Here is a 57,671-nt window from a genome sequence, read left to right as displayed (position 1 = left end):
AGCGTAAGCAATCCTATCGACTTTTTATCTACGGGAACAGCCGAGCAACTGGGTATTATCATTGATGCCTGCGAAAAAGATTTTGACCAAATCGACGCCATGGCAGTCATCTTTGGCAGCCCGGGACTCTTCCCTGTTCGTGAAGTATACGAAGTACTACATCAGAAGATGAGAACATGCCAGAAACCCATTTACCCCATATTACCATCTGTGGTAAATGCCGACGATGATATAAAATATTTTCAATCCAAAGGTAATATTAACTTCCCCGACGAGGTAAACTTGGGACATGCTCTATCCAAGGTACACAATACCATCAGACCCGCCAAGGAATCTATTCAGATGAAAGACGTAGATATACCTAAGGTGCGGTCTCTGATTACTGAATTTGAAGATGGCTACCTAAAACCTCAGCAGGTTCAGGAACTATTGTCTGCCGCCAGCATCCCTATGATCCAGGAAACACTGGTTTCCAACGAAGAAGAACTACAGGCCATCATCAATAAAATAGTTTATCCTTCTGTAATGAAGGTGGTAGGTCCGGTGCATAAGACAGATGTTAATGGAGTATCATTAAATATCACCGGCTCCAAATTTTTGAAGGAAGAATTCAATCGCATGACAAAGATTGAAGGATTTGAAGGGGTAACCATTCAGCCTATGCTTAAAGGTACTGAACTATTTATAGGAGCCAAATACGAACCCGCATTTGGTCACATTGTCTTATGTGGACTGGGGGGCATATTCGTTGAGGTCTTAGAAGATGTCTCCTCTGGATTAGCTCCGCTTTCTAAGGAAGAAGCACTGGGGATGATCCACGACCTGAAAGGCAAAAAAATATTAGATGGAATTCGTAATCAAGAAGCCGTAGACATTGATAAATTTGCAGATATCATTGTTCGTCTTTCTACCATGCTTCGTTTTGCTACCGAAATAAAAGAATTGGACATCAACCCCCTAATGGCCTTCGAAAATAAGATAATAGCCGTAGATGCCAGGGTGAGGATTGAAAAATAAGCCTTGGTCAAGTTAACATAAACACCCCATATATGTATTTGCTTAAATATTTGGAAACAATTTAAAAAACTTTTTGGGTGGGTCGACTTGTACGCGCAGTGATTCTTTAAAAAAGGGATGCACAAACTCCATAGAATAAGCATGCAAGTAGAGTCCTTTCCCTTTCAACACCAATCCCTCCTGTCCATATTGACTATCCCCCAGAATGGGATGTCCAATAGACGACAGGTGGATTCGTAGTTGATGACGTCGTCCCGAAAATAAAGTAAGCTCCACCAGGTTCAGACATCCAAACCTTTCACTTTTTTCGGATGCCTTGACTTGATAAGCCGATTTGGCAGTCTTGCCCTCAACATCAAGCGTCACCTCCCCTACTTCATCTTGCTGTCCAATTGTGATGGCCAGGTATTTCTTAATAATCCTTCGTTCCTCAAATATTTTATTCAATAAAATAACAGCTTGCTTGGTCTTCCCAAACAAAACAGCCCCACTTGTTGGGTAATCCAAACGATGGATAGGCTCTGGTCGCCACAAAGCATCCGGCGCGGGACTGCGTTGTAAAATAGTAGCCAGACCATTCTCCAGGGTACGATGCTTATTACCACTCACAACCAGCCCTGCCGGCTTATCTACTACTGCCAAATAATCATCCTCATAACATACCTTTACATCTACCTTTACCGCAGGCAATACTTTCTGTTCTTGGTCTTTTAACAAAATCAGCGTTTCTCCCCCAACAACAAAATCTCCGGTATATCCCTGTTTACCATTGACATAAACCAAACCTTTTTTGATGGCTTTTTTAGTAGCTTTATTGGATGGCAAATTCTTAAAAATTCCGGGGGCATAATCTGACAATCTAAGCCTTTGTGGCAATGGTGGTACAGTAATAGATTCTATAATATTTTGTGCTTCGACATCATCCATAGTGCAAAGTAACAAATTATCATCATTTATATTTATTATAAAGAAAGTATTATCTCCTTGCTCATGAGAAATGTTATTGTTTTTCTGCCTATAAAAGTTGAATTTTGATAACAAGGCATGAGTAATCAATCTCTTGCGAATTATTAACAGAAAAAACGAACTCTCAAAAAGCATCCCTATGAATAAGACTGGTATTTTTTATGGCCCTGAGAAAGGAAGCGTAGCTAAAGTAGCAAATATGATAGCCGACGAATTGGGCAAAGACACAACTGACATTATTCCAATAAAAAACTGTAATCCAACAGCTTTCAAAGACTATCATAAATTAATATTTGGCATTTCTACACTGGGTCGAACCAACTGGGATTCGGAACACAAAGATGATGATTGGGATCAATTTTTCACACAGCTCAAAAACGTCAACTGGGACAGTAAACAAGTTGCTATCTATGGACTTGGAGACCAGATTAACTACCCAGACCATTTTGTGGATGCCATCGGATGGCTGTACGAAAGACTGAAGGCACTAAACGTAGATATTGTAGGAGCAGTAGACGACCAAGGCTATCATTATAACGAATCAGAAGCCTTGATAAAAGGCCAATTTATGGGCTTGCCATTGGATGAAGACAACGAATCCGAAAAATCACCCAGCAGAATTGAGCAATGGACAAGCCAGCTTAAGAAAGATGGATTTTAGATAAAACAGGGATAAATACAGACCTGGCTATCCCTTTCTACACAACGGTTCCTCCCCGTCATAGCGCTTCATCTTATTGTTAACCTTTAAATAAGTCTATCATGAAACATCCATTCCCCGCCGTTGTCAATCCAGAAATTGTTGAAGCGGTTCTGAGCGAACAAGGCAACAAGGATTTAGGCAAGGCGACTATTCGTGAGGTAGTTAATATTGTAAATAAAATAGAGGAACGCAGCCCCATCCAATTCATTAGAATGGAGATGGGGGTTCCCAGTCTCCCCCCTTCAAAAGTAGGCGTTAACGCAGAAATAGAAGCTTTAAAACAAGGAGTAGCATCCAAATATCCCATGCTCGAAGGCATTAAACCATTCAAGCAGCAAGCCAGTCGATTTGCAAAAGCCTTTATGGATATCGATGTTCCACCCGAGAGCTGTATTCCTACTGTAGGCTCCATGCAAGCCAGCTACGCCCTCTTCATGGCTGTGGCCAATTTAAACACTAAGAAAAACACCATTTTATTTATAGACCCGGGCTTTCCTGTTCAGAAGATACAGCTTGATGTGCTGGGTATTCAATACGAAACATTCGATGTTTTTGAATATCGCGGTGCCAAATTAAGAGACAAACTTGAAAGTTACCTGTTAAAAGGAAATATTGCCGGCATCGTATATTCAAATCCCAATAACCCTACCTGGATTTGTTTTCATGAAGATGAACTAGAAACCATTGGGAGACTTGCTGAACAGTACGATACCATTATCATAGAGGATCTGGCTTATTTTGGGATGGATTTCAGACAAGACATCTCCACCCCTTTCCAGGCACCCTTTCAGCCAACCGTGGCAAAATACACTTCCAATTATGCCATCCTTATCTCCAGCTCCAAGGCCTTCAGCTATGCAGGTCAACGACTTGGAACGCTCTGCATATCACATGAGCTGTTTAAGACTTATTTTGAATCATTAAAAATTAGGTTTGGAGAGGGTAATTTTGGACAAGTTATTGTGGGAAGATTACTATATTCGTTGTCCGCAGGAGCTAGTCATTCTGCACAGTATGCCATAGCAGCCATATACAAAGCGGCTTGCGACGGATCATACAATTATTTAGAAGAGGTAAAAGAATATGGTATCAGGGCTCGGTTAATGAAAGAGCTGTTTATTAAATATGGTTTTTCCATTATTTACAACAAAGACATTGACGAACCCATAGCCGACGGTTTTTATTTTACAATATCATATCCGGGTATGATGGGTGGTGAGCTGCTCAAAAAATTATTATACTTTGGAATAAGTGGCATTGCATTAACAAATACCGGCAGCAAAATACAGGGTTTAAGAGCTTGTGTTTCGCAAACAGAACAAAGCAGATTTGGTGAATTAGAAAAACGATTACAAATGTTTCAGCAAAGCTGCTAACCACACTACGCAAAAGGAAAAAATAGAGATTTATTTTTCAAGTGATGCCAATGGATTGGGATTGTAAATAAATACACCCCTACCGTGCTATGTCCTGCAATAAATCAGGATTTTTGCATGATTCACATCATAAGAAAAAATGGCATAATTACATAAATTGCAAGTAAATTATAAAAACGTTCAAAATTATGGCTAAAGCTAAAGGAGCGATTGTTGTTGATTCAGTAAAGTGTAAAGGCTGTGAACTTTGCATGGTTAGCTGTCCCACAAACGCAATAGAAATGGCAAAGGATGTTAATGGTAAAGGATATCATTTTGCCCAACTGGGAATTCCCGAAGCATGTATTGGCTGCGCCAATTGTGCAGCAGTTTGTCCGGACAGTTGCATAACGGTTTATAGAGCCAAAGCTTAAAACGAAAGATCCGTCTTTCTATGAAAAGAAGAAACGCAATCCTGGCAACAAGGATTGACATTAATTTCAATCGCTACACAAGAAATTAGTAAGAAATGAAAGAAGTAAAATTAATGAAAGGCAATGAAGCCATTGCCCATGCAGCCATACGGTGCGGCACTGATGGATATTTTGGATATCCTATTACACCGCAAAGTGAAATTATGGAAACATTAATGGCCGAACAGCCCTGGAACTCTACCGGAATGGTTGTTCTACAAGCCGAGAGTGAAATTGCATCTATCAACATGGTTTACGGCGGTGCCGGATGTGGAAAAAGAGTCATGACCTCCTCGTCAAGTCCAGGCGTAAGCTTGATGCAGGAAGGACTAACTTATATGGCAGGAGCAGAGCTACCTTGCGTTGTTGTGAATGTTGTGAGGGGGGGTCCGGGACTCGGAACCATTCAACCAGCACAGTCAGACTACTTTCAGACAGTTAAAGGTGGCGGACATGGAGATTATAAACTAATTACCCTGGCTCCGTCTTCGGTTCAGGAAATGGCCGATTTTGTTGAAGACGCCTTTGATCTGGCCTTTAAATACAGAAATCCGGTGATGATCCTTTCGGATGGCGCCATAGGCCAAATGATGGAAAAAGTGGAACTAAAACCACAGAAACCCCGAATGACTGAAGAAGAGCTGATTGAAAAATATGGCGACTGGGCCACCACTGGAAAAACAAAAAACAGAAAGCGTAATATAATCACTTCCGTAGAGTTGGCCTCTGAGGAAATGGAGCAATTTAATAATAAGCTTCAAGCTAAATACAAAAAAGTAGAAGAAAACGAAGTTCGTTACGAAACGTTCATGTGTGATGATGCCGAATACTTAATTGTAGCTTATGGTTCCAGTGCCCGTATTTGCCAAAAATCCATTCAATTAGCCAGAGCTAAAGGCATTAAGGTAGGATTACTTCGCCCTATCACCTTATTTCCTTTCCCCTCAAAACCCATTCTGGAACTAGCCCAAAGAGTAAAAGGCGTTTTAAGTGTTGAAATGAGTGCCGGACAAATGGTGGAGGATGTTCGATTAGCAATTAACGGTGCAGTAAAAGTAGAACACTTTGGTCGTTTAGGAGGTATTATCCCTTCGCCAGGTGAGGTTGTAACTGCTCTTGAGTCAAACTTTATAGGAGAATAGCCATGGATATGAAAGAGATTATTAAAGAAGAGAATATAGTATACAAAAAGAGTGTGGTCCTAACCGACAAGGATACGCATTACTGCCCGGGCTGTACACACGGTGTAGTGCACAGAATTATAGCCGAACTGATTGAAGAAATGGGAATTCAAGAAACGACTATTGGCATTGCCCCCGTGGGATGCTCCGTTTTTGCATACGATTATATCGATATCGATTGGCAAGAGGCGGCACATGGACGAGCTCCGGCCCTGGCCACTGCCGTTAAACGACTGATGCCCGAAAAAAATGTTTTCTCCTATCAAGGCGATGGCGACTTGGCTGCCATTGGAACTGCCGAAACCATTCACGCCTGTAACCGAGGCGAAAATATCGTAATGATATTTATCAATAATGGTATCTACGGTATGACAGGTGGTCAAATGGCACCCACTACACTAGAAGGTATGAAAGCATCTACCTGCCCAATGGGTAGAGAAGCAAATCATGACGGACACCCCTTGAAAATTACCGAACTCATTGCCCAGCTACCTGGTACTTGTTATGTTACACGGCAAGCAGCACACACACCTGCTGCTGTACGCAAAACAAAAAAAGCCATCAAAAAGGCTTTCGAAAACCAAATGCAAAATAAAGGTACTTCTTTTGTTGAAGTAGTTTCTACTTGCAACTCCGGATGGAAAATGACACCCGCCAAGGCCAATGATTGGATGGTGGAGAATATGTTTCCGTTTTATCCTCTGGGAGATATGAAAGACGAATAAATACAGATTTATTACTTGTTGAACCTATTGGTGTTCAATACTAAAATAAATAAAATGACAGAAGAATTAATTATAGCCGGCTTTGGTGGTCAAGGAGTACTTTCTATGGGGAAAATCTTAGCCTATTCCGGTGTTATGCAGGATATGGAAGTAAGCTGGATGCCATCCTACGGGCCTGAAATGCGCGGAGGAACTGCCAACGTCACCGTTATTCTAAGCGACGAAAAAATCAGCTCTCCAATTTTACATGAGTTCGACACAGCCATTATTCTGAACCAACAGTCCATGGACAAATTTGAGAAACAAGTGAAACCAGGTGGTACACTTATTTATGACGGAAACGGAATTACAAATCATCCAACCCGCAAAGACATAAGCATCTACCGGGTTGATGCTACCGAAGAGGCCGCAAAAATGAGGACTACCAAAACATTTAACATGATTGTTTTAGGTGGATACTTAAAGGTAAAACCCGTTGTGAAAATGGAAAACGTAATCAATGGTCTCAAAAAATCACTTCCTGAGCGCCACCACCATTTGATACCCATGAACGAAAAAGCAATTAACAGAGGTATGGATATTATCATTCCGGTGGAATCCACCAATTAAAATACCATATGTAAAAATAAGAAAGCCGGCTGTATATAGTTACGACCGGCTTTTTTTAATTTGAATATGGTTGACAGATTGCAAATGATGGTCTACCAAGCGAGAGTAATACCTCTCATAAGCCGTATAGCTTGCACCCTATCGATTGGAAGCTTACAATAAAACTTTTGCGAGGCCCGTTCCACTCTAAAGACAACGAAAAAATACTCCATTTTTAATTTTAGTTTCATTTTTATAGAAAAATGAACTTAGAACTATATATTTGTAAGCAAAATGCGGAAAAGATAGCACATGTCGTATATTTATATAGTTTGCCTAGCATTAATATTGTTTTTTTCATTTTCTCTAATAACAAAGCCTAAAAAGGTTTTATCAGAGAAGATATTTGTGGGATGGATTTTTCTTTTAGCAATAACAGAGTTCTCTTTTTTTCTTAATGCCATTGGTATGGCAAGTGATTATACATTATTGTTTTCTGTGGTTTGTGATTCGCATGTATTGCATGGTAGTTTCTATTTCTTCTATGTGCAAAGTTTTATCAATAAGGATTTTAAACTGAAAGGAATTCATCTTTTACATTTTTCACCTTTTGTTCTGATATTTGGTTTAAAATTCTATTTCAATGAAATAATAGGTGAAATGGACTGTTATGGAGTTGGATGTATTCATTCTTGCAACAGGTATATCGATTTACTTTCGTTTTTTAAGTTTGGCATATTAGGGGGGTATCTTTTTGCTGGATGGCATTTAGTACATGATAGAGTAATTCATAAAACAGAAAAAGATCGACTAGAACGAATAAGGTTTAATTGGATACACAATATAACAATAGGTATTTTAATTATTTTTTCTTTTGCTGTATCCTACAAGGTTTTAGATCGATTAGAGTTTAATTTCTTAGGGAATGCCATCAATGCCATCAACATCATGGTTACCTTTTTTATACTAATATTTTTGTATATGGGTAATAGTTATGCCTATATATTTGTATCACCATACCAAGGAAAGGGTATCGATTTAGATTCTAAAACGAATGGTAAAGAAAACGAATGTACAACAGTTAGCCAAGCAGAAGACAAAGAGGAAGTCTTAAATATTGACCGAAAGTTTAATATGATTGAGTTATTTCTGAAAAAGGAAAAACCATATCTGGAGGGGCAAATGACTATTCGCCAACTTTCCGATAGTATTAATATACCTCAAAATGAAATATCCTCTATCATCTTGCAAAAAACAGATAAGTATTACTGTGATTATATGAATGCTTTTCGTGTTGAGACACTGAAGGAGAAATTGGATGATCCCAAATTAAATAACTTTACGGTACTTTCCTTAGGTTTAGAATGTGGGTTTGCATCAAAAACAAGTTTAAACAGAATATTTAAACAACACACCGGAGTTACCCCATCAGAATATCGTAACAGAGAGAATTGAGCCCCTGCACCTTTTTAATATTTTTCACACACCCCTACTTTTTTAAACGACCCACATTTACATCGTATCATATTACATACACATAGGTAATTTATTAAGGGGTGCTTATCTAAAAATGATACTTATTTAAAATTTTAGCTTTATATTGATCAGATTTAACCCTATTCGGAGTACCATACCATTCATTTTGTTTCTGTCGGCGATTTTTTTATGGAATAATTTCCGATTAATGGCAGAAAGGAAACACATTATTACAAATTAATATTCAAACAGTTACAAAGTGCCAAAAATTATTGGCACCCTATTAATTAGTTCCACAAACAATTATTGGGGCGATTGGAACTCTTATAATTCACAACTTTAACATTGAAAAATTTAGCCTCCATATCCTACTTTGATTACAAGAGAATATCCATATTATACCTTAGATCGGGTATTTATTTTAATAATTAGGAATTGAACACAATGAAGATTTTTTTTACCAGAAACGGTATTCGCACACTTATTCAACTAAGTATTCTAGGAGTTTCAATATATTGGTTAACGAAAGTGCTTGTAAATCCCGAACTTTTTGTGGATTTTGAACAGTATTGTCCAATGGGCGGTATCCAGTCCTTATTTACTTTTTTGCAAAATGGAGCATTGGCTTGTTCAATGTCTGGCATGCAACTTATATTAGGTATCGCTTTATTAGTTTGCGTACTGTTGTTTAGCAAGTTATTTTGTAGTTATATATGTCCGTTAGGAACCATTTCGGAGTGGTTTGGTAAATTAGGACGAAAGTTAAAAATCCAATTTACTATTAATGATAGTTGGGATAAAGTGTTTAGAATATTTAAATATGCTTTATTAAGTCTTACGTTCTATTATACTCTATCATCTAACGAGTTATTCTGTAAAACCTACGATCCTTTTTTTGCATTAGTATCGCGCTTTGGGTATGATGTTATTCCATGGGCAGCTACCATAGCAATTGCTATTTTAGGAATAGGTTCTACAATTATTCCGATGTTCTGGTGTAGATATGTATGCCCACTTGGAGCTATCTCAAACCTGTTCAAACATATCTATGTAGTTATCGCGTTAGTAGTTATTTATTTGGTGATTTATTTGCTAAACATTGAAGTTTCGTGGATATACCTATTGATTATTCTTTTTGTAGCAGGTTACTTTTTTGAGGCTATCCTACCTGAAAGAAGCAAAAGTATACAGATGATGAAAATTACAAGAAATACAGATTCTTGTATCGACTGTAATTTGTGTTCTAAAAAATGTCCACAAGGTATCGATGTAGCTTCATTAGAGGTGGTTAATCATGCCGACTGTAATCTTTGCGGTGATTGTGTGGGAAGTTGTCCCGTAAGTAATACTTTATTAATTAATAATAAAAATAGTTTCCGCTGGATGCCTATACTTGCTCTAGCGGTGTTTGTGTTAGGAGGAATTTATTTAGGTACTAAATTAGAACTACCCACCGTTGATATGAAGTGGGGATCACAGGAGGAAGTTGCTCAAAGTAAATTCATTGAATATTCGGGGCTAAAAAACGTGAAGTGTTATGGAAGTAGCATGTCCTTTGTCGGTCAGATGAAGAGGGTTCCAGGCGTGACCGGTGCTGCTACTTATGTAAACTCGCATACTGTTAAAGTATGGTACGATACCACTGCAACCTCGAGTGCTGTGGTTAAAAAGGCTTTGTTTAGTCCAGTAAAAGTACATATTAAAGATGGTATTGACTCTTTAAAATATGCTATTATAGATGTAAAAGTATACAATTTCTTCGATCAAATGGATGTATTTTATTTGGATCAGATTGTTCGACAAGATGGAAATATTCTATCCTTTGAATCATCCTTTGGTGAACCTGTTAATATTAAGCTTTATGCCGATTACAATATCAATCTTGATTCGCTAAAGAATAGCATAGAGCGTAAATATGTAAGCCTAAAAAGCGGTGACAAAGAATACCAACAATCAATAAATTTTAAAGTCGCTGATATTAACCGAACCAAAAGATATGTAAGAGGAATCGATTTAAAACGAGGTATGTTCCTATCTTACAAGCGCACTTGTAATAATTATAAATCTTATCCTAAGGATCAGATTGTTTCTTTTGAAATGACCTTTGATACCTACCCCCGTAATGAGCAGATGATGCAATATGTAATAAACTCGGTGGCTACAAAAGATACGGCCGTGGTGGGTATGGTAACCTACTACAAGGCGCAACCTACCTTACGTGTGTACATTGTAAAAGATAAAACAGACCCTCAAAAGGTCGCTGATTTAATTACAGAAGAAAAGCTCACTATTACTTATGATAATGGAATAGTGGAAAAAATAGATAACCCATATACGTTTAAATAAATAGGACCATCTTATCTCAAACCATGCTTACTAAAGTTTCCCCACTTATAGTGATTGTTGGTGGTTTGATATATATATAATTTCGTAGACATAATCAGATAAAATAATTAAGGGATGAAGCAGTTTAAGTTTAAGTGCTTGCTATTCTTTTCGCTCACTTTTTTTGCAGGGCTTAATGCTTTTGCTCAGCATCGTACCATAAAAGGTAAGGTTATAAGTAAAGATGGAGGAGAAGAACTGGTTGGAGTTAATGTTATTGTAAAAGATCTTTACAGAGGTTCAATAACAGACATTAAAGGAAACTATACCGTAAAGATTCCTAATGATCCAAATGTAACTTTAGTTTTTACATTTATTGGTATGAAAACCCAAGAAGTACTTGTGGGAGACAAAACTACCATTGATATAGTACTGCTGCCAGAAAATAATGTACTTGGTGAAGCACTTGTTGTTGGCTATGGCAGTGTAAAATCGCGCGAATCTCTTGTTGGATCAGTAGTACAGGTAAAATCAGCCGAGCTTTTAAAGTACAGTAATGCGCTTAGTGTAGATCAAATGTTAGAAGGACAGGTGGCTGGGGTTTATTTAGAATCGGAAGATGGAAATCCCACTACTCCTGTTAAAGTTCGTATTCGAGGAAATAACTCTTTGCCTGATCTAGGTACAAATATTACAGCATCGAGTGAACCCTTATATATTTTGGATGGGGTACCATTAATTGATGCTTTAAATCCAAATATTGATCAGGTGTCAGGAGCTACTGCGGATGAGCAAATTAAAATTAATCCAATGGCATTGGTTAATCCAGAGGATATTGAGTCCGTATCCATCCTAAAAGATGCTTCGGCTGCGGCTATTTATGGAGCCAACGCTGCAAATGGGGTTATTATAATAACTACTAAAAAAGGGGTAAAAGGTAAAACGAGAGTCAGTCTTTCACATAAAACTCTAATAAGTAATCCTATCAATAAGGTACAGTATTTAAATACCGACCAATTTGTTGAATTATCAACGGAATTTTATCGTAATTCAGGTTATAACGATGAAGATATTGCCGATTTAGTAGGCAGAACTGATGTTTATACGGACTGGGGAGAATTGTCACTACAAAATGCCATGTCTCATCATACAAACGTAAGTTTATCTGGAGGTTCCGATAAAACCACTTATCGTTTGTCTTTTGGTTATAAAGATAACGAAACAACTTCTAAGGGTAATGATTCGGAGGCTATCACTTCTCGTTTGTCATTGAATACTGAATTGGTCAAAGGAGTAAGGCTATCATACAACGGGGGTATCAGTACATTTAAGTCAGATAAATACGCCGGTTTTGCTACTTATGCCTTTAAGCCCAATATACCAGTGTATGATGATGAAGGTAATTACACTAAGATGGATTCGTATGCAAATCCATTAGCCGATTTAGAACAGAATATCAATCAGTCAGAAAAGTTTTACACCAATAATAGTTTAAAATTAGATGTCAATATCACTAAAAATTTTAAATCTTCAAGTTTGTTTGGGATAGACTATACAAATACCAAACAGTTTACCTTTTACTCCAAAGAGAATGGCAAAGGAGCAGATGATGGTGGGTACCTCAAAGAAAAACGTAGTGTAGACAATAATTGGGTTTCTTATAGCCAATTTGAATACAAAGGAGCATATAAAAAACATAATTTAGGTGCCACGGCTGGTATTCAGTTAAAGCATGATGAATCCAACAGTACAACAGCCGATGAGAATAATTTGATAACAGAAAAAATACTACTCCTTGGACAATCTAAAGAGGATGCGGATAGTGAAGTAAAATCAAGTGAGAGTGAAAATGCCATGAGATCGTATTATGGTAGACTTAACTATGATTTCGGCAAAAAATATTTTATGTCGATTAATTATCGTGCTGATGCTTCTTCTTATTTTGGAGGAGACCAGCAGGTAGAGAATTTTGCGTCAATAGGTGGAGCCTGGATTATTTCTAAAGAAAACTTTTGGGTAGAAAATGAATTGATCTCTTTCTTGAAACTAAAAACTTCATACGGTAAATTAGGAAATGCTAAAGTGGGTACCTATTCCGCCAAAGGATTATATAGTTACAATACTTCATCCAATTATAATGGCAAATTAGTAGCGACTCCTTATTCCGCACCCAATGAAGCATTAGGTTGGCAAACATCTTATAAGCTTAATTTAGGTTTAACCGCTAAACTGTTAGGTAGGTTTAATCTGGGGATAGAGTATTATAACAACAAAACCAAAGATGGAATCTTGTCCTTACATGTACCACCAGAAACAGGGTGGAATTCAATTTCTGTAAACACTGCCGATTTTACCAATTATGGAGTTGAATTTACATTAGATGCCAATAATATCAAGCTAGGCGAAATAAAATGGAAACCGAACTTCAATATAGGTTTTAACAGGAATAGATTGGATCGACTGACATCTTATGCTGAGCGTCTTACAACAGGGCAATTTTCAGGTGCAGGCTTAAGAGTTGGAGAATCCACATCCTTAGTGTACGGTTACAAATATGCTGGTGTAAACCCAGATAATGGTAACCCGATATGGTATATGCAAGATGGAACGGTCACTGAAGACTATAGTACATTAAAGAGCGATACCAATGAGAGAGTGGTGATTGGGAAAAGCAATCCAGACTTTAATGGAGGATTCTCCAATAGCTTTTCGTATAAAGGATTCAATTTCAATTTCATGATTGCTTACGAGTATGGAGCTGAAAAATTCATAAGTTATGCAGCTCGTGATATGGAAAAAGTAAAAACACTGTATCTCTATAATAAAAGCGTAAACCTAATGGACAGATGGCAAGAACCTGGAGATATTACTGATATTCCAAGGTTAGCACAGGATATTCCATACGTTTTTAATAGTTCAAGATATTTATATGATCAAAGCAACGTGTCTTTACGATCCATATCTCTAAATTATAACCTTTCGAGAGAATTATGTAAGTCTATTAAATTAGCAAATGCATCCATTGGCATTAGTATATCTAATGTTTATACCTGGTACAAAGAAGGGACGCAGGCCGATAGAAATGGAATGGCAGAATATCGTTATACATTTCCACAATCCAGAACCTTTGCTTTTCAACTGAAACTTGGAATTTAATCCTTAAAAAGAAAAAGATGAAAAATATATTATACATAGCATTGTTTGTTTTAAGCTTAACATCGTGCTCCGACTTTTTGGACATAGATGATGAAACAAAAATCTCCAACAATCACTTATTTTCTACGATAAGCGGTGTTGAAGAAGCCTTAAATGGCGTGTATTACGAGTTGGGAAGTGGGGACTATTACGGTTTTACAATGCTTATAGCTACTGAGGCCAAGGGTGGCAATTTAAAATTTAACGATATTACGCAAGAGAATCCGTTTGCCAATTATTTTTTACCATCATTTCAGTTTAGCCACAATGCTGAAGGAGAGGATGATTACACAGAAGCTATTTACGGACATGTTTATGCTGTAATTAGTGCAGCCAACAATGTAATAGCAAACATCGAGTATACAGAAGATGCTACCGAAACACAAAAGGTACAAGCTGTTGCAGAAGCAAAAGCTATTCGTGCATTAGCTCATTTTGATCTAACACGATTATATGCTCAACCGTATGCATATACTTCTAATGCGCAACATATAGGAATTCCTTACATGGTAAATAATATTGCCTGGGACGAATTGGTTTCTCGTGATTTGTTATATGATAATTATGAAAATATCATTGCTGATTTGTTAGAGGCGGAAGCCAATTTAGGAACTGCCTTAGGCATTGAAGATGCCAGTTATTCCAAAGCTTATATGACAAAATTAGCAGCTCAGGCATTGCTTGCTCGTGTATACTTATATAAAAATGATTGGGATAAAGCCATTGAGTATGCAACAAAGGTTATTGAAGATGGTAGCGTTTCGCTGATTGATAACTCGGAAGTACTTTCTTATTATTCAAATAATACTCCAGGTAGGGAGGATATTTTTGTCTATGATTATACAGGAAGAAGTAGTATAGTCCCAATAGCCAAGAGAATCGGTATACAGAATGATAGAACATATCTTTACCTGCAACCCAGTAATGATATAATAGATTTATATGAAGAAGGAGATGTCAGGAAACAATTATTTGCCGAGCAAATGGGAGAGATTTTAACCACTAAATGGGTAGAACATACTGGGGGAAAAGATCATTATGCACCAATCCTTCGTTTGGCAGAAATGTATTTGATCCGTGCCGAGGCTTCTTTAAATCTACCAATCTCAGATGAGGTGCAATGTCGTGCTGATTTAGATGTGATACGTAAGCGCGCCAACCCTGAGGCTCCTAGCATTCAACTATCAGGCTCTGCACTTAAAGAAGAGCTGTTTAATGAACGTAGACGTGAGTTGGCATTCGAGGGTCACCTGTTTTTTGATATTGTGAGAATGGGAAGAAATTTGCGACGCGTTGACTGTAACGCATTGTACAATGTAAATGTTGATTACCCAAGCGACTTGTTTGTGTTACCTATACCTGAAGATGCCATAGATTATAATGAGCAAATGATTCAGAATCCAGGTTACTAAAAAAGAACCAATATATATTAATAAACATCCCGGCTAAAAGGGATAATAACCTATTTAAAAAGTAAACCAATGAAAAGATTTTTTTTACATTTTATTTTGTTTGTAATGACAGTGATCATCTTTACAAGCTGTGATGATGATGACGTAGTTATTGTACCTAAAGTAACAATAAGTGCTGAAGAAGTAACTATAGCAGAAAATGCAACCTCTGCACTTTTGGTAAAAGTAACAACGGATGTTGCTTTAGGTGTTGACTTTGAAGTCCCTATTGCCATAACCGGCACAGCCGTTTCTGGAGTGAATTACGAAGCTATTGAAAACACAGTTACTATCCCTGCCGACGGTAATTCTGCAAATATCTTTGTAACACCAATTAATGTTTCAACTATTGAAGAAAACAAAACGCTTATACTTACTTTAGGAAGTGGTGATGTATTTCAGTTAGCCGACGAGACAAGTGTTAGCATTACGATTGCTGATAATGCTACGCCTGCGACTGATGCACCTACCGTATCTTTTGCAACCTCAAGCATTGTTACCAACCCGTATTTAGAAGAAGAGCTTACTATAGCTGTAGGTTTAAGCAAAGCATTTACCTCGGATCTAACTATTCCTTTTGTGATAACAGGAGATTTAGTAGATGGTACAGATTATGAAATAGTAGGTTTGGAAAATGATGCAATAACTATTACAGCAGGCGATGTATCTGCTGAATTTACTGTAGCCATAAAGAATACCGCCGAAGTAGGTATGGATAAAACGATGCAATTTGCATTTGCTACACCTATTGTAACAGATTATGCAGTAAAAGCAACAGAGAATACTGTAGACATTAATACAGTTGATCCACAGGTTGATTTCTCCGCTTGGTTTACCGAACAATTTGAGTATTTCTTTGCTGATCAAACAACAAGTACTACTGCGTATAGAACTGACCTGGAAGCATACTGGTTAAAGCGTTATTATTACAATACAGAAGATGAAGAATGGAAAGTATTAACGAATAACCATTATTTTAATGTAACATCGAACGATAACAATCAATGGGGAGAAGTTATTAATGTTTTTAAAAAGCAATTTGGAGGTAGATTTATTGATATTGTAGAACAAGAGCGCTACGAAATACAGGCATTTGACTACATTGGGCTTACAAAGTGGTTCTCAAATGAGGCAACTTATGGAAAAACGGCAATTAAGGCTGAAAAAGGATGGTTCCGTTTTGTTACTACTGATGCTTCCTTAACAGAAGGTACCGTAGTGGTTCCTGAACAAACATTGACGCTTTACAAAACTGATATGGATATCTGGAAAGAGAAAACAACGGTTGATGATGAATCATATTATAAATGGTATGAGGATTCAAGAACTACACAAGGAGATATTTCTCAATCGACATTAGTAACTCCTGTTTCTATTCAAGTTGCAAAATCAATTGGTACATATAATACTGCTACTAAAGAAATTGTAATTGATATTACTTTTACTTGTGATGATACAGATTTAAGTATTGATCCTAAGTATGTTTATGCGAAAGATGGTAACACTTATACCTTGAGGATTAAATATACGGATAGATAGTAAATTCAGAATAGTGTATTTAGTTATTATAATTGACCGGTGTTTTGTATTTTATTTCCGCAACAAAACACCGGTTAGTTGCATTAAAGAATCCAGTTATGATACAAAAGATAACAAAACTAACTTTTATTGTAATTTTGATATTTTTCAACATTACAAAGTCTTATGCAGAAGATGATAAGAAGTCAGCCAACAGAAAAATTAAACCTTACGAAAAAGTAATCACCCCTGACTTTACTTCTCAAGTTGGTATGTTTACTGTGCATAGAAGTGAGGACAAACTTTACTTCGAGATTCCTGATTCTATATTTAAACGTGATTTTCTGATGGCTTCGCGCATCGCTAAGGTGAGCAACCCTTCACGCGGAAAGGCTTATGCGGGTGAATTACGTAAAAATCCTGTGATGTTTCAGTTGTCACACGACAAAAAAAATGTATATCTCCTAGTGCCTAATGTGAAAGATCAATTAGGCGAAAAATGTGAGGACATTAAAAATGCCTTCGATAGAAACTACCTGACACCCATTTTAGAGACCTTCCCTATTAAAGCTATTGGTATTGACAGTGCTTTAGTAATTGATGTGACAGAATTTTTTGCCAAAGAATTACCCCTCGTTACGCCTTTTAAAAGCAAAGGAAAACCAGGAAAGTTAGATAAAGATGCATCCTACCTGTCTAAAGTGCAGGTATTCAATAAAAACATTGAACTTCAGTCATATTTTAACTGGACTACAAGCTCAACACCATATCGTACTTTGGTGAACCGCTCCATTGTACTACTGGATAAGGAGCCTATGATGCCTCGTTTGGACGATCGTAGAATCAATTATTTTTCTGGAAGTAAAACCTATTTTGACGATAAGAGCACAACATCCAGAAATGAATCTTATATCCATCGGTATAGAATGGAGCCTAAAAAGGAAGATATTGAGGCCTACTTAGCAGGAAAAATAGTAGAACCCCAAAAGCCTATTGTGGTATATATTGATAATGGTTTGCCTAAACGATGGCAAAAATATGTAAAACAAGGTATCGAAGACTGGCAAATGGCTTTTGAAGCTATTGGCTTTAAAAATGCTATTGTTGCAGAAATATTTCCAGACGATCCTGAATTTAATCCAGATAACTTGATCAATACCACTTTTCGTTATGTACCTAATACCACCGTTAATGCGCAGGGAACACGATGGATCGATCCTCGCTCTGGAGAAATTATAAAAGGAGATATTATTTGGTTTGGTGATGTGATAGAGAAATTACACGACTGGCGCTTGGTGCAATGTGGACAGGTGGAAGAAGAAGCCAGACAAAAAACATTCTCGGACGAGTTAATGGGGCGTTTGATTCGTTATGCTGCGTCACACGAAATGGGGCACACCTTAGGTTTTGAGCATAATATGCGCGCATCGTATGCCTATCCAGTGGATTCCTTACGTTCGGTAACATTTACTAAAAAGTACGGAACCACACCATCTATCATGGATTATGCACGTTATAATTACATTGCACAACCAGAAGATAAAGGTGTTGAATTAACCCCTCCCCCTGTAGGTATATTCGATATTTTTGCCATTAAATATGGTTACCAGTGGCTTCCTGATATAAAAAATCCTAATGATGAATTTGAAATTTTAAACAGTTGGTTTTTAGAGAAAGCTAATGATCCAATGTACCGTTTTACCCCTCAGTTTGCCATGGGCATTTCAGGTGATCCTGCTTCCCAAGCCGAGGCCTTGGGAGATGATGCTGTAAAAGCAGGAACCTACGGTATCAAAAACCTGAAATTCATTATGAGCCATTTAATTGAATGGTGTACTGAACCTAATCAGGAATACGATTATCTGCGACAGATATATAAAGAAGTAACTTCGCAATACAACCGGTATATGGAACACTGTATGTCGTACATTGGTGGCGCTTACCAGTATTTTGGTGTAGAAGGTCAGGACATTCCGCTATTTACACCTGTATCTAAAGCCAAACAAAAAGAAGCTATTAAGTGGATCATAAGCGAATTAACAACTAGTGAGTGGATTCAGAATAAAGAAATTGAAGACCGCTTAGGCTCATTGCGTAACGATTATTACAAACAAATTGTAAGTGCTTTTGATAAGATGATGAGCGGATTCTTTTTTCAGCGTATCGAAACCAACCGCCCTGTATATTCCTCTGAGGAATATTTAAGCGATTTAAGTGATATGGTTTGGGCTTTTAATGATGACGGAAAGCTAACTGAGATTGAAATGATACTTCAACAGGCTTATGTGCATAATTTAATAAGTATGACCTATTCATCAAAACATCACCTAAAACCAACTGAATCGGATAATTTATTTACCAATAACTTTAATGGCCATGATGCCCTTACAATTGGTAATGCAGCTAAGATAAATTATGTAGATCATTTTGTAATAATGGCGTCATTAACCGAGCTTGAAAAAGCTGAAAAAATTGTAAAAAAAAATATGAAAGGTGCTAACAAAGCACATTACGCTTTACTTTATAAGGCTATTATGGTAAATAAGTAAAGTTGTTAGAAATTGAAAGTATTTTATTACCTGAATACGAGTTGCTTCTATTATATAGACCGTATTCGTAAATGTGAAATATTTAAAGATCAGCTCAAAACCACAAGTGAAATACTACTAGCTCTTCCCTTTGCCCTAAAAGCAAGGGGAAGTAAGCTGCCAAAGGTGGTTAAATGAAGATTCTCAAATCAATTATACCCTCTACTTTACCTGTGATTTCATCGACTACTGTTGATCCTTCAGCTATTAGAAAATCAGGTAAACTCACACCTAACACCGTCTATTTTTGATCTGGTTGCGTCAATCGTGTCCAATGGAGCTTGAAATTGTAGAGGACGCTAATTGACATTGACAACCATACGACTTTTCATTGAGGGCCTGTCCAGACAATGGCCGGTAAAGAGCAATCTCTCTCGGACTGGTATACCGATATACACTTAATTAGTAGGCTAAAGAATGATGTTAATTTACGATATCTGCATCAAGGTGAACCAACAAGTAAGCGCAGAAGACAGAAAATACAACGGAAAAACCGATAACAACAATATAGATCGAGACACTTTGAGATTGTATCAAAAAGCAGGAGGCTGTAATCCATGGTGGCTTAGTATACTCCATATCCTTAAAGCGCAGTATATAGGCTTAAATAATTATTAGGCCAGAAGCAGAAATAAATTAGATTTTCACTTTAACACCTCACTGACAGCCATCTATCTATCTTGCCAAGATTACCCTTTGGTTAATTATACCTAAAGAGCTAAAAAGATCATTTTCGATGACGGACATCTAAACAATAAACCACAATGCCTTACAATTGAATTCCTTTTTTGATAAGTTCGGCATTAACCCACTCTTGCCTAAAAATAAAATGAAGGCGAGCGAACTGTTATATTATGGCACTATTGCCCTTAAAAGTTTAACGAAGTATTGACAAAAAAAGTACAAATCAAGTAAATACTAAGCACTATAAAAATTCCCACAAAATTGTTTCCTCTTTAGGTTAGACTAATGCTAATATTAGGCTTACTTTTTTTCTGGGAGCTTTTAAGAGTCCTTCTTCAAACGGATTAATACCTTAAAAATATATTTAAAACAAAATCCCTTTTTATTATGATCTTAAGTTTGGTGATTCATTATTTATGGGGATTGTATCCATTTGCTATATTTAATTTCTTTACCGCCTGAATATCAAATACATAGTGAACAAATCGGAACATTGTTCGTTATTGTTTTTGTCAAAAAAAAGAAGTTAATGCAGATAAATAAAACACATTTAGTCATTACATTATTATTGTTGCTTTTTGGGGATAATATCTTGGCACAAAATATACTTTCAGGTACTGTAATCAATGCTAAAACCAACGAGCCTGTTATCGGTGAGAATGTAATTATAAAAGAGCTACAAAAGGGAACGATAACCGATAATAATGGCAGGTACAATTTTTCTGTCGCTACGGGTAAATATACCGTAGTATTTTCATCGATAGGCTATGAAAGTCTTGAAAAGTCAATTGTGTGTAATCAAAAAAACAATGTACTTGATGTTAAGTTGACAGAATCAGTTATGCAGATAGGTGAAGTACAGGTAGCGGCAAAAGGTAAAATAAGTCAAACAAGAGAACAACCATTTCAAGTTAGTGTGCTCGACGCTAAACCCCTACAAGTACAATCGCAACCGGTAACCGGACTTGTAAATCAGATTTCAGGCGTACGGGTGCGCGAAGATGGGGGCTTGGGCAGCAATGTAAACATTATGCTCAACGGCATTAGTGGCAAGGGCATACGAATATTTGTTGACGATATACCTGCCGATTTATTGGGTAATGGAGTGGCAATAAATAATCTTCCTGTAAATATGATTGACCACATTGAAGTTTACAAAGGTGTGATACCAACAAAATTCGGTTCTGATGCGCTTGGAGGAATACTCAATCTGGTTACCCGTAATGTAAAGAAAGATTATCTCGATATATCTGCAGGAATGGGTTCATTTGGCACGTATCAGGCAAGTCTCAATTCACGGAAATATTTTGGTGATAAAAATAACGCTTTTGTGGGTATAAGCGGTTTTTACAATCATTCTGATAACGATTACCGAATGGATGATGTAACAATTCGCGTAGATGAACTCAATAATACCACCACAGGTAGTGTCCGTAGGTTTAATGATGCCTATATCGCTTATTCAGGGAAGGTTAGTCTTGGTTTAAGGTATGCTAATTGGGCCGATTTATTGCGACTAGATTTAACAGCTTCACAGATAAATAAAGAATGGCAGCATGGTATGACAACTGAGCGTCCCTGGGGTGAAGCATTTTCAGAAGAATCAAACTTAAATGTAGAGCTAAAATGGAAAAAGAGCCAGATGTTAAACAAAAAGCTAAATGCCATATTTAACGCGGGCTATAGTTATATCAATACCTGTTTTATTGATACAACTGCTAAAACTTACTATTGGGGGGCTGTAGATGGGCTAGAAAAATATGTTTCATCCAGTCCTGGCGAAAGTGGATACTACGTTGATGGGCGTAACCCTGTGCAATATATTAGTAATAGTTTTATACGTTTTAACTTATCGTACCTTTTAGATAAAACACACAAGTTAAGTCTAACGTCTCTATATACCAGAAGCGATATAAACGGACATGATGAACGAGGAATTGCTTCTTTTGGTGCCGATATATTGAGCAACCCACAATCTTTAAATAAGTTTTACAATGGCATAGCCCTTGAAAGTAAATTTTGGGGAGATAAAATAACAAATATACTTTCAGGAAAATTCTTTGCAGGGAATGCTGAAGTTGTAGCATTAGACGAAACAATTAATATTACTGGCTATAACAATAATTCTTATCAGCGCTGGGGGTATGGCGATGCCATAAAAATTCTGTTATTCCCATTTTTAAATTCTACACTTAGTTTCGAACATACATATCGCATGCCAGATAAAGATGAATTATTTGGTGACTTTATTTCCGTGTTCCCAAACGCTGAACTTGAACCCGAGGAAAGTCAAAATTTAGACCTCGGACTTCGTTTCAAATGCTTAAAATCTAAGCTAACGTTTAATATTAACAGTTTTTTCAGAAATACCTCAAACCTTATATTCCTGAATTCCCTGAATGCATGGAAATCAACCTATATGAACTTACTGGAAACTCAGACAATAGGATTTGAAGGAGAACTTAAAGTAAGCCCGCTACAAAACATGAATCTTTATGCAAACCTAACCTGGCAAGACATTATACTAAAAGATGTTGATGATAATGGAGACATTGAAGAAAGATATATTGGAGCTAATGTCCCTAATATTCCATGGTTATTCGGGAATGCCGGATTTAGTTATATGCTTCCCTGGCATATAACTAAATCTGATAAAATAAACATTTTCTATACCTGTAATTATGTGCATGATTTTTTCCTCTCGTGGGAAATTGACGGAATTACAAGTACCAAAGCAACAATTCCTCAACAAGTAGTGCATAATGCAGGAATATCATATACAACCCTCAATAACAGGCTAAGCTTTAGCCTTGAAACCAAAAATATTACCGACGAAAAAGTCTATGACAATTATATGGTTCAAAAACCAGGCAGGTCTTATGCTACCAAAATCAGATTTTTTATAAGTAAGTAATAAATAATTCTAAAACTAACAAATTATGAAGTTAACAAACAAGTATTTCAATAGACTATTGATAGTAGCCTTAGCTGCTTTGGCTTTTCTTTCATCTTGTAATGATGATGATGAAATTCTGGATGCATCGAACGGAGATTATGTATTATCAACTTTCGTAACAAGTGCTGATATGATGAGCACTGCTTCTTATGCTCAGGTATTAGATCTTGCTAGTGCAGGTATTAGTTATGACAATAGCACTGCTGTTGAGATAGGTGCACTATATGGCCCTGCCATTTTCCCTTATGGAGGAAGTATGTATTATAATAAGTATCAAGCATACACACTGGAAAAATGGGATGTTGATGAATCTGGGTATTTAACGCAAACAGGATCTATTGACTTTTCTGACTTAGGGTATCAGTGTAATATTACCTATTTAAATGATGAGGTTGCCTTTACTGGCGGGCCAAATGATTTTAAAGTGGCAATTTTTAATCCTAGTACAATGACACGTACAGGAAGTATTGACCTATCGGCATACTCAAAACTAGATTCGATAACCGGTTTCCCTACAGATAACGCATCCGTAGGTATGCAGTCGCCATCCGAAATTATTATTAGAGATAATTACATGTATGTTGCTGTATATTATTGTACCTCGGGTGCCGGAGATTGGACTCCTGTATTTAATGATTGTAGAATTATTGTTGTAGACCTTGATAAGGTAGACTACAACTCAACAGGTAATGCTGATGCTGTAGTAAAAGAAATTGTTGATGATAGGGGCTCATATACCGGTGCTTGGGCTTGTGGATATGGATCTTCGTTTATGATACTTGATGATAATAATGATATTTATATGTTGTGTCATAATATGTGGGGAATGTATGAATCAATTTCAGGTTTACCTGCTTGTGCACTTCGCATTAAAGATGGGGAGACAGAATTTGATGACAGCTATTACTTCGATATGGAAGCTGCATCAGGTGGAGCATATCACGCTGTAATGGGATTTGAGTATGCAGGAGGCACAAAACTATTTGCTGCTTCAATGGATCCGAATAAAATTGATCCTGATAATGCTTGGTCATATTATACTGACCCATTGCATCAATGGTATCAGTTTGATTTATCGGCTCAAACAGCAACATTGGTAAGCGATGTATATACAAAAGGAGCTGCTGCCAGCTTTACGCTTATGGAAGATGGCTATGCGTATATTCCTATGGTTACTGCTGATGAAAATTATATTATGAAAACGAATATATCTACACTTGAAACTGAGAAATTATTTTCGACCGTAGGTGCTCCTATCATTACAAAACTAGATTAAGAAAAAAGTAGCAGGGGCAGTACCACTACTACTTCTTCTTCTTCCATTTATAATAAATTTTAACTAAGATGAAACTTACTATAAAAAACCTTTCAAAAACTTACGAAAATGGCGTGCAAGCACTGAAAAATGTAAACCTTGAAATTGGAAAGGGTATGTATGGTTTACTTGGGCAAAATGGTGCCGGAAAATCAACTTTAATGCGCACCATTGCCACTTTGCAGGATGCCGATAGCGGAAGTATTACATTCAATAGTATTAATGTTTTTAAACAGCCCAACGAATTACGAAAGGTACTCGGCTATCTTCCGCAAGAGTTTGGGGTATATCCTACCGTAAATGCAGAAGAGCTCTTGATGCACCTCGCCGATATGAAAGGGGTTGTATCAAAAGGAGAACGTAAAGAACTTGTACAGTATCTTTTGAATAAAACCAACTTGTACGATGTGCGAAAAAAACGATTGAACTCCTATTCGGGAGGAATGAAACAACGTTTTGGCATTGCACAGGCACTTATCGGAAATCCGGAACTTATTATTGTGGATGAACCTACCGCTGGACTCGACCCTATGGAGCGCAATCGCTTTTACAACCTACTTTCTGAAATTGGAGAAAACACCATTGTTATTCTTTCAACCCACATTGTAGAAGATGTGAGTACGCTTTGTAATCAAATGGCAATTATTGGTGAAGGTGAAGTACTTATTACTGGAAAACCGACAGAGATTGAAAATCAGTTGCAAGGTAAAGTCTTCGAAAAAGAAATAGCCAAAAACGAGGTTGAAAAATACAGTCAACAATTCAATGTCATATCTCAAAACTTCCATTTGGGGAAAATGCATATTACTATTTTCTCAGAGACCGAACCCGGTAATGGTTTTACGGTTAAAACACCAAATCTGGAGGATAGCTACTTTAACCTATTGTTTAATCAGAAAAAAACAGCAGAGTTATGTTAGGTAAAATAATAGGATTTGAATTGAAATATCGTTTTTCAAAAAGCATGACCTATATTTTCATGCTGATGATGATATTTCAGGCAATATGGTATGTAAAAGGTTCATTCGATTATTATATTAATGATGCGATTAATTTCAATGCCGCAGGCATAATTTACCAATCGCTTGCTGGTGGTGGAATGCTTATGATTATTGCCATTGCAGTAATTACCGGAACGGCTTTATTTAAGGATATTGAGTTTAAAACTGCCGAAACCTTATATAGTTATCCGGTGTCAGATAAAACATGGTTTTTAGGAAAGTTTATCGCTGCATATATTGTAAATCTTTCGATATGTTTAGCGTTTGCCATAGGATTTGCTGTTATGCAATATACTGGCATAGCCGAAGCTGATAAATTTGGGCCAATTCCCTGGGGGCAAATCCTCCATGGTTTCTTAATTTTCTCTGTGCCCAATATGTTTATCTTAACAGCAGTTGCATTGAGCCTTGTTGTGTTTTTTAGAACAATGGCAGCCAGTTATATGGGTATTTTTATGCTCACTATGCTCTTTTTAGTTGCAGAAAGCACTCGCGAAAACACTACTTTTTTAAACCTTATCTATCTGATAGATCCTTTTTGCTTTACACATACACGAGATACCATTGATGGTATGTCAATAGCACAGAAAAATTACGGGTATTTTCAACTCGATACCATTTATTGGATTAATAGAGCTATATGGTTAGCTCTATCAGGAATATTAGTAACTGCAGCAACACAGAAATTTAGCTTTAGCTATTTTTTAACTAAGAAAGTGAATAAAAAAACAACTATTGAGAAAGGTTCTGAGGCTCCTATTTTAAAAGAAGTTAATGTTGTAACAAATAAAGTATTTGGTATATGGGAAGATGTAAAAAAACTCATAAGACTAAGTTTTCTGGAATTTAAAAATACAGTGCGACCTACAGGTTTTAAAATAATATTTGGCCTTTTGGTTTTTATGTTTTTTGGATACAATATGATATGGAATGCCGAGTATTATATCCATACCGATACACTGTCTATTACATCAGCAATGACCTATACCCGCTTGCCTAATGGGGTTTTTATTTTTCTTATTCTTGCTGTTTTTGCAGGTGAATTGCTTTTTAAAGAACGCAGTACGCAAATGTGGCAAATAACAGATACACTACCTGTGCCTACTTGGGTAACTTATATGAGTAAGTATATCGCTATGGCAGGTGTGGCTCTGTTATTTTCTTTGGCTCTATTTATTCCAGGTATTTTGACTCAACTGTTGCAAGGTTATACTGATTTTGAATTGGGCGTATATTTTACCGATTTGTTCTCCCATCACATGGGGTGGTTAAATTATATGATGGTCATAGCACTCGCTTTCTTTGTAGGATCCATTTTTTCTCAACGATTTGTTGCTCATATTATTACAGTAGCCATTTTACTGTTTATTATTGTAATGGCTGATATTGGTGTTATTGAACAATTGCGTTTTGCATTTCCGTTTACGCCGGGAATTGAAGATTATTCTGAAATGGCAGCTTATGGGATTTTTGGAAGAGCAGGAGTTTGGTATGCTTTAATGTGGGGTGCTCTAAGTATCGCATTCTTGCTGACAGGAATATGGTTTTGGAACAGAGGTAGTATTCAATCTCTGGCTAGTAAGTTTTCATTAAAAAAACCACAGCTGCATATTATAGGTAAGTTTTCTGCTGTGGGCATGTTAGCAGTGTTCTTTTATTTCCAGAATTTTGTTGTTGCAAACGACCATGATATGGGAAATTTTAAAACAGATGCACAACAAGATGCCGAAGATGCCGAATACGAAACGCTGTTTAAATATATTGAAACGCAGAATCAGCCTTACGTTTGCGGGCTTGATGTCACCATTGATGTTAATCCCGATGTTAGAAAAGCCGACTATTCCTTTAATATGTTATTGACTAATAAAGGAAATACACCCATTGATAGTTTACACCTTAGCTTAAAAGATTTTGTGCAGCTACATAGCTTGCAGCTTCAATCTCAAAGCCTAAATCCTGCGTGGTTTAACGAAAAGCATAATCAACTGGCTTATGCTTTACAGCAAAGCATTGCCGTGGACGATACCGTTTTGTTAAAAGGAACATGCACACTCGAATATAAAGGATTTAGCTCCATTGACCCACAAGAAGCATTGGTTTACAACGGAAGTTTCTTGCAGGAAGATATTGTCCCTCGTATAGGATATAATTCAGACAAAGAACTGACTCAGAACAGAAATCGCTCTGATGAAGGTTTAGAAAAACTTACATCGCGAATGAGTACTGTGAATGATAGAAGCGCTTTAGTAAACAATGTACTTTCTCCTTTTGCTTTACGACACAATACCACCATAAGGGTGAGAAGTAGTAATGCCCAAAAGGTAACAGCATCGGGTAGTTACAAAGGAGTAGAAATGGTTAATAATAAGGAATACAAAGTGTATGAAACGGAACAGCCTTACCTGATGAATTGGCAAATTGCGGTGGCAAATTATGAAACATGTAATGCTAAATTGCAAGATGATATTCAGCTGAATATACTATACGACGAACGTCATACTTACAATCTGGAAACTATGACGGATGCGGTAAACGAAGGGATAACATATTTAAAAAGCAAACTTGGCAGTTACCCGTATTCGCAACTTACTATTGTAGAAATTCCATTTCATAATGATGATGATTTTTATGCATCTCCAAATCAAATTGCAATATCCGAAAAACACTGTTGGACAGCCGATGGTAGCAGAGAAAAAGACCTCTCGTATATCTACTATACATTGTGCAGAGAATTATTTACACAATGGATACAGCAGAACGTTGATGTAGCCGATGTGCAAGGTGCAGATATGCTTCTTAAAGCAATACCTGAAGCCTATGCTTTAAGCTTTGTAAACGAGAAATTTGGGGCAGAAACGCTTCAGATTTATATTAAGAAAAAAGAAGATCGCTACAAAAAAGACAGAGGGAATGAATCAAATATAGAGCCTCCTCTTATTTATGCCGACGGCGCTGACTATCTGGAAGAAAATAAAGGTGCGTTGGAACTTTTAAAAGTTATTGATGAAATAAATATTTCTGAGTTTTCTCGATTGTTATTGAAATATAATGCTGAAAACAATGTTAACAAATTGGTTTTTAATAATTTTTACGAATTATTAAAAACCAATTATCCTAGCAATAAAAAACTAGAGTTAATTGAAGCATTTGAGAAAGTAATGCCATAACATATCAATAAATAAGACGTTTTTTTTTGCGAAAAGCTTATCACCAATATATTTCGGGGATAGGCTTTTTTGTTTTGCATACCTACTAATCATTAAAGATTAATTTATTTGCTATTTTTTACAATTACTCGCTCATAACAAACACAAAAACTACTTTTCATTCCTTTGTGTGTTTTATAAATCGGCTCATATTTGGCAATTAACTATTGATGGTTCAACAGAAGAGGATGAACAGCCAGTATATCTTGTAAAAACTTACGAGGGAGGCTACGCTAAATTTATGGTTAAAGAATTTAAACCAGATGCGCCTATTCTAAACAAACTCTTGTTATGTGGCAAGTTATAAGTGAATAATATCGACGTGCAATAAATGTTACGAAATGTTATTCTCATTTTATATTTACTGGTGACCTCTATTGTTTACAGCCAAAACATTGCGCTTAGCGGTTCTGTTGTAAATGGTAGAGGTGAACCAATATCTTTTGCTACAGTTTATGCAGGGCAAGGAAAAGGTACGTGCTGTGATATAAATGGGAGACTTGAATTACAGGCTGAATATGAATTTCCACTTTCTATAGTTATTAGTGCCATTGGCTTTAAAACAGATACATTTTTAGTTAGTAAACCAGAGCTTACTAAACGTTTTGTTTTAAAAGAACAAGTAAGTGTCATGGATGAAGTGTATGTGAAGAGTAGTCAAAAACTAGAAATTAAAAGCGTAGCTTCTGCTTTCACAACGGATAAAGCAGAGATACAACAACTTAGACCGCGTAATATAAACGAGGTTTTACAAAATAAAGCCGGTTTTACTAATAAGTCTGGCTATCAGGCTCCACTTACTCTGCGGGGCATGTCGGGTAAACGCTTGCTTGTGTTACGGAATAATACCCGGCGATTCAGTAGTTACCCTTCTGGATTTATGACACATACTATAAATATATATGACCTTGAGAGAATAGAAGTGCAAATATGGAAACGGTTTGGCCAGAAGAAGGAGCCATTGCAAGTCCAGTATTTATGTTAGTGAAAGATGGAGTACAGGAACAGCAAAAGGAATGGTTAAATTAATAACAGTTGCCGGTCCACCTTCATCGGGTAAAACATCGGTAATTATAAAAACTATTGAGAGTGCATTGGGGATGAAAACAAACTGTGGAGTCATAAAATTTGATTGCTTGAGTGCCTTAGATGAAGAGCAATATACAGCCTGTGGTATTACTGCAAAAACTGCATTGGCTGGCAACTTATGTCCCGACCATTTTTTTGTTTCTAACATTGAAGAGTGCTTTCAATGGGCAGAGCAGAATCAATTTTCGTATTTAATAACTGAAAGTGCGGGTTTGTGTAATCGCTGTGCTCCGCATCTGAAAAATATACTCGCTATTTGCGTACTCGATAATTTAAGCGGTATAAATACCCCCTTAAAAACCGGGCCAATGGTGAAATTGGCCGATATAGTCATTGTAACAAAAAGTGATTTGGTCTCTCAGGCAGAGCGTGAAGTGTATCGTTTTAAAGTGCAACAAGTTAATCCAAAAGCAAAAGTGTTATTTATAAATGGTATTACAGGGCAAGGAGCCGACCGTTTGGCAAAAGAGATATTCCAACCTAAGGAGCAGGAGAATAGTAAAGATTTAAAGTTGAGGTTTTCAATGCCTACGGCTTTATGTTCGTACTGTTTGGGTGAAACACGGGTTGGTAAAGATTTTCAAATAGGCTTGAACCGAAAAATTAAAATATAATTAAGAATGGACATTGATTTCACCCTTGAAACTCCGTTAAATAAATTAGTGGAAAAGGAACCTACCTATAAAGATTTCTTTACCGCATTTAATATCGCAACACTAACGGAGAGCAGAACTTTTACAGAGATGCTAAGCATTATGTCTGAATCGTTTTTTGAAGATAACAACATTTCAAAAGATGAATTTTTACAGTTGTTTAGTGACTTTGCCAGTGGTATAAGTGCTAGTGAGGCCAACTTAAAAATTGAGCGCCTTGAGGTTATCGCTGGAAATAATAAGTTAGGCGAACCAGAGTTGTGTAATCTGGAATTAATCCCTGGTCAAATAACCTGTGTGGTAGGGCCTACCGGTTCGGGTAAAAGCAGGCTGTTGGCCGATATTGAGTGGCTTGCTAATAACGATACGCCTACCAAACGTCAAGTACTCATTAACGGTAATGCAGCTAACGATGACTTGATAAATACTTTTGAAGGTAAACTAATCGCACAGATTACACAGAATATGAATTTTGTACTTGATATAGCGGTACACGATTTTCTGGTGTTACACGCTCAAAGTCGTTTTGTTGAAAATCCTGAAGCAGTAGTAGATGAGGTGCTTATTATGGCCAATGAATTATCGGGCGAGCAGTTTAAAGCCGATACTCCTATAACTTGTTTAAGTGGTGGGCAATCAAGAGCATTAATGATTGCTGATGTTGCATGTATTGGTCAGGCCCCCATTGTGCTAATCGACGAAATTGAAAATGCAGGTGTTAATAAAAAGAAAGCCCTCGACTTATTGGTTAGTAAAGACAAAATAGTACTAATGGCCACCCACGACCCCTTATTAATATTACTAGCAGATAAAAGAGTTGTGATAGAAAATGGAGGTATGCATAAAGTAATATTTACAAATAATCTCGAGAAAGACATGTATGCCGAGTTAGAGCAAATTGATAATAAGCAACAGCAAATAAGAGATTTTTTCAGGAAAGGAGACGAGGTGAAACCTAATTGATTGATAGAGTAAAAGGGCATGTAGAATAATGTAAATCCGTTTTTTTTAATTATAATGTTTAGTGATTTTGCTCTAATTTGATTATTACCTAAATCACTATTGCCAATAATATAAACTGAGAATTATAATCTTTTCAAGGTCAGATTAACTCATTAATCTGAACATATGATGTGGACGGAATTATAATGATTTAAGGCGATATATATCATTAGATATGGGGATTGTTTTAACCTGTATGTTCTATTAATTTGTCTTTTGATTTAAATACGCGCATAATTTAAGCTTTTTATGATATGCATTCGTTCAAATACGCTCAATCCAGCTTTTAATATAGCAACTGAAGAGTTTTTATTAAAAAACATGGAAGAAGACTGTTTCTATCTTTATGTTAACAATCAGTCAATTATTGTTGGTAGACACCAAAACTCGCTGGCCGAAATTAACACGAGCTATGTAAAGGAAAATAATATTGATGTGGTAAGAAGATTATCAGGAGGAGGGGCTGTATTTCATGATCCTGGCAATTTGAACTTTTCTTTTATTATGCAAGAGAAGAATAATGAAACCGAAGGATTCAAAAAATATACACAACCAATATTAGATGTATTAATAGCCCTTGGTGTTGATGCTAAATTTGAAGGAAGAAACGACTTGACTATAGAAGGAAAGAAATTTTCGGGTAATGCTAAATGTACATTCAAAGGGAAAGTACTTCAACATGGAACCTTACTATTTAGCTCTAAATTACCAGATTTATCAAAGGCATTAAAAGTAAACCCATTAAAATTCCAAGATAAAGCTGTAAAATCAGTACGTAGTAGGGTAACAAATATCTCAGAGCATCTTAATGTCCCAATTACGCTTAATGAACTTGAAAACAGCATTATTAAATATGTGCGTAATATTTACACCAGTTCGGAGATATATGAATTTTCGATATCTGATACATTAGCAATAAACAAACTTGTTGAAGAGAAATACAGTCAGTGGGATTGGAATTTTGGTTCGTCGCCACAATATAACTTCACAAAAGGGATAAGAACAAAAGGAGGTCATGTTGAAATAAAAATGGATGTTCAAAAAGGAATAATTATGCAGATAAAAATATTCGGCGATTTTTTTAATACACGAGATGTTGCTGAATTGGAGAATTTGTTAACAGGTATGCCGCATAATCGAAAACAAATACAAGAAATGCTTACATCAATCGAACTGGAAAGTTACATGGAAAATGTTACGCCTAATGATTTTTTGGGTGTCATGTTTTAAGCTACTTGATTCTAGTAGAATGGATTTATTACTGATTATAAACGGATTTGACTTGAATAAAAGAAGAACTGTTTTCAGTCAACTACCTCTGGGCAAGCCCACGAGGTATAAATAAGAAAAACAACTTTTAAAATAGAGAATCTAAAAAACTCTCTCCAAGCTAAATCAAAAGAAATGCAAGGAGTGGTAAAAATTGGTCGTACTCATTGGATGGATGCAACTCCCTTGACTTTACAACAAGAATTTTCGGGTTATGTGTCGCAATTAGAGCATGGCATAAAAGCACTTAAAAACACACTCTTACATTTGTCCGAACTAGCACTGGGCGGTACGGCAGTAGGTACAGGACTAAATACACCACAAGGTTATTCTGTTAAAGTTGCAGAAAATATAGCAAAACTTACAGGTTTACCTTTTGTTACGGCACAAAATAAATTTGAAGCTTTAGCAGCACACGATGCTATTATTGAATCACATGGTGCACTAAAGCAATTGGCTGTTAGTTTAATGAAAATAGCAAATGATATTCGTCTGATGGCTTCTGGACCACGTTCGGGTATTGGTGAGATTTCGATACCAGCTAACGAACCCGGTTCATCTATTATGCCCGGTAAAGTAAACCCCACTCAAGTAGAAGCGCTTACTACGGTATGTGTGCAAATAATGGGCAATGATACTACCATTTCAATTGCAGGATCAAATGGGCAGTTTGAACTTAATGTCTTTAAGCCCGTAATGATAAACGCCTTTTTGCAATCGGCAGCATTACTTGCCGATGCTTGTCAATCGTTTAGTGATGGATGTGTTGCAGGAATACAGCCTAATAATCCACGTATCAAAGAATTAGTGAATAATTCATTGATGCTGGTTACTGCACTTAATACCCATATAGGTTATGATAATGCGTCCAAAATAGCAAAAAAAAGCCCATGCAGAAAACACGACCTTAAAAGCAGCAGCATTAGCTCTAAATTTATTAACCGAAGAACAATTTAATCTTTGGGTTGATCCCTCTAAAATAATTGGCTCAATATAAAATTAAAGAATTATGGCAATTACACTTAATGTTTTAGATGTTAGAAAGTTCGATTTACAATTTGCATTTTGTGAATTACAGAATCGCTTAGCTCAAATTGACAACAAGAATTCATTATGGTTGATAAATGATCGCGAACCCATAGAATGGTATACTTATTTACGAGGAAATGACTTTAATTCACAAACATTTATGATTTCACATGACGAGTACCGCATATTTATTAGTAGAAATTAAAGACATGTGTTTATATATTTCAATATATATTTAATTGAAAAGGCTTACATGATTATTTCCCATATTGTGAGCCTCTTCCCTTTATCACAAAAAATATATTCCCCTTTTGTAACAATTATTTTAACATACCATATTTAATGACTAAAGAGAGTGTAAAATCATTAGAAATGAGGATTGCACATTAGTGAACAATGTTCTTTATTTGTAGCATAAAACTTCATTATGCAAATACAAAAAGACGACGTACGCAAAAGTATTATGGAGGTAGCTCGTAAAGAGTTTTTGAAAAACGGATTTAAAAATACCTCCATGCGTACGATTGCAAAAGAAGCCGATGTTGTTTTGAGTAACATCTATAATTATTACAAAAATAAAGATGAGATTTTTTGCGAAGTACTTTCCAGTGTGTTGCTGGCTCTAGATAAATTAATGGAGGAACATAACAGTTCGGAGTATCTTAGTATTGATATTTTTACTTCGGATGAATATATGCGAAATCAAATTGACATGTTTGTGGAGCTTATTAACAATTATAAAGAGGATTTTAATCTGTTAATATTTAAATCATCGGGTTCGTCATTAGAAAATTTCAGAAATGAATTTATCGATAAACACACGCAAACCGGCATCGAATATATTGCCTTAATGAAACAAAAATATCCGGAGATAAACGGAGATGTCTCGGTATTTTTTATTCATACCATGAGTTCGTGGTGGATGAGTATTATTGCTGAATTGGTGATGCACGATTTGTCGCCAGAGGCCTTAGAAAAATTTATTCGAGAATACATGGAATTTGGAACTGCCGGATGGAAAAAAATAATGAGAGTAAGATAATAATTTTTTTGAACAAAAAAGAACACTGTTCTTTTTTGTTCAAATTTTATGAAAAAGTAGTATTAAATATGAAAGAACACCATGTACATTCACATCATCATCCTGCTCATACCTCTGATTTGACAGGAAAAAAATTACTGTGGATAAGCCTATTGAATATATCCATAACCCTGGTTCAAGTTATTGGCGGACTTATCTCAAACAGCCTCTCATTACTATCTGATGCGCTTCATAACCTTGGTGACTCTTCGGCTATACTTATTGCTTTTTTCGCCCGAAAAAGAAGCCGTAAAGAACCTGATGAGCGCCATACTTTTGGTTATAAACGAATGGAAATATTAGCAGCTCTTTTTAACGCTATTGTACTAATTTCTATTTGTATTTTTCTTTTTTATGAGGCCTGGCAGCGGTATAATACTCCTTCTCCAATAAAAGGAGAATTGATGTTTATTGTAGCCACATTCGGTTTGTTAGCCAATCTTTTTTCTGTATTGATATTAAAAAATGAGAAAGACCATAATCTAAATACCAAAGCAGCCTACCTGCATCTTATGGGCGACACACTATCTTCTGTTGCAGTAATTATTGGCGGTATGGCAATATGGATTTTTGAAGTTTTCTGGCTAGACCCGCTTATCACGATTGCAGTAGGCACTTACATTATTTATCACACCTGGGGCATTATAAAACAGAGTGTAGATATTCTAATGCAGACAGTTCCTTCAAATATTCATCTCAACGAAATAAAGAAAACAGTGGAAACAATTAATGAGGTAAAAAACATACATCATATACATGTTTGGAAGCTGGATGACACACAAACACATTTTGAGGCTCATATCAATGTAAAGAACAATATCTCAATGCACGAAATGATGGCTCTTAAAAATAAATTAGAGTACATATTGCAACAAGATTATGATATACAGCACATTACTCTACAAATGGGATATAAGTGCTGTGAAGACGATAATACATTAATTCAAAGGTAGAATACATAAGATATGTACCATGAACACAATTCATAATAACACCCTTTAACTTAAAGATATAAAAGTATGAAACGAGCATAAGAGTAATCTATCACTCAGGTGAATGATTATCACAGCGAGTTCCATAAGACAACTGAAAAGCAAATTAGAGTATATGAAACCACAAAAAAAACAATCTATTTTAAAAAAGTTGACTCCCTACGCAGGAAGCAAGAAGTATTTATTTTCATTATCTCTCTTTCTATCTGCATTATCGTCGGCTCTGGGACTATTGCCATTTGTGTTTATCTGGCTTATTGCTAAAGAGTTATTTGCAAGTACAGAAAGTATAACTTTCCAAAGTGTAGAGTTTTATGCCTGGATGAGTTTAGCTTCAGCATTTGCAGCCATGTTGGTGTATTTTTTTTCACTTATGTCGTCTCATCTGGCGGCCTTTCATGTAGAAGTTGGGATGCGGAAAGTTGGGATGAGCAAAATTATAAATATGCCGCTTGGTTTTTTTGATAAAAACCAAACCGGTAAAATGCGCAAGGTAATTGACGATAACGCTAGCCAGACGCACACTTTTTTGGCTCATCAGCTCCCTGACCTGGCCTCAACAATAATTGCACCTCTCATCATCCTTGCATTAATGTTTATTATTGATTGGCGTATGGGTCTGGTTTCGCTTATTCCCATTGTCCTTGGCGCAATATCTATACGCTTTATGATGAGTAAAGCCGGAGAGGAATTCCGGAAACAATATATGGATTCTTTGGAAGAGATGAGTAGCGAGGCTGTAGAGTACGTTAGAGGAATCCCTGTTGTCAAAACTTACGGGCAAAGTGTACACTCATTCAAACAATTTGTTAATAGCATAATGAAATATAAAGAAATGGTTGTTGCCTACACCATCATGTGGCAAAAGCCTATGTCCTTTTATACCATTATAATGCAGAGTACAGCATTTTTTCTTGCGCCATTTGCCATATTGTTTATTGCCGCAGGAGGCAATGTTGCATTAACAATTATCAACTTTATTTTTTATCTGATACTTGCCCCCAATTTTACATTATTATTTATGCGTAGCATGTATTTTCAAAACTATGCTAACATAGCCAAAGAAACCATTGAGCGTTTCGACAATATACTCAATTATTCCAAAATGGAATTCCCCCCAAAAAGTACAAAGCCGGTGTCTTATACTATTGAATTTAAGGATGTCGTATTTGCTTACGATGGAGCTGATTCCAATGCTGTAGATGGCATCTCTTTTACAGTACAGCAGGGAGAGACCGTGGCACTGGTGGGTGCTTCGGGAGGAGGGAAAACGACCATTGCACGGCTGGCTGCTCGTTTTTGGGACGTAAATTCCGGGCATATTATTATTGGCGGACAGGATATTAAATCGCTTTCGAATAAAGAGTTAATGAAAAATACAGCCTTCGTTTTTCAGAATACAAAACTCTTTAAAAAGTCGCTGCGGGAGAATATAATATATGGGAATCCTGATGCAAGTGAAAAACAGATACAACCGGCTATTGACCTGTCGCAAAGCCGGGAAATTATAAACAACCTGCCCGAAGGCCTTGATACTTTAATAGGAAAAGAAGGGACATACCTTTCGGGAGGAGAACAACAACGCATAGCACTTGCCCGGGCTATCATTAAAGATGCACCTATTGTTCTGTTAGACGAAGCAACGGCTTTTGCCGACCCTGAAAATGAGCATATTATTCAAAAAGCATTGCACGAACTTAGTAAAAACAAAACGACGCTTATGATAGCCCATCGTTTAACAAGCATACAAAATGCAAATAAGATTTTGGTAATAGAAAAAGGTAAAATAGCCGAGCAGGGAACGCATAACGATTTATTAGCCTTTAATGGCATTTACAAAAAAATGTGGGAAGAATACCAAATGACGGTAAAATGGACCCTGTAAATTAATTGTATGTGTCTGGCTATTTATCACTTCATAAAAATAAGGTAATAGCTATAAGCTAAAATTTAAACGCATAAATCAACATTATAAAGGTATAGAAAAATGATACGTTTTTTTCAACATAAATATGCACTCAGTAAAGACGGTGCCAAAGATTTACAAACAGCCATACTGTGGCATACTTTATTAAACCTCAGTTTTATGTTACCCATTGTGTTGGCATTTGCCTTCCTCGACGATTATATAAAGCATTGGAAAACGGGTGATTCGTTAACTAGGGATGTTTGGTTCTATGTAATATTTGCTGCAATATCATTTGCGGTAATGTACATTATTGCTTTCATCGATTATGCAAAAACTTACACTAAAGTATATAACGAAGGTGCCAGCAGGCGAATAAAACTAGCCGAAACCTTGCGTAAGTTACCAATGTCTTTTTTTGGTAAAAAAGATATTTCCGATTTAAGCTCAACCATTATGGATGATGCTACGCAAATAGAACAATTATTTTCTCATTCCATCCCCCAGCTTTTTGCCTCACTAGCAAGTCTGTTTATAATGTCTATTGCTATGTTTATCTATAATTGGCAAATGAGCTTGGCTATGTTTTGGGTCGTACCTGTGGGTTTTTTGGTTTTTTCCTTATCCAAAAAATTACAAAGCAAAGGGCATCAGGTTATTTACAATCAAAAACGCATTGTTTCCGATACAATACAAGATGGTATGGATATGGTGCAGGAGATAAAATCGTACAACAAAGAAAATGAATATTTGCAGGATTTAAATACAGAACTTGATTCATACGAAAGTAATTTGGTTAAGTACGAATTAGTGGGAGGAGCACTTCTTAATTTATCACATTTTACCCTGAAACTAGGGTTTCCCAGCGTTATTTTTGCTGGCGCATTTTTGCTTGCAGGTGGCACAATCAGTCTATTTACCTATCTGGTTTTTCTCATCATCGTCGGACGCATTTACGACCCTTTTATTGAAACCATGAATAATTTTGCAATACTCCTATACCTTAACGTTCGCATTAAACGGATGAAAGAAATGGATAATATGCCTCGCCAAACAGGCCGCAGCAAATTCGCTCCAGCTAATTATGATATAGAATTTAGAAATGTGGATTTTTCTTACAAAGAAGGACAGCAAACCCTTCGAAACGTTAGTTTCATAGCAAAACAAGGAGAAATTACTGCATTAGTAGGACCTTCCGGAGGCGGGAAAAGTACTTGCGCTAAACTAACAGCCCGTTTTTGGGATATTGATAAGGGCTCCATAACAATCGGAGGGAAAGATATTTCGCTGATAGAGCCCGAAATTATACTGAAAAAATTTGCCATTGTTTTTCAGGATGTAGCATTGTTCAACAATACCGTAATGGAAAATATTCGTTTGGGAAGGAAAAATGCAACAGACGATGAGGTGAAAAAAGTTGCAAAACTAGCACAGTGTCATGAATTTATAGAGAACCTTCCTAATAAGTACAATACAATAATTGGCGAAAATGGTGAAACCCTTTCAGGTGGCGAACGCCAACGCATTTCTATAGCCCGTGCTTTACTAAAAGATGCGCCTATCGTTCTGCTCGATGAAGCTACCGCCTCGCTCGATGTGGAAAACGAGACGAAAATACAGACAGGGATTTCAGAACTGGTTAAAAACAAAACCGTGCTGATTATTGCGCACCGCATGCGCACGGTTGCTAATGCTGACAAAGTGGTAGTTCTTTCCGAAGGAAGTGTGGTAGAAAATGGTGCTCCCGATAAGCTGAAACAGCACAAGGGGGTCTTCGCTAAGATGGTAGAACGTCAGATGACAGTATCGGCCTTTTAGAATTTGTCACTAAATAATAAAAACACAGAAGCGTGTTTCAAGTATTGATAACGAATTAATTAAATACCATTAACAATTCGATTCTTTATTCAATGACAGAAAAAATAAAGAAGAAATGGAATTATTGGCTTTTAAAATTTAGCATTTCGCTTAAGGCAATGTCAAATAATTTATAATATGAACATACAAAAGATAAATAATTGGTTCGAAAAAAGAGCCGACGGAATTATAAAAAACAGGTGGCTTATTATAGTAACATCTATTGTGTTAGTAGGCATAGCATTTATGGGCTTACCAAAGGTGGAAATGGAATCGTCGTGGGACGGGTATTTTCTTGAAGGCGACCCTATGCTGGTGAAAACCGATGAATTCAAAGAGATATTTGGCAACGATGAATTTGTAGCTATTCTAACTGAATGTGATAATACATTTAGTAAAGAATCGCTTGAATTGATACGTGAGCTCTCCAATGAATTAATGGACAGCCTTGCCTATGCCGAAAAAATAACATCGCTTACCGATATTGAGTTTATGACCGGCACAGAATATGGGATGCAGATAGAACAAATAGTGCCGGACGTTATTCCATCAGACCCTGCTTTGCTGGATTCCATACGACAAAAAGTCTACAGTAAACCCAATATTGCCAGGAAATTGGTATCTAAAGATGGTCGTTTGTCATGGATTCTTTTGAAGCTTCGGACTTTTCCAAAAGATTCAGTATGGAAACAGACTAGTAATATTGGTCCCGATATGCTTACTGGACAGCAAACAGAGCATATTATAAGCAAAGAAAAATATTCGGCTATCTCTCCACGCGCTACAGGAATGCCCTACTTGAGTACTAAAAAACAACATTTTTTTGCCAAAGAAATGGGACGTGTAATGGGGCTGGCTATTCTTCTGGCTATAGTGGTATTGGCATTTGCCACCAAATCTATTCGGGGTGTTTTGTTCCCGTTACTTACTTCTATTGCAGCAGTAGTTATGCTATATGGCTTAACGGGACATATAGGCTACAAAATAGATAGCTCAATGACATCAATTCCGGTTATCCTTGCTTTTGCCATAGCCATTGCATACAATATTCATCTGTTTTCGTACTTCAAAAAACAATTTACCTTTCATGGCAAACGTAAAGTCGCGGTGAAAGAAGCGGTTACAGAATTGGGCTGGCCCATACTATTTTCAGCATTAACCACCATGTCGGCATTACTTACCTTTCTGGTTATTCCTATGAAACCGCTACGATTTGTTGGTATAGGAACTGCTTCCTGTGTTTTATTTACACTTTTAATGGTGTTGTTTTTGGTGCCGGCATTGTTAAGTTTTGGTAAAGATAAAGAACCGCATCCTGTAATACGCCAAAAAGGAGGCTGTTGGCTCGACCGCCAAATGAGTAAATTGGGAGACTTTGTTTTAGGACATTCCAAAAGTATCATTGTTATATCGGTACTTGTTGCTGTTTTTTTGGCTATCGGAATGACGAAAGTGGAGTCGGCATTTGACATAGAAAAAACAATGGGGCGTAAAATTCCTTATGTGAATAACCTGCTTGAAATATGCGAAACCGAGCTGGGCAGCCTTTATTCGTATGATGTATTGATAGAGTTTAAAGATAATGATGAAGCTAAGAAACCGGAAAATTTGAAAAAATTAGAAGAGGCAAGTGCCTTTGTCGAAAGTCTTGAACTTACAAAACGTACGACATCAATTCTCGACATTATAAAAGACCTGAGTCAAACATTGAACGAGAATAATGACGCTTACTATGCCATTCCGGATAATGAAAATCAGGTGGCACAAATGCTATTGTTATACGAAAATGCAGGTGGTACAGAATCGGAATACTGGATAGACTATGATTATAAGCGACTACGTTTGATGGTGGAGTTAAAATCGTACAATTCGGGTACAGCCGAAAAAGAACTTGCCCAGGTAACAACCGAAGTCCAAAATCTTTTTCCTAATGCCAGCATCACTTCCGTAGGCAGTATTCCTCAGTTTACCACGATGATGCAGTATGTTGTTGATGGGCAGTTGCAGTCATTTGCCTTAGCTTTAATCATTATTGCCATTCTGCTGATGGTTGTTTTTGGTAGTGCGCGCATTGGTTTAATTGGCTTAATTCCAAATATAGCTCCGGCATTGGCTGTGGGCGGTGTTATGGGATGGCTGGGTATTCCGCTTGATATGATGACTGCCACTATCATTCCTATGATTTTAGGTTTAGCAGTTGACGATACCATTCACTTTATTAATCATGGGCATTTAGAATTTTCCCGTTCCAGTAATTATAAGGATGCTATCAACAAATCATTCCGTGTAGTAGGTGTAGCCCTTGTGTTATCAACTATTACTATATCAGCTAATTTCTTAGTTTACACTACATCTGTAGCACTTAGCTTTGTGAATTTAGGAATGCTTGCAATAGTGGGTATGGTGGCTGCTTTGCTTGCCGATTTATTTATAACCCCAGTTCTATTTCAATGGTTTAAAATATTTGGCAGAGAGAATAAAGAAACGGTAAATAATACAATATGTTAAAAATATAACGTAAAAAAAATCAAACAATGAAAAATTTAAAACTAGGAATTATTACACTCGCTATTATGCTTACTCACATAGGAGTATCGGCACAAACAGGTCGCGACATTATACAACAGGTAAAAGACCGACCCGATGGAGATACACGTTCATCGGAAATGACAATGAAACTGATCAATAAACGTGGAAGTGTACGTGAACGTAAAGTTATTTCTTATTCTATAGATATAGGTACAGATAAGAAAGACCGCAAAACGCTTATGTTCTTTCAATATCCTGGAGATGTGAAAGGAACGGGATTTCTCACCTGGGATTATGATGAAATAGGTAAGGACGATGATAAATGGCTATACCTGCCTGCTATGAAAAAAACACGTCGTATAAGCGGCTCATCTGCCAAGAAAGATTATTTCATGGGAACCGACTTCACCTACGATGATATGGGTAGCCGTAATGTAGATGAAGACGAACATAAATTACTAAGAGAAGAATCTGTGAATGGTCATAAATACTGGGTCGTTGAATCGACATCAAAAGACAGCCGTGATATTTATTCAAAAAAAATATCATGGATACGTCAGGATTGTCTTATTGCCTCAAAAGTAGAATATTATGACAAGTTAGGTGAATTACACCGTAAACTTATACTATCGGATATTGAAAAGGTTGATGGAATATGGGTGGCTAAAAAATTAGATATGAAAAATGTACAAAATAATCACCAAACCATTATTCTTATTGAGAATCCTAAGTATGATATCGATATTGATGAAAATGCTTTTACAGTAACGAAATTAGAAAAAGGGGTGCTTTAGTTTAAAAAAATATGAAACGAGCCATGAGAGTGATCTCTCACACAGGTGAATGATTATCCCGGCGAGTTCCATATGACCATTGAGAAACAAATTATAAACATATGAAACATAGTTATATTATTTTACTGTTATTGCTGCCAATAATGCTCAACGGTCAGGATAAAGATCTAAAACTCAAATTTAGTGGTTTTACCGACACCTACCACGCTGTTCGCAGCCAGAGCCCTAACGATTTTATGAGTTCACGTAGCCGATTACGTACCGAACTTGAAGCAAGTAAGGGTAAGTCATATATGTTTGTTTCACTTAACTCAATACACAACAGCGTACTTGAAGACCAAACAGGCATTGAGTTACGGGAAGCATTTTTGCAACATACAACTGATAATTGGGATTTTAAGGTTGGGAGGCAAATTGTAATTTGGGGAGTAGCTGATGGTTTGCGAATTACTGATGTTGTTTCTCCTTTGGATTACACTGAGTTTTTGGCTCGTGATTATGATGATATCCGCATTCCGGTAAATGCCTTAAAATTGAAGTATTTTACCAGTAAAATATCTGTTGAAGCAATTTTCATTCCAGTATCATCATTTTTTATTGTCCCTACATCTGTTAATAACCCATGGTCCGTTATTTCAACCTATGATGGTATTCAAACGGAAACAAATCTTGATAAATATCCTGATAAAACTTTTAGCAATAGTGAATACGGCGGTCGTGCATCATTTTATTTATCAGGTGTTGACATAAGTATATCAGCACTTCATACCTGGAATAAATTCCCCATATTTGAGAGTACTACTTCCTCAGCTTACGATACGGTTTTTATCCATGGACAATATAATCGAATGGATATGCTGGGAATGGATTTTTCATTTCCGGTTGGACAATTCGTTATGAGAGGCGAGGCTGCTGAATACTTTGGAGAACTTCAGGAGACAAATAGTGGTGAAAGAATTGAGCGTAATACAACTAATGTCCTTTGGGGTGTTGATTGGTATCCAGGAGGAGAATGGAATATTACAGCACAATATTCACATAAATTAATTTCAGATTATGTTGATATTTTAGCTAATAAAAGGAATACAGTTTTTGCTACTCTTGGCATTACAAAATCAACATTGCGAAGCACATTAAAATTATCGAGTTTTACTTATTTGGATATCTCTAACTCTGGATTTTTCAATAGAACCAGCGCCGATTATTCATTAAGCGACCAGATACATTTACTGGCTGGTTACGATTGGTTTCATGGCGATAATGGAGTCTTTGCTATCTATAAAGATAACTCTGAATATTGGTTTAAAGCTAAATTCAATTTTTAACAAGGAGATTTAGAGACCAATTGCAGATGAGATAATCCTTAAAACAATTATAGCAACAGGAAAAAGTACAAAGAAGAAATTATTGATGATAAAATATTGCCCACTAAAACACTATTACACAAAATAAATAATACGATTTCATAAGTAGCCGTTATTCTAGATTTTAACAAAGTAACTAATTTTAATCAACTCTTTACCCCCATTACAGGAATGACAACTACTCAATTTTGTAAGAACCTAAAATTGAATAATATGGACTTGAGTGTTTACTTACCACAATGTACAAAAGGAAACTAAGAACAAATTGAGCTTCTACAATTGGACAAAAGTAAACATAAAAATTAGAAAGAATATATCTTAAAATCTCTACAAAGAATATAGTATATTTGAATCATGAAGTTTACTTGTATAATATCTATATTAACTTTTATTGTACAATTTTCTGTGTACTCTCAACAGACAAAGTTTAGACACTTAACAGGTAACGATGGCTTATTATCAAATTCGATAAAAACTATTTTACAAGATTCAGATGGATTTATGTGGATTGGTACCATAGACGGCCTTTGCAAGTATGATGGTTACTCCTTTGCCAACTTTGTATACTCACCCACCGATAGTCAAACTCTTAGCAATAATTTTATTTCTTGCTTAACAGAAGACAATAACCACAATTTATGGATAGGTACCAGAAATGGGTTAAATAGATTAAATCTAGAGAGCTGTAAAATTGAACGTTTCAACAACATTTTGAATGATAGTATAGAAATAGGCTTAGTATTATCATTAGTTGTTAGTGACTCAAACAAACTTTGGATAGGTACTAACAATACTGGTTTATATTGTATGGATATGAATAATTATCAGCTTATAAATTATCGTCATGCAACAAATAACTCGAATTCAATTATCAGCAATAGTGTTAATTGCATACTAGAAGATAAGAAAAGAGGTCTGCTGGTTGGAACAAAAAATGGACTGGAAATATTTAACCCAAGCACTTCAACATTTAAGCATCTATTGCCTGGATTAGATATTCGATGCTTGAATTTTTATAAGGACAGCTCGGTGTTTGTAGGTACGATAAGCGATCAAAACACATACTTTAAATTAACAAAAGATTCGCTTATTAAAGCAATTACATTACCTGAACCCTCTCTCAATAAAGAAATACTTTCGCATAACGATTCCGATGGAAACCAATGGATTTCAATACGTGAAAAAGGCGTTTATTATTATGATAATACAAAAGGGACAAGCCATAAAATATCATACAACAAGTATAATCCCAACGGGATTAACAGTAATGCTATAATGTCTTTTTGTGAGGATAAGTCCGGCAATATTTGGATTGGCACCTTTGATTCCGGTATAAATATTTTTAAAAAGAATGACAACTTATTTGTTCATATAAAAGACAATTATTTGCCTAGTGGTATGCAAAATAACAGAGTCAGATCTATCTACCAGGATTCAGAGCAGGATATATGGATAGGCACGAAGGTAGGAGGTGCATTAAGTAAATTCAACCGCCAAACATTAAGTTTTACCCACTACAGACACGACCCTTCAGATCCCTTTTCAATAAGTAGTGATTTTATCTTTTGTATTACAGAAGATCGCCCTGGTTATTTATGGGTAGGCACCTCACACGGATTAAATTTGTTTGAGAAAAAAACAGGAAAATCAAAATCATTTTTTCCAGTCCCTGATAACCCTAAGAGTATTAATTCGGGTGAGATTTACGCTTTGTTAAAAGTTGAAGATGATTTATTCATTGGTACAGCAGCAGGAGGGTTAAATGTACTTGATACAAAAAAGAATGTTGTCACCCATTATATGAACACCCCTGACTCCAACAGCATTTCAAGCAATAACATATGGGTAATAAAAAAGGATAATAAAAATAACATTTGGATTGGTTCCGAAAATGGACTAAACCTATTTCACAGAGAAACAGGTGTTTTTACTCGTTTTCAGAATAATCCGGAAGATTCTAAAAGTATTTCAGATAACGATATAAAGTGTATTTACGAAGATAACGAACGGAACTTATGGATAGGTACCATATATGGTTTGAATTTAATGGATAGTGTAAATAACACCTTTACAGTTTATACTACTGACGATGGTTTACCTGGCAACTACATAAGTAGTGTTCTGGGAGATAGCTTAGGATATTTGTGGATTAGTACCAAAAAAGGACTTTCACGTTTTAATCCTGAAACAGGCACTTTTAGAAATTTTACTGTTCTTGATGGACTGCAAGACAATGAGTTTTCGCCTAATGTACAATGCAAAACTAAAAATGGGGAAATGCTATTTGGAGGGAACAATGGGTTTAATATATTTCATCCCGATAGTATCTCATTTGATCAAAAAGCTCCTGAGATTAAACTTACCGACTTTAGGCTATTTAATAAACATGTCGGTATTGATACCCCCGGTTCACCTCTTAAAAAACACATTAGCAGATGCAATGAAATTACATTGAGCCATGAACAAACCGTATTAACAATCGATTATGTTGCCTTTAATTATTATTCTCCTGAAAAAACCCAATATGCCTATATAATGGATGGGTTTGAGAAACAGTGGAATTATGTAGGTAACAAAAGAGAAGCTACCTATACAAACCTCGATCCAGGAACCTATGTTTTTAGAGTAAAGGCTTCTAATACTGATGGTTTATGGAACGAAGAAGGTGTTTCTCTAATTATTAATATATTGCCTCCCCTTTGGAAAACCTGGTGGGCATATTCTCTTTATGCACTATCCTTTATTCTTATTCTTTTGCTTATACGACATTATTCTTTGAAACGAATACATGAGGAAAAGAAACGTGAACAAGATCAGCAAAATTTAAAATTTTTCATTAATGTATCTCACGAGTTCCGAACTCCCCTTACATTAATATTTACCCCAATCAAAAAAATATTATCATCCAATAATATCAGAGAATGTAAGGAAGCTGCTCAAGATATTAACCTAAGCGCCAATAAGCTAATATATTTGATCAATCAATTATTAGATTTACGAAAAACAGATTTAGGCCAATTACCTTTGATTGCTGTAAAGACTGATATTGTAAGATATTCACATGAAATATTTAATTTATTCAAGGGAATTGGTGAATCTAAAAACATAAGCTTCATTTTTCAAAGTTCAAATTCAACAATTCAAGCCTGGTTTGATCCGGATAAATATGAGAAAATTCTCAATAACTTATTGTCAAATGCCATTAAATACACAGGGAATGGCGGTGAGCTTATTTTATCAATTTCAAGAACAGACATATCGGACAAAAAGACACTTATTAACTATCAAAAGAAAAAAGAAAAAAGAAAATATGTTGAAATTAAAGTTCAGGATACAGGCATCGGTCTTAGTAAGGAGCAAATAAAACATATTTTTGAACGATTTTATAGTCGGGATGCTTCCAATACAGGCACTGGTATTGGCCTTAATTATTCAAAAAGTCTTGTCGAACTCCATAGTGGGCATATTTTAGTTGAAAGCGAACTGGGCAAAGGAAGCACATTTATTGTGTTACTACCATTAGGTAACAAGCATTTAAAAGCAAATCAAATTAGTAAAACGAATTTTAACCTAAACAATTACAAATTTAAATTAAACCAATTAGAATCTCTTGAATTTGACATTGCTGCTACGGATGATTTTTCTGAACACAAAAATACCGTAGAGGAGGATATCAAGTTAAATCCAGATAATAAATTGCCCCTTATTTTAATTGTGGAGGATAATAGAAAACTCCGAAAACAACTTAAGGATGAATTAAAAAATAACTACAATATTAAGGAAGCTATAAACGGGAAAGATGGATTGGAGAAAGTGGAAAAATATTATCCAGATTTAATCATTAGCGATATTATGATGCCTATTATGGATGGCATTAATTTGTGCCACCAGATAAAAACTAATATTGATACCTGTCATATACCAATGGTTTTATTAACGGCTAAAAATCTGGCAGAAAATAAAGTAGAAGGATTTAAAACCGGAGCTGACGAGTATATTTCAAAACCTTTTATATTGAGCATTTTAAAAGCCCGAATTGAAAATTTATTAGAATCGAGAAAAAGACTAAAAAAGAAATATAAATCCACATCTGTTTTAATTCCTGCCAAAGAAGTAACCAGCAATAATCTGGATGAACAATTTTTAGAAAAGTTAACTCAGATTGTTTTAGAAAATATACCTGATTGTAATTTTTCTCCAACCGACCTAGAAAAAATAATGGGTGTTAGTCGAACAAAATTATACCTCAAAATTAATTCACTAACCGGAAATGGTACAGGCAATTTTATTCGAGATATAAGACTCAAATACGCGGCAGAATTAATACTTCAAAAAAAATACAGAATAAGTGAAATAAGCTTTATGGCAGGATTTAGATCTCATGCTTATTTTACTAAAATTTTTCATGATAAATTTGGTATTACCCCTCTACAATACCAAAAAAAGAATTCTTCAATATAAATATGAGTTTTACAAGTTTATAATTTGTCTCTCATTTGCCATATGGAACTTGCCAGAATAATCATATCTCTCTGTGTAAATCATCTTCCATGGTCATATGGAAATTTTAATCATTCTTCTGTGTGTATTTTAAAATGCTAAAATTCGTGTTCGTTTCATATCATTGAAGTATTGTCTTTTTTTTGATGATAAGATGCATCCTTTTTAATCCATTTTGATAGTAAAATAATCCAGTTCTACATTTTTAAAAGTCTATTGAGCCTAATTTTATATCAATTATAGTACTAAAATATTCAAAGTGCCTTTTTGTATAAAATAGAACAAATTCCAAATGAAAAAAAATCGACTAATGATGATCACCATTATGATGTTATCATTTTATTCTGCAAATGCGCAAACCATAGTTAACTCTTTGGCAGAACTTCGTGAGGCAGTTGAACAAAACAATCAAACTATTGTAATGACACCAGGTACCTATTCTATGAGTGATCTGGACAGCGACGAAAGGAACATTATCTGCTCTGGTTCTAACAACAGCATTGATCTCACAGGGGTTCATATAACATGCACCGTTGGTAGTGTAAGTGATCGCTATATCATCATCTCAGGAGATAATAATACCTTAAGAGGGATGGAACTTGAAGATGTCTACAGTAATGGAATGACAGAGGTAACGGATTTTAGTGCATACAACAAGGATCGTGAAACTTCCACTGTGTGTAAGGGACTTAAAGGTGCACCCGACATTACTATTACCGGAAATGGAAACTTGTTAGTTGGAATTAAACTAACCGTAAGAGGCTCCTATCCATACGGGTACGGTAGTATGTATGGTATTGGTTCAGATCATGTTTTCTATTTGGATAAACGCTGTGGCATAAACATAACTGGTGTTGGCAATACTATTGACAGCACTGAAGTTCAGCAAAGAGCTTTTGGTCATGGAATATATATGCAGGGAGACGCTGACCAAACAGTGATAAAAAATACTTTAGTAGAAGGTAGAACACGTGCTTATGCTGAATTATACGAAGAAACGGAAACGTACGATTTACCTTATCAGTCTGGTTATGTAATGCCCTATGAAGACAATAGAGCAATCCCTACCGATGAAGTGTTCTCCCTTTCTGAAGACGGTTTTAGATCGTATGGATCAACGGGTAGTGTTACTTTGGAAAATTGTACAGCTAAAATGATGAGGGGGGGGAGTAAGGCTCTATTTAGCTTCGTCCGCAACAGTAACCAACTGTAAATCTATTGACTGTGGCATAACGAATTATAATGTAACAAATAATGGTGAAATTATAAACTCATCGGGTAATTTCTCCTACGATAATTTGCTTGATTTTCCTTTAAGTAGAAAAAATACAAATATCGAGTTGACAATTATTCCATCTCCCAATGCTACAGGACCTCATGATATTACCGAGATTGACGGGAGTGGTCACACCATTGTTTTTCATCGTACTCCAGGACCGCTTGATCCTAACCTTAGATCAATTGTTGTGATAGGTGATAATTGTAACATCACCAACGAAACAGAATACCCTATTGTTCTTAAATCGACGGCAAATGCAAATACAATAGTCAGCTGTGGCGTTGTAGTTGATAATGGGACAAATAATAATATTACACAAAACAACTGCACATTTGATGCTGCCTTAACTATCGAAGCTGAAGATTATACCAATATGTTGGGTGTAGAAACAACTACTACAAGCGATGAAGGTGAAGGCAGTAAAGTATCAAATATCGATGCTGATGATTGGATGGAATATGAAATTACAATTCCTTCAACGGGAACATATTATTTTGATTACCGAATTTCAGGAGTTAGCAATGGCAATTTTTCAGTTGAAATGAATGGAGAAATCATAGAAGCCAATACTTTTGATGCTACAGATGGAGATGAAATATGGGAAACTATTCGTTCTTCATCACCTATTTATCTTAGCGAAGGAGTGGATACCATTCATATTCTAGCAAATTCTGCAGGATGGAACCTTAACTGGCTTGCACTAACACCCGAATGCTATAAAAGTCAAATTACTTCGCAAATAACTACATTCGATTTACAGGGTGTTGAATTCAGCAAGGAGGAACAATCAGAGGTAACTGTATTTCCTGGGTTTTCGGTCTCTTTAGTCCCATTAAGTACCGTGGGAGGTAGCTGGAGTTGGTCTGGACCGAATGGTTTTTCTTCTAACGAAGAAGTTGTAAGCTTAAGCGATATACAAAAATGTCAGGGTGGTAATTACATCGCTACTTTTCTTAATGCATGTGGTGTAGAGACTATCGATACTTTTAGTGTCAATGTTCAGGATTCATTGTTTATTGAAGCAGATAAATATGATGCGATGAGCGGGGTTTTGCTCGAAAAAACTACAGACCTTAATGGAGATTCTATAGTAACATCTATAACTACAGGCGACTGGATGGAATATGAAATTAAAGTGCCTTTTTCAGCCTTATATCGTTTTAGTTACCGTGTTGCCAGTGAAAATGCTATAAATTTTGATGTTAGCATCAATACAAAGTCTATTGATCAGGTTGTTTTTAACAATACCGGCGGAAACCAATCCTGGACAACAATTAATACAGATTCAACCGTATACCTAAAAGCAGGGATACAAACTTTACGTATATCATCGAAAAGCGATGACTGGAATATAAATTGGATTGAATTGAAAGCTACCGATATCGTAACTGAGTGCAATTTGCCCTATAATAATGATGGCTTTACAGTACGAAATAATACCATAGAATGGTCTTCCGGTTTGATGGATATATCTTGTGAATCTGATGTTAACATTCATGTTATTGTTGATGGAATAGGTGATTTGGGTGAGTCTGATTACTTGAGTATTTATTATAAACTAGATGATGAACAGCCAATTCTTCTCTCCGAGACGATTGGTGATATTAATCAAATGATGATTTCTTCTCAGGCACTAAAGGGCACAATATTAGAAGTTATTATAAAGTCTAATTCAGAGAGCTCTTCACAATATTATGATGTCTCTCAAATAATTATCACGAAAGGAAAAGATCCGTTTGCGAGGATAGAAGCCGAGGATTATGATGAAGCAAATGGAACTAGTACTGAAAACTGTAGCGATACAGATGGTGGAGAAAATGTGGGTTCTGTTAAAGATGGAAACTGGCTGATGTTTAGTAATATCAATCTTAGTGAGGTACATAGTATTAATGCACGTTTGGCAAGTGAATATTCAGGCGGAACTGTTGAGGTTCGCTTAGATTCCGAAACTGGTGAATTAATAGGAAGTATGGAAATGCCTAATACCGGAAATTGGCAAAGCTGGGAAACAGTGACAGCCTCATTGAATAACTCAATTGGTTTTTATGATGTGTTTCTTGTCTTTAATAGTTCCGAAAAATATGTTGGAAATATCAATTGGCTTCAGTTTTCTGTCGAAAAAATCTCGACTAACACCTCGGAATTACAAGATGCCAATAGTAGGCATTCATTGTATCCCAATCCAGTCAAAGACAAACTGCTTATCACTCATTGTATGGATGCAGTAATTGAGATTTATAATTCCACAGGTATTTTAATGCTACAAACCAAAAGTACCAATGACCAAATAACGTTGGATTTGCATAAGATTAATCAAGGTATTTATATTATTAGAATTGTGGATACTAAAGGTTCTATTCAAAGTTATAAGGTGATCAAACAATAAAACTGAAGCGATTCACTTTACTAAGGAAAAACAAAGGGAAAATCAGAGTTAAAAAATGGGGTACACAAAAATAATCAATATGAAATCAATACTATTAAATTGTCTGTTTCTTATAATAACGATGAGTGCTGTGCAGGCTCAAACAGACGCTTCTTCATTAGATCCTTATGCCAATGAAACCGAAGCTGAACGTGATACGCGCATGGAATGGTTTCGTGCGGCAAAATTTGGGATGTTTATACACTGGGGCGTTTATGCGGTTCCTGCAGGAATATACAAAGGTGAAAAGGTAGGCAAATATGGCGAATGGATTATGTCCGATGGAAGCATTCCCATGGCAGAATATCAACGCTTTGCTAAGAAATTTAACCCCATTAAATATGATCCTGAAGCATGGGTAAAATTAGCTAAGGAAGCCGGTATGAAATATATTGTGATTACTTCGAAACATCATGATGGTTTTGCGTTGTTCGATTCCAAAGTTTCGAAATGGGATATTGTAGATGCTTCCCCTTACGGGAAAGACCTTATTGCACCCTTGGCAGAGGCATGTAAAAAACATGGCATTAAGTTAGGTCTTTATTATTCTCAAGCTCAGGACTGGAATCAGGGTGGTTCAGCCAGAGGCAAGGATAAAAAAGGCAAGTGGGATCCTGCTCAGGAGCATGATATGGATGATTATATAAAAAATATTGCAGTGCCTCAGGTAAAAGAAATTTTAACACAATACCAACCTGCAATATTATGGTGGGATACGCCACGAGGAATGAATAAAGAGCGCGCGGAACAATTCTTACCTCTATTAAAACTTGCTCCTGGAATCATTCATAACAACAGATTGGGTGGGGACTATAAAGGAGATATCAGTACGCCAGAACAATTTATTCCAGGCACTGGTCTGTCTGGCGATTGGGAATCGTGCATGACGATGAACAACACCTGGGGATATAAAAGCTACGATCACAACTGGAAGTCTACAGAAACATTAATACAAAATCTTGTTGACATTGCTAGTAAAGGTGGAAACTTTCTTCTTAATGTAGGACCAACAGCCGAAGGTTTAATCCCCGAACCAAGCGTTGAGCGTTTAAAAAATATGGGAGAATGGATGAAAAAAAACAGTGAATCGATTTATGGTACCAGCGCTAGTCCTTGTCGCACGCCTGCCTGGGGGCGTATAACAACACGAACAAAAGGTGAAAATACCACACTTTATCTTAACGTGTTTGATTGGCCGAAAAGTGGCAACCTGTTTCTGCCAGTTACCAATAAAGTTCAATCTTGTTATTTGCTTGTGGATAAGGCTAATAAACTTAAAACTAAAACTGATGAGCAAGGCACAACAATATCCCTGGCAGGCGAAGCTCCGGATTCAATTAGCTCAGTTATTGTATTAAAATTGAAAGGAAAACCAATTGTCAGTGATGCCGACAATATCAAACCAGATGATGAAGGAAACATTTTATTACCTGCTCAAAAATCAATCATTAATAATGTCATTGGCTCTCATGTAATCTACAATAAAGAAACGGATTGCATTGAGCAATGGTCAAATGAAAAGGCAACGGTAGATTGGGATTTTAGTGTTGATAAAGCTGGCACCTATACCATTTCTATGCACATAGCCTCCGAAGAAGAAAGCGCACTAGAACTAATGATAGGTGATCAAAAAATAGAATTCAAAATAGCCACAACTGAAGGGTTTAAAACATTTAATGTAGGTGAAATAGAACTTGACAAAACTGGTAATTACAGCATACATCTTAAACCAAAGCATAAGGAATGGAAAGCAGTGATGCTTAAAGGTGTAACAATTTCTCCGAAGTAATTCCTGCAATCTTTCGTTAAAGCACAACATATAAAGCATATTATCAAATATAACTAATTGGCGAAAATAGCTTGTACCAGAAAATACAACGGAAAAACCGATAACAACAATATAGATTTTCTAATGCAACTCTTGGATTAAAAATAGACTCACACTTAAGAGAATCGTTGCATCAAAAATGTATTAAAACCACAAACTAAAAATATCATTATTTTTTTTATACATTTTTCTTGTATGAAACAATATTTTTCTATCTTTGCATCGCCTTAGAAAAAAGGGCATACATGATGGTCTTGTAGCTCAGTTGGATAGAGCAACAGCCTTCTAAGCTGTGGGTCGCAGGTTCGAATCCTGCCAGGATCACAAAAGCGGGGATTTTGTCAGTTTTGATAAAATCCCTTTTTTTATGCCCTACTGTGGGGTCAGTGCCAAAAGTTGGGTGTAAATGTTGTTTATAGTTGTCATGCAAATAGGTTGTGTAATCTTTTTTCAGAAATATCAACGCCCAATGTTTTTAATTTACGTGATATTTCTGCGTTAGGAGTTTGTTTATATGCTTTCCATTCAAAAGCCTTCTTTAATATTTTACCTTCATCATTCCCTACTAAATTACGCTCAGTTGCTTTTCCTTTATTAAGGTCAGTATAACCTCTTGGAGCAGCCCAAACCCAATGACCTTTCATTAACAGTTCTTTCATTCCAGTTACCACTTTATCTCGTCTCAACTCATTATCCATCTGACCGAAAAGAAACATTATATTTTGCTGAAATACACCTAAAGGAGTTGTTGGGTCAAGTTCCTGTGTGACAGTTAATGTTATAATACCATGCTTTTTAAGCAAATCATTGGCAATGGAAGCTCCATTGATGCCAGAACGAGAGAAGCGTTCATAAGAATATACTATAACGTAATTGATGCTTTTTGAGCGTTTTAAAAAGGTGAGCATACGGTTAAATTCTTTTCGGTCATCGGTTTTAGCAGATTCGTACGTTCCACCAAAATAACCAACAATATTAAGCCCTCTTTTTCCTGCAAAATTTTCACAATATTTTTTTTGAGAACTAAGACTTGTATTATCCTCTTGTATGGGTATAAAAACGAAAAGTACCTTTGTGAAAAATGCACTTTGCAATGAATCAATTACTTAGATGTTTTTTAGAAAAAACGGAATGACCCTAAACTTTAATTTTACTTTAAACAGACTTTAATTTTTTAAACCATTTCTTTAAATTAGATATCACTACATTTAATAAGGGCTTTTAAAAGACTAGTTTTCTTTAATTACAGGGCTTATAATAGGATTAAAACACTTAGGAGGTTGTTGTATACACCTCCTTTTTTTGTGCCAATATTTTGCCTCAAAATGAAGGTCCAAAAATGGTGGTTTTTTGTTTGGATGGACAGTTGGATGGACAGTTGGATGGACAATTGTGCTAAAATCTTAGTGCATTGAGGCATTAAATACGTATATGAAACTATACAATAAAGCCTAAAATGCATAACTCGATGCGAATAATGACAACGAAGCGAAAATATTCGCAAGAGTTAAGTATTTAATTTATAGGTATATAAGATATTTCTACTATGATTATAGTTTGAAAAACATGTGTGTAGTTGTTTGATTTGGTAACATTAGTTCATGCTATTGATACGTATGCTTGCCTTAATAAAGGCTAGAGCTCTTACTTTTTCGAGAGGAATGTCGCGTTCTGCGTGGTATTGATTATAGCTAACTAGTTTAATATGATCCTTAAGTTCGCTTTTGTTAATATACTTAACAGCGACATACTCCTCTCCATCCATATCTACACTAATTAAATACATCTCCCCGAAAAAAATATTGTCTTTAATGTTATTAATCTTCTTGTATAGTACTATGTCTCCGCTTTTTAGTAGTGGATACATACTGTCCCCAGTAACATGAACAGCACCGTCGCATTTCGGAATACCAGGAATACTTATATGCTCTAATGGCTTCTCGACCCCATTCTTAAAAAGTGGTACCAACCCCGCATATGCCTCTATGTCATACAGAGGTACAGTTTGATACTCCATTTTAGGTTCATAAGCAAGGCTAAAGTCATTATCAGCAGTGTCATATTGCCTTGTTGACTTTGTCATTTCGCCTAAGCCTGTGATGAGCCACTCGATGTTTAATTCAGGAAAGGCTGCGATTATTTTAGCAATAAAGATATCGGTTACGCTGGCATTTAGCTTGTCGGCATCCAAAAATCCTCTTTTTAATCCTGTTTTTTTGAAAAAATCCTGCTTTGTAATATCCTTATGGTCAATATATTGCAATATTCTGTGTTTTGTTGATGCGAAATTCATCGTTGTAAATTTGGTTTAGTGCGAAGATGTTCGTTATTTTGTCCCATGACTCGAACAAATGTAATAAAAAAAATGACTGACAAACAAGTATTGAAAAAAAAGAAGCCTGGTGATTATGTTGAGATAGCAAATTTACTAGGACTGTCGCGGGACAATGTGAGGATGATATTGAAGAGACCTACAGCTAAACGGTATAATATTGTCATGAATGCATTACGAAAAGTAGTTGAACTACGAGAATCAATGAAAGAACAATTAAAAGCTGAAATGGAATTATTTCAGAAGTAATTTACAATTAATAGTTATGCCTCATCTTTGGTTAAATAATAAAGTAGCAGTTGAATGGATTGAGCTTGTTCCTAAATTTTGGACAAAGCTCAATAGCCTACAGGCTGAAATACGCCGCTATAAAGATTTACCGTACGGAATAAAACGTCTACAAAAGGGAGGCAATGGGCGTAAGTTGTTGATTGACTTTGATAGCTTAGACAGGGAGATACAGGAGGCGATTGGTGATCCGCGCAAATGCGATCATATTTTGGAGCGATATTATAAGGTATTGCCACAAACAGTTGAATATTTTCAAAATTTTAAACGGGGCGATAATTATCTACATGCCCACGAACAGGAGCAGTACATTGTTAACGCTAGCGTAATGTTAGGCCTTATTGATCTTGAAAAAGACAGAATGCAGGCACGTATTGTTGCTAAAGGAAGCACAAGGGGAATTGGGAAAACATTGTGGGTTGACGCACTTTCGTTTAACGATACGCTAAAAGCAAAATATAATGTAACGCACAACTTGCCAAGCAACGAAAAGCGCTTTAGAGAGGCTTACAAGGCTTATAAAGGATTTGGTAATTATACAATAATAAAGGATCCTGAAGGTCGCGCTAGAAAAAACGCTAGTAAAGTTGATGCCATGGTTCTCGAGGTTCTGAATGGCTTATTCGTTAACAAACATAAGCCAACAGCGAGCGAAATTGCACGCACATACGAGAGTTTCCTAATGGGATATGCAGAGGTGTATAATACAAACACTGGAGAGTTATACGATC

The 57,671-nt window shown here is 36.1% G+C and carries 42 protein-coding genes and 1 tRNA gene (1 of these 43 running past the window's edge); 39 read left to right on the top strand and 4 right to left on the bottom strand.

Going from position 1 to position 57,671, the window contains the following annotated elements:
• Positions 1 to 1,017, top strand: partial view of an acetate--CoA ligase family protein gene (locus CYTFE_RS0100355; protein WP_027470182.1) — the 3' portion only. 1,041 nt of this gene lie to the left of the window's left edge; 1,017 of the gene's 2,058 nt are visible here — the last part of the coding sequence; the start codon falls outside the window, past its left edge; the stop codon is at positions 1,015 to 1,017.
• Between the two features lie 42 nt (positions 1,018 to 1,059).
• Here CYTFE_RS0100355 and CYTFE_RS0100350 read toward each other — a convergent pair whose 3' ends face one another.
• Positions 1,060 to 1,944 carry an RluA family pseudouridine synthase gene (locus CYTFE_RS0100350; protein ID WP_044212693.1) on the bottom strand — a complete coding sequence of 295 codons (885 nt, stop codon included), beginning with the start codon at positions 1,942 to 1,944 and terminating at the stop codon, positions 1,060 to 1,062.
• Positions 1,945 to 2,122: 178 nt separating this feature from the next.
• Between CYTFE_RS0100350 and CYTFE_RS0100345 the strand changes: the two genes are divergently transcribed.
• From CYTFE_RS0100345 to CYTFE_RS0100320, 6 genes are all read left to right on the top strand, one after another.
• A complete protein-coding gene (locus CYTFE_RS0100345) occupies positions 2,123 to 2,644 on the top strand; it encodes a flavodoxin (RefSeq protein ID WP_027470180.1) in 522 nt (173 codons plus the stop codon).
• A gap of 101 nt (positions 2,645 to 2,745) precedes the next feature.
• A complete protein-coding gene (locus CYTFE_RS0100340; protein ID WP_044212666.1) occupies positions 2,746 to 4,062 on the top strand; it encodes an aminotransferase class I/II-fold pyridoxal phosphate-dependent enzyme in 1,317 nt (438 codons plus the stop codon).
• 188 nt (positions 4,063 to 4,250) lie between these two features.
• Positions 4,251 to 4,475: a 4Fe-4S dicluster domain-containing protein gene (locus tag CYTFE_RS0100335; protein ID WP_027470178.1), complete on the top strand. Its 225-nt coding sequence runs from the start codon at positions 4,251 to 4,253 to the stop codon at positions 4,473 to 4,475.
• A 95-nt stretch (positions 4,476 to 4,570) separates the two neighbouring features.
• Positions 4,571 to 5,656: a 3-methyl-2-oxobutanoate dehydrogenase subunit VorB gene (locus tag CYTFE_RS0100330; RefSeq protein ID WP_044212663.1), complete on the top strand. Its 1,086-nt coding sequence runs from the start codon at positions 4,571 to 4,573 to the stop codon at positions 5,654 to 5,656.
• An 8-nt stretch (positions 5,657 to 5,664) separates the two neighbouring features.
• Positions 5,665 to 6,420 carry a thiamine pyrophosphate-dependent enzyme gene (locus CYTFE_RS0100325; protein ID WP_235208119.1) on the top strand — a complete coding sequence of 252 codons (756 nt, stop codon included), beginning with the start codon at positions 5,665 to 5,667 and terminating at the stop codon, positions 6,418 to 6,420.
• 54 nt (positions 6,421 to 6,474) lie between these two features.
• Positions 6,475 to 7,029: a 2-oxoacid:acceptor oxidoreductase family protein gene (locus CYTFE_RS0100320; RefSeq protein WP_027470175.1), complete on the top strand. Its 555-nt coding sequence runs from the start codon at positions 6,475 to 6,477 to the stop codon at positions 7,027 to 7,029.
• 302 nt (positions 7,030 to 7,331) lie between these two features.
• Here the strand turns inward: CYTFE_RS0100320 and CYTFE_RS30290 are convergent, their stop codons facing one another.
• Positions 7,332 to 7,472: a hypothetical protein gene (locus tag CYTFE_RS30290; RefSeq protein ID WP_162150061.1), complete on the bottom strand. Its 141-nt coding sequence runs from the start codon at positions 7,470 to 7,472 to the stop codon at positions 7,332 to 7,334.
• Positions 7,473 to 7,476: 4 nt separating this feature from the next.
• Here CYTFE_RS30290 and CYTFE_RS0100315 point away from each other — a divergent pair, with 4 nt between their 5' ends.
• From CYTFE_RS0100315 to CYTFE_RS0100175, 30 genes are all read left to right on the top strand, one after another.
• Positions 7,477 to 8,463: a helix-turn-helix domain-containing protein gene (locus tag CYTFE_RS0100315; RefSeq protein WP_161636247.1), complete on the top strand. Its 987-nt coding sequence runs from the start codon at positions 7,477 to 7,479 to the stop codon at positions 8,461 to 8,463.
• Between the two features lie 465 nt (positions 8,464 to 8,928).
• On the top strand, positions 8,929 to 10,830 hold the full coding sequence (locus CYTFE_RS0100310; protein ID WP_027470173.1) for a 4Fe-4S binding protein: 1,902 nt from the start codon (positions 8,929 to 8,931) through the stop codon (positions 10,828 to 10,830).
• A gap of 114 nt (positions 10,831 to 10,944) precedes the next feature.
• Positions 10,945 to 13,965, top strand: coding sequence for a SusC/RagA family TonB-linked outer membrane protein (locus CYTFE_RS0100305; RefSeq protein ID WP_027470172.1), 3,021 nt, complete (start codon positions 10,945 to 10,947; stop codon positions 13,963 to 13,965).
• A gap of 17 nt (positions 13,966 to 13,982) precedes the next feature.
• Complete coding sequence (locus CYTFE_RS0100300) at positions 13,983 to 15,416, top strand: RagB/SusD family nutrient uptake outer membrane protein (RefSeq protein WP_027470171.1); 1,434 nt, start codon at positions 13,983 to 13,985, stop codon at positions 15,414 to 15,416.
• 69 nt (positions 15,417 to 15,485) lie between these two features.
• The gene (locus tag CYTFE_RS0100295; RefSeq protein ID WP_027470170.1) at positions 15,486 to 16,994 is read left to right on the top strand and encodes a hypothetical protein; all 1,509 of its coding nucleotides are present in this window, start codon (positions 15,486 to 15,488) and stop codon (positions 16,992 to 16,994) included.
• A gap of 98 nt (positions 16,995 to 17,092) precedes the next feature.
• On the top strand, positions 17,093 to 19,522 hold the full coding sequence (locus CYTFE_RS24280) for a zinc-dependent metalloprotease (protein ID WP_052342889.1): 2,430 nt from the start codon (positions 17,093 to 17,095) through the stop codon (positions 19,520 to 19,522).
• A 456-nt stretch (positions 19,523 to 19,978) separates the two neighbouring features.
• Complete coding sequence (locus CYTFE_RS24275) at positions 19,979 to 20,179, top strand: hypothetical protein (RefSeq protein ID WP_044262451.1); 201 nt, start codon at positions 19,979 to 19,981, stop codon at positions 20,177 to 20,179.
• A 595-nt stretch (positions 20,180 to 20,774) separates the two neighbouring features.
• The gene (locus CYTFE_RS0100285; protein WP_027470169.1) at positions 20,775 to 23,159 is read left to right on the top strand and encodes a TonB-dependent receptor; all 2,385 of its coding nucleotides are present in this window, start codon (positions 20,775 to 20,777) and stop codon (positions 23,157 to 23,159) included.
• 25 nt (positions 23,160 to 23,184) lie between these two features.
• Positions 23,185 to 24,477 (top strand): DUF4374 domain-containing protein, encoded by a 1,293-nt coding sequence (locus CYTFE_RS0100280; protein ID WP_027470168.1) that lies wholly within the window; start codon positions 23,185 to 23,187, stop codon positions 24,475 to 24,477.
• 68 nt (positions 24,478 to 24,545) lie between these two features.
• Entirely contained in the window at positions 24,546 to 25,436 is an 891-nt protein-coding gene (locus CYTFE_RS0100275) for an ABC transporter ATP-binding protein (RefSeq protein ID WP_027470167.1), read from the top strand.
• Positions 25,430 to 28,684 carry an ABC transporter permease gene (locus CYTFE_RS0100270; RefSeq protein ID WP_027470166.1) on the top strand — a complete coding sequence of 1,085 codons (3,255 nt, stop codon included), beginning with the start codon at positions 25,430 to 25,432 and terminating at the stop codon, positions 28,682 to 28,684. Before CYTFE_RS0100275 ends, CYTFE_RS0100270 begins: the two co-directional genes overlap by 7 nt.
• Before the next feature lie 370 nt (positions 28,685 to 29,054).
• A complete protein-coding gene (locus CYTFE_RS0100260; protein ID WP_027470165.1) occupies positions 29,055 to 29,708 on the top strand; it encodes a carboxypeptidase-like regulatory domain-containing protein in 654 nt (217 codons plus the stop codon).
• On the top strand, positions 29,684 to 29,752 hold the full coding sequence (locus CYTFE_RS31710; protein ID WP_407689932.1) for a hypothetical protein: 69 nt from the start codon (positions 29,684 to 29,686) through the stop codon (positions 29,750 to 29,752). The genes CYTFE_RS0100260 and CYTFE_RS31710 overlap by 25 nt, the downstream gene beginning before the upstream one ends.
• A complete protein-coding gene (locus CYTFE_RS0100255; RefSeq protein WP_027470164.1) occupies positions 29,740 to 30,426 on the top strand; it encodes a GTP-binding protein in 687 nt (228 codons plus the stop codon). Before CYTFE_RS31710 ends, CYTFE_RS0100255 begins: the two co-directional genes overlap by 13 nt.
• Before the next feature lie 6 nt (positions 30,427 to 30,432).
• Positions 30,433 to 31,428 carry an ATP-binding cassette domain-containing protein gene (locus CYTFE_RS0100250; RefSeq protein WP_027470163.1) on the top strand — a complete coding sequence of 332 codons (996 nt, stop codon included), beginning with the start codon at positions 30,433 to 30,435 and terminating at the stop codon, positions 31,426 to 31,428.
• A 288-nt stretch (positions 31,429 to 31,716) separates the two neighbouring features.
• The gene (locus CYTFE_RS0100245) at positions 31,717 to 32,697 is read left to right on the top strand and encodes a lipoate--protein ligase (RefSeq protein WP_027470162.1); all 981 of its coding nucleotides are present in this window, start codon (positions 31,717 to 31,719) and stop codon (positions 32,695 to 32,697) included.
• 174 nt (positions 32,698 to 32,871) lie between these two features.
• Positions 32,872 to 33,693, top strand: a complete 822-nt coding sequence (locus CYTFE_RS24270; protein WP_235208291.1) for a lyase family protein — start codon at positions 32,872 to 32,874, stop codon at positions 33,691 to 33,693.
• Positions 33,694 to 33,745: 52 nt separating this feature from the next.
• The gene (locus tag CYTFE_RS0100235; RefSeq protein WP_027470161.1) at positions 33,746 to 33,970 is read left to right on the top strand and encodes a hypothetical protein; all 225 of its coding nucleotides are present in this window, start codon (positions 33,746 to 33,748) and stop codon (positions 33,968 to 33,970) included.
• A gap of 222 nt (positions 33,971 to 34,192) precedes the next feature.
• Positions 34,193 to 34,807: a TetR/AcrR family transcriptional regulator gene (locus CYTFE_RS0100230; RefSeq protein WP_027470160.1), complete on the top strand. Its 615-nt coding sequence runs from the start codon at positions 34,193 to 34,195 to the stop codon at positions 34,805 to 34,807.
• 68 nt (positions 34,808 to 34,875) lie between these two features.
• Positions 34,876 to 35,799, top strand: a complete 924-nt coding sequence (locus tag CYTFE_RS0100225) for a cation diffusion facilitator family transporter (RefSeq protein WP_044213890.1) — start codon at positions 34,876 to 34,878, stop codon at positions 35,797 to 35,799.
• A gap of 154 nt (positions 35,800 to 35,953) precedes the next feature.
• Entirely contained in the window at positions 35,954 to 37,723 is a 1,770-nt protein-coding gene (locus CYTFE_RS0100220) for an ABC transporter ATP-binding protein (protein WP_027470158.1), read from the top strand.
• A gap of 102 nt (positions 37,724 to 37,825) precedes the next feature.
• Positions 37,826 to 39,562 carry an ABC transporter ATP-binding protein gene (locus CYTFE_RS0100215; protein WP_027470157.1) on the top strand — a complete coding sequence of 579 codons (1,737 nt, stop codon included), beginning with the start codon at positions 37,826 to 37,828 and terminating at the stop codon, positions 39,560 to 39,562.
• Between the two features lie 177 nt (positions 39,563 to 39,739).
• Positions 39,740 to 42,109: an efflux RND transporter permease subunit gene (locus CYTFE_RS0100210; RefSeq protein ID WP_027470156.1), complete on the top strand. Its 2,370-nt coding sequence runs from the start codon at positions 39,740 to 39,742 to the stop codon at positions 42,107 to 42,109.
• Positions 42,110 to 42,135: 26 nt separating this feature from the next.
• Positions 42,136 to 42,924 (top strand): outer membrane lipoprotein-sorting protein, encoded by a 789-nt coding sequence (locus tag CYTFE_RS0100205; RefSeq protein WP_027470155.1) that lies wholly within the window; start codon positions 42,136 to 42,138, stop codon positions 42,922 to 42,924.
• Positions 42,925 to 43,025: 101 nt separating this feature from the next.
• Entirely contained in the window at positions 43,026 to 44,249 is a 1,224-nt protein-coding gene (locus tag CYTFE_RS0100200) for a DUF1302 family protein (protein ID WP_027470154.1), read from the top strand.
• Positions 44,250 to 44,642: 393 nt separating this feature from the next.
• On the top strand, positions 44,643 to 48,749 hold the full coding sequence (locus tag CYTFE_RS0100195) for a hybrid sensor histidine kinase/response regulator transcription factor (protein ID WP_027470153.1): 4,107 nt from the start codon (positions 44,643 to 44,645) through the stop codon (positions 48,747 to 48,749).
• A 349-nt stretch (positions 48,750 to 49,098) separates the two neighbouring features.
• Positions 49,099 to 50,001, top strand: a complete 903-nt coding sequence (locus CYTFE_RS0100190; RefSeq protein ID WP_154665596.1) for a hypothetical protein — start codon at positions 49,099 to 49,101, stop codon at positions 49,999 to 50,001.
• Positions 50,002 to 50,128: 127 nt separating this feature from the next.
• Positions 50,129 to 52,453, top strand: coding sequence for a carbohydrate-binding protein (locus tag CYTFE_RS0100185; protein WP_154665595.1), 2,325 nt, complete (start codon positions 50,129 to 50,131; stop codon positions 52,451 to 52,453).
• Positions 52,454 to 52,532: 79 nt separating this feature from the next.
• A complete protein-coding gene (locus CYTFE_RS24265; RefSeq protein ID WP_152541832.1) occupies positions 52,533 to 54,281 on the top strand; it encodes an alpha-L-fucosidase in 1,749 nt (582 codons plus the stop codon).
• A gap of 289 nt (positions 54,282 to 54,570) precedes the next feature.
• A tRNA-Arg gene (locus CYTFE_RS0100175) sits at positions 54,571 to 54,644 on the top strand.
• Positions 54,645 to 54,742: 98 nt separating this feature from the next.
• Here the strand turns inward: CYTFE_RS0100175 and CYTFE_RS24260 are convergent.
• Both CYTFE_RS24260 and CYTFE_RS0100165 read right to left on the bottom strand, forming a co-directional pair.
• Positions 54,743 to 55,414 (bottom strand): recombinase family protein, encoded by a 672-nt coding sequence (locus CYTFE_RS24260; RefSeq protein WP_162150060.1) that lies wholly within the window; start codon positions 55,412 to 55,414, stop codon positions 54,743 to 54,745.
• A 500-nt stretch (positions 55,415 to 55,914) separates the two neighbouring features.
• Positions 55,915 to 56,613, bottom strand: a complete 699-nt coding sequence (locus tag CYTFE_RS0100165; protein WP_027470150.1) for a S24 family peptidase — start codon at positions 56,611 to 56,613, stop codon at positions 55,915 to 55,917.
• A gap of 72 nt (positions 56,614 to 56,685) precedes the next feature.
• Between CYTFE_RS0100165 and CYTFE_RS0100160 the strand changes: the two genes are divergently transcribed.
• Together CYTFE_RS0100160 and CYTFE_RS30285 are read left to right on the top strand one after the other, a co-directional pair.
• Positions 56,686 to 56,901: a hypothetical protein gene (locus CYTFE_RS0100160; protein WP_044262449.1), complete on the top strand. Its 216-nt coding sequence runs from the start codon at positions 56,686 to 56,688 to the stop codon at positions 56,899 to 56,901.
• Positions 56,902 to 56,917: 16 nt separating this feature from the next.
• The coding region (locus CYTFE_RS30285; RefSeq protein ID WP_044262447.1) for a hypothetical protein at positions 56,918 to 57,671 on the top strand (754 nt) is incomplete at its 3' end.

Source organism: Saccharicrinis fermentans DSM 9555 = JCM 21142 (genome assembly GCF_000517085.1).
In the GTDB taxonomy this organism is placed as follows: domain Bacteria; phylum Bacteroidota; class Bacteroidia; order Bacteroidales; family Marinilabiliaceae; genus Saccharicrinis; species Saccharicrinis fermentans.
Note: the sequence above shows the minus strand (reverse complement) of the source record. Positions and strands in the feature narration are given on the sequence as shown.

Coding starts and splice junctions, on each gene's coding strand:
- CYTFE_RS0100195 (WP_027470153.1), top strand. CDS start 44,643: ATGAAGTTTACTTGTATAATATCTATATTAACTTTTATTGTACAATTT.
- CYTFE_RS0100335 (WP_027470178.1), top strand. CDS start 4,251: ATGGCTAAAGCTAAAGGAGCGATTGTTGTTGATTCAGTAAAGTGTAAA.
- CYTFE_RS0100280 (WP_027470168.1), top strand. CDS start 23,185: ATGAAGTTAACAAACAAGTATTTCAATAGACTATTGATAGTAGCCTTA.
- CYTFE_RS24275 (WP_044262451.1), top strand. CDS start 19,979: ATGATGTTAATTTACGATATCTGCATCAAGGTGAACCAACAAGTAAGC.
- CYTFE_RS0100350 (WP_044212693.1), bottom strand. CDS start 1,944: ATGGATGATGTCGAAGCACAAAATATTATAGAATCTATTACTGTACCA.
- CYTFE_RS0100165 (WP_027470150.1), bottom strand. CDS start 56,613: ATGAATTTCGCATCAACAAAACACAGAATATTGCAATATATTGACCAT.
- CYTFE_RS30290 (WP_162150061.1), bottom strand. CDS start 7,472: ATGGCATTAAGAAAAAAAGAGAACTCTGTTATTGCTAAAAGAAAAATC.
- CYTFE_RS0100275 (WP_027470167.1), top strand. CDS start 24,546: ATGAAACTTACTATAAAAAACCTTTCAAAAACTTACGAAAATGGCGTG.
- CYTFE_RS0100325 (WP_235208119.1), top strand. CDS start 5,665: ATGAAAGAGATTATTAAAGAAGAGAATATAGTATACAAAAAGAGTGTG.
- CYTFE_RS0100305 (WP_027470172.1), top strand. CDS start 10,945: ATGAAGCAGTTTAAGTTTAAGTGCTTGCTATTCTTTTCGCTCACTTTT.
- CYTFE_RS0100320 (WP_027470175.1), top strand. CDS start 6,475: ATGACAGAAGAATTAATTATAGCCGGCTTTGGTGGTCAAGGAGTACTT.
- CYTFE_RS0100345 (WP_027470180.1), top strand. CDS start 2,123: ATGAATAAGACTGGTATTTTTTATGGCCCTGAGAAAGGAAGCGTAGCT.
- CYTFE_RS0100205 (WP_027470155.1), top strand. CDS start 42,136: ATGAAAAATTTAAAACTAGGAATTATTACACTCGCTATTATGCTTACT.
- CYTFE_RS0100285 (WP_027470169.1), top strand. CDS start 20,775: ATGCAGATAAATAAAACACATTTAGTCATTACATTATTATTGTTGCTT.
- CYTFE_RS0100330 (WP_044212663.1), top strand. CDS start 4,571: ATGAAAGAAGTAAAATTAATGAAAGGCAATGAAGCCATTGCCCATGCA.
- CYTFE_RS0100260 (WP_027470165.1), top strand. CDS start 29,055: ATGTTACGAAATGTTATTCTCATTTTATATTTACTGGTGACCTCTATT.
- CYTFE_RS0100340 (WP_044212666.1), top strand. CDS start 2,746: ATGAAACATCCATTCCCCGCCGTTGTCAATCCAGAAATTGTTGAAGCG.
- CYTFE_RS0100300 (WP_027470171.1), top strand. CDS start 13,983: ATGAAAAATATATTATACATAGCATTGTTTGTTTTAAGCTTAACATCG.
- CYTFE_RS0100295 (WP_027470170.1), top strand. CDS start 15,486: ATGAAAAGATTTTTTTTACATTTTATTTTGTTTGTAATGACAGTGATC.
- CYTFE_RS0100225 (WP_044213890.1), top strand. CDS start 34,876: ATGAAAGAACACCATGTACATTCACATCATCATCCTGCTCATACCTCT.
- CYTFE_RS0100315 (WP_161636247.1), top strand. CDS start 7,477: ATGGCAAGTGATTATACATTATTGTTTTCTGTGGTTTGTGATTCGCAT.
- CYTFE_RS0100200 (WP_027470154.1), top strand. CDS start 43,026: ATGAAACATAGTTATATTATTTTACTGTTATTGCTGCCAATAATGCTC.
- CYTFE_RS24270 (WP_235208291.1), top strand. CDS start 32,872: ATGCAAGGAGTGGTAAAAATTGGTCGTACTCATTGGATGGATGCAACT.
- CYTFE_RS24280 (WP_052342889.1), top strand. CDS start 17,093: ATGATACAAAAGATAACAAAACTAACTTTTATTGTAATTTTGATATTT.
- CYTFE_RS24265 (WP_152541832.1), top strand. CDS start 52,533: ATGAAATCAATACTATTAAATTGTCTGTTTCTTATAATAACGATGAGT.
- CYTFE_RS0100190 (WP_154665596.1), top strand. CDS start 49,099: ATGATGATCACCATTATGATGTTATCATTTTATTCTGCAAATGCGCAA.
- CYTFE_RS0100230 (WP_027470160.1), top strand. CDS start 34,193: ATGCAAATACAAAAAGACGACGTACGCAAAAGTATTATGGAGGTAGCT.
- CYTFE_RS0100270 (WP_027470166.1), top strand. CDS start 25,430: ATGTTAGGTAAAATAATAGGATTTGAATTGAAATATCGTTTTTCAAAA.
- CYTFE_RS0100210 (WP_027470156.1), top strand. CDS start 39,740: ATGAACATACAAAAGATAAATAATTGGTTCGAAAAAAGAGCCGACGGA.
- CYTFE_RS0100250 (WP_027470163.1), top strand. CDS start 30,433: ATGGACATTGATTTCACCCTTGAAACTCCGTTAAATAAATTAGTGGAA.
- CYTFE_RS0100220 (WP_027470158.1), top strand. CDS start 35,954: ATGAAACCACAAAAAAAACAATCTATTTTAAAAAAGTTGACTCCCTAC.
- CYTFE_RS0100245 (WP_027470162.1), top strand. CDS start 31,717: ATGATATGCATTCGTTCAAATACGCTCAATCCAGCTTTTAATATAGCA.
- CYTFE_RS0100255 (WP_027470164.1), top strand. CDS start 29,740: ATGGTTAAATTAATAACAGTTGCCGGTCCACCTTCATCGGGTAAAACA.
- CYTFE_RS0100235 (WP_027470161.1), top strand. CDS start 33,746: ATGGCAATTACACTTAATGTTTTAGATGTTAGAAAGTTCGATTTACAA.
- CYTFE_RS0100310 (WP_027470173.1), top strand. CDS start 8,929: ATGAAGATTTTTTTTACCAGAAACGGTATTCGCACACTTATTCAACTA.
- CYTFE_RS0100160 (WP_044262449.1), top strand. CDS start 56,686: ATGACTGACAAACAAGTATTGAAAAAAAAGAAGCCTGGTGATTATGTT.
- CYTFE_RS0100215 (WP_027470157.1), top strand. CDS start 37,826: ATGATACGTTTTTTTCAACATAAATATGCACTCAGTAAAGACGGTGCC.